This window comes from Gottfriedia sp. OAE603, assembly GCF_040543965.1.
Classification (GTDB): Bacteria; Bacillota; Bacilli; order Bacillales; family Bacillaceae_G; genus Gottfriedia; species Gottfriedia solisilvae.
Genome location: NZ_JBEUNN010000001.1, coordinates 1 through 57,671 on the forward strand (window position 1 = coordinate 1; position 57,671 = coordinate 57,671).

The window sequence follows — 57,671 nt, forward strand, 5'->3', positions numbered from 1 at the left end:
GGGAAACCCCCAACTACCATCGACGCTGAAGAGCTTAACTGCCGTGTTCGGTATGGGAACGGGTGTGACCTCTTCGCCTTAATCACCTGATTTATTTGTGGGTTTGTACCCTCAAAACTAGATAATGTCATTATCAAACTTGTTAGTTAAGTCCTCGACCGATTAGTATCAGTCAGCTCCACGTGTCACCACGCTTCCACCTCTGACCTATCAACCTGATCATCTCTCAGGGGTCTTACTAGCTTAACGCTATGGGAAATCTCATCTTGAGGGGGGCTTCATGCTTAGATGCTTTCAGCACTTATCCCTTCCACACATAGCTACCCAGCCATGCTCTTGGCAGAACAACTGGTACACCAGCGGTGTGTCCATCCCGGTCCTCTCGTACTAAGGACAGCTCCTCTCAAATTTCCTGCGCCCACGACGGATAGGGACCGAACTGTCTCACGACGTTCTGAACCCAGCTCGCGTACCGCTTTAATGGGCGAACAGCCCAACCCTTGGGACCGACTACAGCCCCAGGATGCGATGAGCCGACATCGAGGTGCCAAACCTCCCCGTCGATGTGGACTCTTGGGGGAGATAAGCCTGTTATCCCCGGGGTAGCTTTTATCCGTTGAGCGATGGCCCTTCCATGCGGAACCACCGGATCACTAAGCCCGACTTTCGTCCCTGCTCGACTTGTAGGTCTCGCAGTCAAGCTCCCTTATGCCTTTACACTCTTCGAATGATTTCCAACCATTCTGAGGGAACCTTTGGGCGCCTCCGTTACTCTTTAGGAGGCGACCGCCCCAGTCAAACTGCCCACCTGACACTGTCTCCGAGCCGGATAACGGCTCTAGGTTAGAATTTCAATACAGCCAGGGTAGTATCCCACCGACGCCTCCACCGAAGCTGGCGCTCCGGCTTCTCAGGCTCCTACCTATCCTGTACAAGCTGTACCAAAATTCAATATCAAGCTGCAGTAAAGCTCCACGGGGTCTTTCCGTCCTGTCGCGGGTAACCTGCATCTTCACAGGTACTATAATTTCACCGAGTCTATGGTTGAGACAGTGCCCAAATCGTTACGCCTTTCGTGCGGGTCGGAACTTACCCGACAAGGAATTTCGCTACCTTAGGACCGTTATAGTTACGGCCGCCGTTTACTGGGGCTTCAATTCAGAGCTTCTCCCGTAAGGGATAACCCCTCCTCTTAACCTTCCAGCACCGGGCAGGCGTCAGCCCCTATACTTCGCCTTACGGCTTCGCAGAGACCTGTGTTTTTGCTAAACAGTCGCTTGGGCCTTTTCACTGCGGCTCTCCCGGGCTTGCACCCAAAAGAGCACCCCTTCTCCCGAAGTTACGGGGTCATTTTGCCGAGTTCCTTAACCATAGTTCTCTCGCTCACCTTAGGATTCTCTCCTCGCCTACCTGTGTCGGTTTGCGGTACAGGCACCTATTTCCTCGCTAGAAGCTTTTCTTGGCAGCGTAGAATCAGGAACTTCGGTACTATATTTCCCTCGCCATCACAACTCAGCCTTAACGATGTGCGGATTTGCCTACACATCAGCCTAATTGCTTGGACGCGCATATCCAGCAGCGCGCTTACCCTATCTTTCTGCGTCCCTCCATTGCTCAAACGGAAATCAGGTGGTACAGGAATATCAACCTGTTGTCCATCGCCTACGCCTGTCGGCCTCGGCTTAGGTCCTGACTAACCCTGGGAGGACGAGCCTTCCCCAGGAAACCTTAGGCATACGGTGGACGGGATTCTCACCCGTCTTTCGCTACTCATACCGGCATTCTCACTTCTAAGCGCTCCACCAGTCCTTACGATCTAGCTTCAACGCCCTTAGAACGCTCCCCTACCACTGATACCATACGGTATCAATCCGCAGCTTCGGTGATACGTTTAGCCCCGTTACATTTTCGGCGCAGAGTCACTCGACCAGTGAGCTATTACGCACTCTTTAAATGGTGGCTGCTTCTAAGCCAACATCCTGGTTGTCTAAGCAACTTCACATCCTTTTCCACTTAACGTATACTTTGGGACCTTAGCTGGCGGTCTGGGCTGTTTCCCTCTTGACCACGGATCTTATCACTCGTAGTCTGACTCCTATGGATAAGTCATTGGCATTCGGAGTTTGACTGAATTCGGTAACCCGTTGGGGGCCCCTAGTCCAATCAGTGCTCTACCTCCAAGACTCTAACACATAAGGCTAGCCCTAAAGCTATTTCGGGGAGAACCAGCTATCTCCGAGTTCGATTGGAATTTCTCCGCTACCCACACCTCATCCCCGCACTTTTCAACGTGCGTGGGTTCGGACCTCCATTCAGTGTTACCTGAACTTCATCCTGGACATGGGTAGATCACTCGGTTTCGGGTCTACGACCACGTACTATATCGCCCTATTCAGACTCGCTTTCGCTGCGGCTCCGTCTCTTCAACTTAACCTTGCACGGGATCGTAACTCGCCGGTTCATTCTACAAAAGGCACGCCATCACTCATTAACGAGCTCTGACTATTTGTAAGCACACGGTTTCAGGTTCTCTTTCACTCCCCTTCCGGGGTGCTTTTCACCTTTCCCTCACGGTACTGGTTCACTATCGGTCACTAGGTAGTATTTAGCCTTGGGAGATGGTCCTCCCAGATTCCGACGGAATTTCACGTGTTCCGCCGTACTCAGGATCCACTCAAGAGGGAACGAGGTTTCAACTACAGGGTTTTTACCTTCTTCGACGGACCTTTCCAGGTCGCTTCATTTACCCCGTTCCTTTGTAACTCCGTATAGAGTGTCCTACAACCCCAAGAGGCAAGCCTCTTGGTTTGGGCTATCTTCCGTTTCGCTCGCCGCTACTCAGGAAATCGCATTTTGCTTTCTGTTCCTCCAGGTACTTAGATGTTTCAGTTCCCTGGGTCTGTCCTCATTACCCTATGTATTCAGGTAATGATACTACTCCATTACGAGTAGTGGGTTCCCCCATTCGGAAATCTCCGGATCAAAGCTTACTTACAGCTCCCCGAAGCATATCGGTGTTAGTCCCGTCCTTCATCGACTCCTAGTGCCAAGGCATCCACCGTGCGCCCTTTCTAACTTAACTAATTTTAAAACTTAAATTAAACTTACGCAGTTTAATGAATGACATTATCTAGTTTTCAAGGTACAAATTGAGAGTGAACTCTCAAAACTAAACAAAACAATGAAGAAACATCTTTTCATGCATGAACCAACGGTTCATGATGTCTCCATAGAAAGGAGGTGATCCAGCCGCACCTTCCGATACGGCTACCTTGTTACGACTTCACCCCAATCATCTGTCCCACCTTAGGCGGCTGGCCCCTAAAAGGTTACCCCACCGACTTCGGGTGTTACAAACTCTCGTGGTGTGACGGGCGGTGTGTACAAGGCCCGGGAACGTATTCACCGCGGCATGCTGATCCGCGATTACTAGTGATTCCGGCTTCATGTAGGCGAGTTGCAGCCTACAATCCGAACTGAGAATAGTTTTATGGGATTAGCTCCACCTCGCGGTCTTGCAACCCTTTGTACTATCCATTGTAGCACGTGTGTAGCCCAGGTCATAAGGGGCATGATGATTTGACGTCATCCCCACCTTCCTCCGGTTTGTCACCGGCAGTCACCTTAGAGTGCCCAACTGAATGCTGGCAACTAAGATCAAGGGTTGCGCTCGTTGCGGGACTTAACCCAACATCTCACGACACGAGCTGACGACAACCATGCACCACCTGTCACTCTGTCCCCGAAGGGAACGCCCTATCTCTAGGGTTGTCAGAGGATGTCAAGACCTGGTAAGGTTCTTCGCGTTGCTTCGAATTAAACCACATGCTCCACCACTTGTGCGGGCCCCCGTCAATTCCTTTGAGTTTCAGTCTTGCGACCGTACTCCCCAGGCGGAGTGCTTAATGCGTTAACTTCAGCACTAAAGGGCGGAAACCCTCTAACACTTAGCACTCATCGTTTACAGCGTGGACTACCAGGGTATCTAATCCTGTTTGCTCCCCCACGCTTTCGCGCCTCAGCGTCAGTTACAGACCAGAAAGTCGCCTTCGCCACTGGTGTTCCTCCAAATCTCTACGCATTTCACCGCTACACTTGGAATTCCACTTTCCTCTTCTGCACTCAAGTTTCCCAGTTTCCAATGACCCTCCCCGGTTGAGCCGGGGGCTTTCACATCAGACTTAAGAAACCGCCTGCGCGCGCTTTACGCCCAATAATTCCGGACAACGCTTGCCACCTACGTATTACCGCGGCTGCTGGCACGTAGTTAGCCGTGGCTTTCTGGTTAGGTACCGTCAAGGTGCCAGCTTATTTAACTAGCACTTGTTCTTCCCTAACAACAGAACTTTACGACCCGAAGGCCTTCATCGTTCACGCGGCGTTGCTCCGTCAGACTTTCGTCCATTGCGGAAGATTCCCTACTGCTGCCTCCCGTAGGAGTCTGGGCCGTGTCTCAGTCCCAGTGTGGCCGATCACCCTCTCAGGTCGGCTACGCATCGTCGCCTTGGTGAGCCGTTACCTCACCAACTAGCTAATGCGCCGCGGGCCCATCTGTAAGTGATAGCCGAAGCCATCTTTCAATAAAGGAACAGGAGTTCCTTTATGTCATCCGGTATTAGCTCCGGTTTCCCGAAGTTATCCCAGTCTTACAGGTAGGTTGCCCACGTGTTACTCACCCGTCCGCCGCTAACCTGCAGGAGCAAGCTCCTACAAGTCCGCTCGACTTGCATGTATTAGGCACGCCGCCAGCGTTCGTCCTGAGCCAGGATCAAACTCTCCATAATAGTTAAGTTTAAATCTTGTATTGCTCAAAAAACTAATAATTGACGTTTTACTTCATGTTTTGTTTAGTTTTCAAAGATCATTTCATCGCTCGTAAGCGACTTATATTATAATAACATTTTTTAGTTGTTTTTGTCAACAACTAATTTTTCATTATAATTTGTTGAACACTTTGTTTTAATGTGACAACGATTAATAATATACCATCTATTTTTCACTAATGCAATACCTTTTTAACATAAAACAAAAATGTTTTTCATTTTATGTTAAAAACATGGTATTACAAAACCATCAGCTTTTTTTTGCAGGGTAGTTCCACAATAAACGTTGAACCTATACCAACTTCACTTTCTACATATACTAAACCGTTATGCATTTCGACAATTTTTCTAACAATAGATAATCCTAGTCCATTCCCCATAGTAGTTCGATCTCTAGACTTATCTGCTTTATAAAATCTTTCAAAAATATGCAGTTGATCTTCATTAGATATTCCAATTCCAGAATCTTTTATTTGTACGATTATCTTATCATTGTTTTCCGTTACCGATACTGAAATTTCTCCACCATTAGGAGTGAACTTAATACTATTACTTATTAAATTCTGCCACACTTGGTTTAAGAGCACTTCATCTCCTTCAATATCAACCTTATTTAGATTTACTACCATATTGATATCCTTTTCAAGTATTTGAGGCTCACAACTTAAAATTGAATACATTAGTTGACTATTTAATGAAAACATAGCTTTGTCGAGTGGTTGGTCTTGTGTTTCCAAAGATGTCAATTTGAGCAGATTATCACTAAGTTTAGATAAACGATTACTTTCATACTCAATAATACTTAAATATTGCATTCTTTCTTCTGTAGGTAAGTTTTCGTTTTGAAGTACTTTTGCAAATCCTTTTATAGATGTAAGTGGAGATTGAATCTCATGAGATACATTAGAGATAAATTCCTGTCTCATTTTTTCTACCTGTTCTAGACTAACTGCCATATTATTGAAGCTATTAACAATTTTTCCGATTTCTCCTCTATTCATATCAGGAAATTTTTCAAAATTTAGTGTAACGTTATAATCACCTCGAGAAATACTCTTAATCGCATGATTTATCTCATTTATCATGATCTTTTGTTTAGGATGATGAAAGAATTTACCAACAATAGCAGCAAATATTCCTAGTACTACAAAAGTTAATAATGTATTGATAATATGTACTGTTAGATCTGATAGGTTATTAAAATAACGATCATATATAAGATTTGTGGAGAAATAAGTAATTACACTACTAATGATAATAATTCCTGCAAAAAATAATATAGCATGTAATACATCTTTTAAAATTTTCATTTTATAATCTCCATTCGATATCCCAATCCCCAAACGGTTGTAATTTTAAAATGAAATTCTTTCTCGGGAAATCGCTCTCTTAGTCGTTTAATATGAACATCCACTGTTCTTTCATCCCCTTGATAATCAAAACCCCATATATTTTCAATCAACTGTTCTCTTGAAAAGGTTCTTCCAAGAGAACTAGCCAATACAAACAATAATTCTAGTTCCTTCAGAGGTATAGTAATTGTGTTGCCATTGCAGATTACCTTAAAATTCCCATGATCTATCATTAAATTTCCAACATGGACTATTTGTGAAGATGATATTTTCGCTCTTCTTAATAAAGCTTTTACTCTTACAATTAACTCAACTGGTTCAAACGGTTTTACAACATAGTCATCTGTTCCCAATTTAAAGCCCTTTACTTTTTGCTCCGTTTCACCCTTTGCAGTAAGCATAATGATAGGAAGATCATATGCAGATCTTACCTCTTGGCAAAGCTCGAAACCATCCATTTTAGGCATCATTAAATCAATGATCATAAGATCTATTTTTTGTTTATCAAAAGTTTCTAAAGCTTCGATACCATTTGTTGACTCATACACTATAAATCCTTCATTACTTAATAAAACACTTAATAACTTCCGAATATGAGGATCGTCATCTACAATTAAAATATTAGTCATCACACTTTTCCTTCCCTAATACGTTATACGATACTGTTCACTCTTAATTGTTGATCAGCAAACTCTTTATACATCGGGTGGTAGCTATATAACTCATCATGTGTTCCGATACCAGTGATTTCTCCTTTATCTAAAAATACGATTTGATCGGCATCAATTACAGTAGATAGACGATGAGCAATGATTAATGTAGTTCTACCCTGCATCAAATTTGATAGTGCATTCTGAACAACTAACTCCGACCTACTATCAAGATTCGATGTAGCCTCATCTAACATTAGTAATTTTGGATTTCTTAATAAAGCTCTAGCAATACCTATACGCTGTCTTTGACCACCGGATAATTTAATACCTCGCTCTCCAACTTCAGTATCAAATCCTAATGGTAATTCACTAACAAATTGGTCTACATAAGCCATTTTAGAAACATTCACTAATTCTTGTTCAGTTACTTCCCTTTCAATACCATAGCAAATATTCTCTCGAATCGTACCAATGATTAAAGGACTTTCTTGAGCAACATAACCTATGTGTTTTCTCCAACTTTCTAATTTAAAGTTATTAATTGGATTTGTGCCGATTATAATCTCTCCATCAGTAGGAGAATAAAAGCGCTCAATTAATGAAAACAAAGTCGTTTTCCCACTACCACTAGGGCCAACTATTGCAGTTACTTTACCTGGATTGATAGAAAAGTTAAGCTCTTTTAAAATTTCTTCATCCCTATATGCAAAGCTTAATTTATTTATATGAATTGGTAAATTAGTATCAGTGTCTTCAGTTCCATTTTGATAATCTTCTTCTTCTAACTCTAAAATATTGATCATACGCTCTGTTGCACCTTTTGTTTTTTGAAGCTCGGTAAAAAAGTGCGTAATTTGAGTAACTGGAAAAATGATTTGAAACAAATACAGTATATAGGCTACAAGTGCGCCTGCTGTGATTGCACCAGATGATACTCTCACCCCACCATATCCAATAATCACAACAAGAACTAACATTAATACAAAGGATACGATTGGTCCGATTAATGCATGTAATTTTCCTTCTTTAATACCAAATGACAATAACTTATTTATACCCTTACTACCATTTGTCATTTCAGTTGATTCAGCATTTGAAACTTTAACTAATCTAATCTCAGAGAAGACTTGGCTAATTAATGATGTGAACTTCGCTGTTTCATCTTGTGTTAACTTTGACAGCTTTGACATTTGTCTTCCAATCGGGATAAAGATCAATACAATAACAGGTATGATACTAAAGGTTACTAACGTCATTTTCCAATCTAGTATTAGTAGTAAAACAAATGAACCGATTATTGAAATAATACCAGTTAAAAAATTAGTAATATGTTCAGTTATTAAACCTTTTAAAATTGCTGTATCATTGGTAACTCTACTTACATTTTCTCCTGTTTGACTATTATCGTAATAAGTAATTGGTAGAACAATCATCTTTTTCCATAGTCTATGTCTTACATTTGCTACAACCTGATTACCAACTCTACTCAATAAGTAAATTGCAGTAGCTGAAGATATGGCCTGTAAAAGAAGTACACCTGCAAATAAAGCTATTTGCCCAGCACTTAAAGATGATATTGAAAACCCATCTACGAACTTTTTAGTAAGTAACGGTAATATTAATCCAACTAAAGTTGTTGTAACACTTAATAAGACACCTACAATGAATAAGACCTTAGGTGGGTTTGCGCTTTTAATTAATGCTATAAAGTTCTTCCAATCGTTTTTATTTATATTTTTTTCTTCTTTCATCACTTTACTCCTAACTCTATATCTAAATTTAAGTACTTATTAAATTTACATCTTAAATATGAATAAAAAATGAACTAGGATTTACAATCTACCAAAGAAATTTTAACTTTAAAAACACAAAAAAACATCAGCTTAATAGCTGATGTTTTTCATTTACCAGGCGACGTTCTACTCTCACAGGGGGAAACCCCCAACTACCATCGACGCTGAAGAGCTTAACTGCCGTGTTCGGTATGGGAACGGGTGTGACCTCTTCGCCTTAATCACCTGATTTATTTGTGGGTTTGTACCCTCAAAACTAGATAATGTCATTATCAAACTTGTTAGTTAAGTCCTCGACCGATTAGTATCAGTCAGCTCCACGTGTCACCACGCTTCCACCTCTGACCTATCAACCTGATCATCTCTCAGGGGTCTTACTAGCTTAACGCTATGGGAAATCTCATCTTGAGGGGGGCTTCATGCTTAGATGCTTTCAGCACTTATCCCTTCCACACATAGCTACCCAGCCATGCTCTTGGCAGAACAACTGGTACACCAGCGGTGTGTCCATCCCGGTCCTCTCGTACTAAGGACAGCTCCTCTCAAATTTCCTGCGCCCACGACGGATAGGGACCGAACTGTCTCACGACGTTCTGAACCCAGCTCGCGTACCGCTTTAATGGGCGAACAGCCCAACCCTTGGGACCGACTACAGCCCCAGGATGCGATGAGCCGACATCGAGGTGCCAAACCTCCCCGTCGATGTGGACTCTTGGGGGAGATAAGCCTGTTATCCCCGGGGTAGCTTTTATCCGTTGAGCGATGGCCCTTCCATGCGGAACCACCGGATCACTAAGCCCGACTTTCGTCCCTGCTCGACTTGTAGGTCTCGCAGTCAAGCTCCCTTATGCCTTTACACTCTTCGAATGATTTCCAACCATTCTGAGGGAACCTTTGGGCGCCTCCGTTACTCTTTAGGAGGCGACCGCCCCAGTCAAACTGCCCACCTGACACTGTCTCCGAGCCGGATAACGGCTCTAGGTTAGAATTTCAATACAGCCAGGGTAGTATCCCACCGACGCCTCCACCGAAGCTGGCGCTCCGGCTTCTCAGGCTCCTACCTATCCTGTACAAGCTGTACCAAAATTCAATATCAAGCTGCAGTAAAGCTCCACGGGGTCTTTCCGTCCTGTCGCGGGTAACCTGCATCTTCACAGGTACTATAATTTCACCGAGTCTATGGTTGAGACAGTGCCCAAATCGTTACGCCTTTCGTGCGGGTCGGAACTTACCCGACAAGGAATTTCGCTACCTTAGGACCGTTATAGTTACGGCCGCCGTTTACTGGGGCTTCAATTCAGAGCTTCTCCCGTAAGGGATAACCCCTCCTCTTAACCTTCCAGCACCGGGCAGGCGTCAGCCCCTATACTTCGCCTTACGGCTTCGCAGAGACCTGTGTTTTTGCTAAACAGTCGCTTGGGCCTTTTCACTGCGGCTCTCCCGGGCTTGCACCCAAAAGAGCACCCCTTCTCCCGAAGTTACGGGGTCATTTTGCCGAGTTCCTTAACCATAGTTCTCTCGCTCACCTTAGGATTCTCTCCTCGCCTACCTGTGTCGGTTTGCGGTACAGGCACCTATTTCCTCGCTAGAAGCTTTTCTTGGCAGCGTAGAATCAGGAACTTCGGTACTATATTTCCCTCGCCATCACAACTCAGCCTTAACGATGTGCGGATTTGCCTACACATCAGCCTAATTGCTTGGACGCGCATATCCAGCAGCGCGCTTACCCTATCTTTCTGCGTCCCTCCATTGCTCAAACGGAAATCAGGTGGTACAGGAATATCAACCTGTTGTCCATCGCCTACGCCTGTCGGCCTCGGCTTAGGTCCTGACTAACCCTGGGAGGACGAGCCTTCCCCAGGAAACCTTAGGCATACGGTGGACGGGATTCTCACCCGTCTTTCGCTACTCATACCGGCATTCTCACTTCTAAGCGCTCCACCAGTCCTTACGATCTAGCTTCAACGCCCTTAGAACGCTCCCCTACCACTGATACCATACGGTATCAATCCGCAGCTTCGGTGATACGTTTAGCCCCGTTACATTTTCGGCGCAGAGTCACTCGACCAGTGAGCTATTACGCACTCTTTAAATGGTGGCTGCTTCTAAGCCAACATCCTGGTTGTCTAAGCAACTCCACATCCTTTTCCACTTAACGTATACTTTGGGACCTTAGCTGGCGGTCTGGGCTGTTTCCCTCTTGACCACGGATCTTATCACTCGTAGTCTGACTCCTATGGATAAGTCATTGGCATTCGGAGTTTGACTGAATTCGGTAACCCGTTGGGGGCCCCTAGTCCAATCAGTGCTCTACCTCCAAGACTCTAACACATAAGGCTAGCCCTAAAGCTATTTCGGGGAGAACCAGCTATCTCCGAGTTCGATTGGAATTTCTCCGCTACCCACACCTCATCCCCGCACTTTTCAACGTGCGTGGGTTCGGACCTCCATTCAGTGTTACCTGAACTTCATCCTGGACATGGGTAGATCACTCGGTTTCGGGTCTACGACCACGTACTATATCGCCCTATTCAGACTCGCTTTCGCTGCGGCTCCGTCTCTTCAACTTAACCTTGCACGGGATCGTAACTCGCCGGTTCATTCTACAAAAGGCACGCCATCACTCATTAACGAGCTCTGACTATTTGTAAGCACACGGTTTCAGGTTCTCTTTCACTCCCCTTCCGGGGTGCTTTTCACCTTTCCCTCACGGTACTGGTTCACTATCGGTCACTAGGTAGTATTTAGCCTTGGGAGATGGTCCTCCCAGATTCCGACGGAATTTCACGTGTTCCGCCGTACTCAGGATCCACTCAAGAGGGAACGAGGTTTCAACTACAGGGTTTTTACCTTCTTCGACGGACCTTTCCAGGTCGCTTCATTTACCCCGTTCCTTTGTAACTCCGTATAGAGTGTCCTACAACCCCAAGAGGCAAGCCTCTTGGTTTGGGCTATCTTCCGTTTCGCTCGCCGCTACTCAGGAAATCGCATTTTGCTTTCTGTTCCTCCAGGTACTTAGATGTTTCAGTTCCCTGGGTCTGTCCTCATTACCCTATGTATTCAGGTAATGATACTACTCCATTACGAGTAGTGGGTTCCCCCATTCGGAAATCTCCGGATCAAAGCTTACTTACAGCTCCCCGAAGCATATCGGTGTTAGTCCCGTCCTTCATCGACTCCTAGTGCCAAGGCATCCACCGTGCGCCCTTTCTAACTTAACTAATTTTAAAACTTAAATTAAACTTACGCAGTTTAATGAATGACATTATCTAGTTTTCAAGGTACAAATTGAGAGTGAACTCTCAAAACTAAACAAAACAATGAAGAAACATCTTTTCATGCATGAACCAACGGTTCATGATGTCTCCATAGAAAGGAGGTGATCCAGCCGCACCTTCCGATACGGCTACCTTGTTACGACTTCACCCCAATCATCTGTCCCACCTTAGGCGGCTGGCCCCTAAAAGGTTACCCCACCGACTTCGGGTGTTACAAACTCTCGTGGTGTGACGGGCGGTGTGTACAAGGCCCGGGAACGTATTCACCGCGGCATGCTGATCCGCGATTACTAGTGATTCCGGCTTCATGTAGGCGAGTTGCAGCCTACAATCCGAACTGAGAATAGTTTTATGGGATTAGCTCCACCTCGCGGTCTTGCAACCCTTTGTACTATCCATTGTAGCACGTGTGTAGCCCAGGTCATAAGGGGCATGATGATTTGACGTCATCCCCACCTTCCTCCGGTTTGTCACCGGCAGTCACCTTAGAGTGCCCAACTGAATGCTGGCAACTAAGATCAAGGGTTGCGCTCGTTGCGGGACTTAACCCAACATCTCACGACACGAGCTGACGACAACCATGCACCACCTGTCACTCTGTCCCCGAAGGGAACGCCCTATCTCTAGGGTTGTCAGAGGATGTCAAGACCTGGTAAGGTTCTTCGCGTTGCTTCGAATTAAACCACATGCTCCACCACTTGTGCGGGCCCCCGTCAATTCCTTTGAGTTTCAGTCTTGCGACCGTACTCCCCAGGCGGAGTGCTTAATGCGTTAACTTCAGCACTAAAGGGCGGAAACCCTCTAACACTTAGCACTCATCGTTTACAGCGTGGACTACCAGGGTATCTAATCCTGTTTGCTCCCCACGCTTTCGCGCCTCAGCGTCAGTTACAGACCAGAAAGTCGCCTTCGCCACTGGTGTTCCTCCAAATCTCTACGCATTTCACCGCTACACTTGGAATTCCACTTTCCTCTTCTGCACTCAAGTTTCCCAGTTTCCAATGACCCTCCCCGGTTGAGCCGGGGGCTTTCACATCAGACTTAAGAAACCGCCTGCGCGCGCTTTACGCCCAATAATTCCGGACAACGCTTGCCACCTACGTATTACCGCGGCTGCTGGCACGTAGTTAGCCGTGGCTTTCTGGTTAGGTACCGTCAAGGTGCCAGCTTATTTAACTAGCACTTGTTCTTCCCTAACAACAGAACTTTACGACCCGAAGGCCTTCATCGTTCACGCGGCGTTGCTCCGTCAGACTTTCGTCCATTGCGGAAGATTCCCTACTGCTGCCTCCCGTAGGAGTCTGGGCCGTGTCTCAGTCCCAGTGTGGCCGATCACCCTCTCAGGTCGGCTACGCATCGTCGCCTTGGTGAGCCGTTACCTCACCAACTAGCTAATGCGCCGCGGGCCCATCTGTAAGTGATAGCCGAAGCCATCTTTCAATAAAGGAACAGGAGTTCCTTTATGTCATCCGGTATTAGCTCCGGTTTCCCGAAGTTATCCCAGTCTTACAGGTAGGTTGCCCACGTGTTACTCACCCGTCCGCCGCTAACCTGCAGGAGCAAGCTCCTACAAGTCCGCTCGACTTGCATGTATTAGGCACGCCGCCAGCGTTCGTCCTGAGCCAGGATCAAACTCTCCATAATAGTTAAGTTTAAATCTTGTATTGCTCAAAAAACTAATAATTGACGTTTTACTTCATGTTTTGTTTAGTTTTCAAAGTTCATATTGTGTCACTCATTGGCGACTTCTATATAATATCAAAGGTATCGCTAATGGTCAAGATGTTTTTATAAAATAATTTTAAAAAAAATACGTTATTTTCTATTTTAAACGAAATTCCCTATTTTATAAGGGTTTTCAATAATATATTAGACAAAAATAACGCATTTTTTCATTTCAATATTTTATATCTTATAATAATTTCTACAATAATATTTGTTCTATAAATACTTTTCTCTCTTTAGTTAGGTCAATTACTCGATCGCTGTTTTCTTCTTTCACAACCGGTCTTGTTATTTCGTTACGTGATTGGTATACAATTTTGCCAATTATACCATTAGATAATAAAACTTTATCTCCTAATTGATAATTGATAACAATTTGATTAATTGAATCAATAACAGTTGGATGAAATTTACCGAAGCATTCTTTATTTAAGTGTTCGATAATTTGAAAATCATTTAAATCCTCATTAGAAAATAAAACTTTGTTAAAGAAATAAGCACTTGCCCCAAGTATTGAAGCATATTCGTTAATATGAGTTGCTTTTAACTTTAATGGATATCCACTTCCATCTAATCTTTCTTCATGCTGAAGTATAGCTATTTTCATTTGATCTCGTAAGAACTGAACCTTTTCTACTATACGATAACTATGCATTGGATGGTTTTTATAATCAGGACTATTTTCTAATTGCTGAATGCTTTTAAAATGATATTTAGCATATCCAGCATTACAAAGAGCTGCTGATACACCTACTTGAATAATGTCACCTTTTGAATAGTTAAGTTTTTGTGCAATAAGCGTAGAAAGAAGTGTACATAGTAAACTGTGATGAACGATCTTATCTTTATCATCTTTTAAAGTAACACTAGGCCTTGGTATTTTTTTAATCGTCGTATTTTCAATATAGTCGATTAATGGGATTAAGATTTTTCTAAACTCTACTATATTTAGAGGTCCCCCAGATTCCCAACTAACAAAGTGAGTACGATACAATTTCATAGCTTCTTGATAAATACTTATAAATTCTAATGAAGTATTATCATTTTTTGACTCAGAAGCATTCGATTCATTTTTTTGTGCAATATCAACTTCAATTTCATTTATTAGAAAAGCTCGGATTAAATCAATATCGAAAGTTGTTAATTGTTTTCCCACGTCAACTATAGGAGTTTCTGTATTTGCTAAAACTGGTTTACTTATAATCCAGCCTTCCCTTAACATTTCCGTACGCACTTTCATTAGTTATCCCCCGTATTATCAGTTTAAAAAAGAGAGAACAATAAATCTGTTCTCTCTTTTTTTGTCATAGGATTACCTTAAAGTATTATTCTTCTGTTGTTTCGATCTCTTCTGAGTCTTCAAGTATAGAAGGATCTTCTTCATCCTCTTTAGCAGCAATGGCTACTGTAGCAACATGACCTTCTTGATCTAATCTTATTAGTTTTACCCCTTGTGTAACTCGTCCAAGTCGAGAAATTTGCTCGATTGGCATACGAATGATTACACCAGATTCAGTAATTAACATTAAGTCTTCTTCATCACTTACACATTTTAGAGAAATCATCTTTCCGTTTTTATCTGTAACGTTAAGTGTTTTTAGACCTTTACCGCCACGACTTTGAATACGGTATTCTTCTTGAGAAGTTCGTTTACCATAACCTAGTTCTGTAACAACAAGAATATCTAAGTGTTCCTCAACTACTTCCATTCCTACTACATAATCATCGTCAGAAAGTGTAATTGCTTTAACACCTGTAGCTGTTCTTCCCATTGATCTTACATCTTCTTCGTTAAATCGAATCATCATACCTTTAGAAGTTCCGACAACAATATCTTTAGTTCCATCTGTTAAACGGACTGAAATTACATCATCATCTTCTCTTAGATTGATTGCGATTAACCCGTTTGTGCGGATATTTGCGAAAGCGGATAATGGAACACGCTTTGAAATACCAAGTTTTGTCGTAAAGAACAGATACCAGTTATCTAAAAACTCACTGACTGGGATGATTGCATTTATACTTTCATCTTTATCAATTTCTAGTAAGTTTACAATTGGCAGCCCTTTAGCTGTACGGCTAAATTCAGGGATTTCATAACCTTTAGAACGGTATACTTTTCCTTTGTTTGTAAAGAATAATATCGTATCATGCGTAGAAGTAGTTAGTAAGTGTTCTAGGAAATCATCGTCATTTGTTCCCATACCTTGAATACCTCTGCCACCTCTACGTTGAGAACGATAAGTAGAAATTGGTAAACGTTTGATATATCCATTATGAGTTAAGCTAACAATGATATTTTCTACTGGAATTAAATCTTCATCTTCAATCATTTCAACTCCACCAGGAACAATTGCAGTTCTTCGTTTATCGTTGTATTGCTCTTTTAATTGCGTTAACTCTTCACGGATAATTTCAAGGACTCTCTCTTCATCTGCAAGAATAGCTTTTAACTCTGCAATTAATTTAATTAATTCTTGATATTCTTCTTCGATTTTTTCACGTTCTAATCCAGTCAAACGTTGTAATCTCATATCTAAAATAGCTTGAGCTTGTCTTTCTGATAAAGAGAATGTTTCCATTAAACCATTTTTAGCAATTTCTCCTGTTTGAGAAGCTCTAATTAAGCTAATTACTGCGTCTAAATGATCTAAAGCTACTTTTAAGCCTTCTAAAATATGTGCACGTGCTTCTGCTTTTTCTAATTCAAATTTAGTTCTTCGTTTAATAACTACAATTTGATGATCTAGGTAATGCTTTAAGCAGCTTTTTAAAGATAAAACCTTAGGTTCACCGTTAACTAGTGCTAAAAGATTAATACCAAAACTAGTTTGTATAGCAGTTTGTTTATATAAATTATTTAATAAAACATTGGCATTTGCATCTCTTCTTACTTCAATGACAATTCGCATACCATTTCTGTCAGATTCATCACGAAGATCTGTAATACCTTCAATTTTTTTGTCGCGTACCAGTTCCGCAATTCGTTCAACTAGTTTTGCTTTATTTACTTGATATGGTAATTCAGTAACAATAATTGTTTGTCTTCCGTTAGCTTTTTCTTCAATTTCAACTTTACCCCTGATAATAATAGATCCTTTACCAGTTTCATAAGCTTTACGAATCCCAGATTTTCCTAGAATCATTCCAGCAGTAGGAAAGTCAGGTCCTTGAACATATTCCATAAGTTCTTGAGTAGTAAGTTCAGGATCTTTACTTAAAGCAAGTACACCATCGATTATTTCGCCTAATTGGTGCGGTGGAATATTAGTTGCCATACCAACCGCAATACCTGTAGCACCATTTACAAGTAAATTAGGAAAACGGGCTGGTAATACAATTGGTTCTCTCTCAGAACCGTCATAGTTATCTTGGAAGTCTATTGTATTTTTATTTATATCTCGAATTAGTTCCATTGATATTTTAGACATTCTAGCTTCTGTATAACGCATTGCCGCTGCTGCGTCTCCATCTACTGAACCAAAATTACCATGGCCATCTACTAACATATAACGGAAGTTAAAATCTTGGGCCATACGAACCATCGTTTCGTAAACTGCTGAGTCACCATGTGGATGATACTTACCAATTACTTCACCAACGATACGAGCTGATTTTTTATAAGCTTTTTCAGCCGTCATGCCTAAATCATTCATTGCGTACAAAATTCTTCGATGTACAGGTTTTAAACCGTCACGTACATCTGGTAATGCACGCGAGACAATTACACTCATTGCATAATCTAGGAAGGAATTACGCATCTCATTACTTATATTGATTTCTTTGATTTGTTGATTTTCGTTCAACATCGGCACCTCCCTTTATTTTACGTTTCTATGTAGGAAAAGGAGCATAATAGCCCCTTTCATATTTACTTATTAAATATCTAAATTCTTAACATATCTAGCGTTATCTTGAATGAAGTTACGTCTAGGTTCTACTTTTTCACCCATTAATGTTTCAAACGTTTCATCTGCCTCGATAGCGTCCTGAAGATTTACTTGAAGTAAAGTTCTAGTTTCAGGATTCATTGTTGTTTCCCATAACTGCTCAGGGTTCATCTCTCCTAAACCTTTATAACGTTGAATAACTGGTTTTGGAACAGCAGATAAATTCGAAAGTATTTCTTCCATTTGTCGATCATTATAGGCATATTGTACTTTCTTACCTTGTTGAATTTTGTATAAAGGCGGTTGAGCAATATATATATATCCGCTCTCTATTATTTGACGCATATATCGGTACAAGAACGTTAACAATAAAGTACGGATATGAGCTCCATCAACATCGGCATCCGTCATCAATATAATTTTGTGATAACGAGCTTTTTCAATATCAAAGTCATCACCAATCCCTGTACCAAATGCAGTAATCATTGAACGTACTTCATTATTAGATAAAATCTTATCAAGACGAGCTTTTTCTACGTTAATGATTTTTCCACGTAAAGGTAAAATAGCTTGGAAATGTCTATCTCGTCCTTGTTTAGCACTTCCTCCGGCTGAGTCACCCTCTACAATATAAATTTCACTTATTGAAGAGTCCTTTGAAGAACAATCTGCTAATTTCCCAGGCAAACTTGAAACTTCTAGTGCACTTTTTCTTCTAGTTAATTCACGTGCTTTTTTAGCAGCCATACGTGCTCTTGCAGCCATTAAACCTTTTTCAACTATTTTTCGAGCCTCAGTAGGGTTTTCTAATAAGAATTTATCTAACTTCTCACCAAAAACTTGCTCAGTGATTGTACGAACTTCACTATTACCTAGCTTTGTTTTTGTTTGCCCTTCAAATTGAGGATCTGGATGCTTAATAGATACGATCGCAGTTAATCCTTCACGGACATCTTCACCTGATAAATTACTATCTTGTTCTTTAATTAATCCATTTTTTCGACCATAATCATTAATTACTCTTGTTAAGGCAGTTTTAAATCCAACTTCATGTGTACCACCTTCATGGGTATTAATATTATTCGTAAATGAGTAGATATTACTTGTATAGCTTTCGTTATATTGAAGAGCAATCTCTACAGTTATTCCATCTTTTTCACCAATAACAAAAATCGGTTCTTCATGAATAACTTCTTTTGAACGATTCAAATGTTCAACATAAGATTTGATTCCACCTTCATAGTGGTACTCTTTCTTTTGTTTGTTTTCTCTACGGTCTTCGATTGTTAAACGGAGACCTCTATTTAAAAAGGCTAATTCTCGTAAACGATTTGCTAGCGTATCAAATTCATAAATTGTTGTTTCTGTAAAAATTTCATTATCAGGTTTGAAATGTGTAATCGTACCTGTTATTTCTGTTTCACCAACAATACTCATATCAGCTACTGGAACACCTTTTGCAAACTGTTGATAATAAATATTCCCATCACGATGTACATGAACTTCTAGCATTGTAGAAAGGGCGTTAACTACTGAAGCACCTACACCATGTAACCCACCTGATACTTTATAACCGCCACCGCCGAATTTACCCCCAGCATGTAGCACTGTCATGATAACTTCAAGTGCAGGTCTTCCCATTTTTTCATGAATACCAACCGGAATTCCTCTACCGTTATCTTTAACAGTAATACTATTATCTTCTTCTATAATAACGTTAATTTCATCACAATAACCCGCTAAAGCCTCATCGATACTATTATCTACAATTTCCCATACTAAGTGATGTAAACCTTTTCCACTTGTAGATCCGATATACATACCTGGTCTTTTACGAACGGCTTCTAAACCTTCTAGAACTTGTATTTGATTTTCATCATAATTATGTTCTTGCATTTTTTGATCCATTGTCATGAACACTCACCTACTTTTCTTATTTTACATAAAAGAACTAACAAATTTCAGCTATGCTTTTTAGGCGGCGTAGTAGAAATTTCTAAATAAAAAATGTCGTAAAATTTACTTAATCAACATTACTAATAATTGTTCCATGTGAAACATTTATAATGTTCGCTTGCTTTATCGTTTCGTGTTGAATGCCGTCGACACTTGTAGTAGTTACAAAAGTTTGCACTTTATTTTGAATAGCATTTAATAAATGTGTTTGACGAAAATCATCTAATTCTGAAAGAACATCATCAAGTAAAAGGATAGGATATTCGCCTACTTCCTCTTTGATTAGTTCAATCTCCGCTAGCTTTAATGAAAGAGCAGTCGTCCGCTGTTGTCCTTGTGACCCAAAAGTCTGAACATTTTTGTCGTTAACCATAAAAACTAAATCATCTCGATGTGGACCAAGTAGTGTAGTACCTCTTGATACTTCACGCTCTTTTTCAGCTTCAAATTGTTTTATGTACTCTTCTTCCATTTTCGTCAAATCTGTTAAATCTGATACATTAATGCTTGGTTTATATATAATTTCTAGTTTTTCAGTCTCTCTAGAAATCTGACTATGAATTGGCGATGCCCAATCTTGTAATAATTTGATAAACGAAATTCGCTTTTCAACTATTTTCACTGCATGTTTCACTAACTGAGCAGTAAGTACTTCAAGCATTAAATAATTTCGATCCCGACTCGTTTGTAAGGTTCTAAGTAGTGAATTTCGTTGTTGGAGGATTCTTTGATATTGACTTAATTCATGTAGGTAAACTGGCGATACTTGTCCTAATTCCATATCAAGAAATTTACGACGCACTTGTGGACTACCTTTTACTAAGTGTAAATCCTCTGGTGCGAACATAACGACATTCATTACGCCTATATATTGACTTAACTTCATCTGTTCAAGATGGTTTAGCTTCGCTTTCTTACCTTTCTTAGAGAGGATTAGTTGTAGTGATACATGTTGATTTTTCTTTTGTAACGTACCTTTTATTGTACCATACTCTTCATCCCAACGTATCATTTCTTTGTCGTTGCTCGTACGATGTGACTTTGTTAAAGCTAGCACATAGATAGATTCCATTAAATTTGTTTTACCTTGTGCATTTTCTCCAATAATAACATTCACGTTATTTTGAAAATTTAATTGAAGTTGTTCGTAATTACGAAAATGTTTTAATTGTAAATCTTTAATATACAATGGGATTCCCCCAGAACTTATGAAGTAATAATATACGTACCAATTCCTGTAATAGAAATAGTGTCATTTACAACTAATTTTTTACCTCTTCTATTTTCAGGCTCATTATTTACAAAAATCTCGTGTTCAGATAAAAACCACTTTGCCATTCCGCCTGTATCGATTACACCCGCTAATTTTAAAAACTGCCCAAGTGTAATATATTCTGTATTTATTTTAACTTTTTCATTTTTCATTTTTCATCACCCTCAAATATCCATTTCTTAATTGTACTAAACTTCTAACAGAAAAAAAATAGGAATCCCATATTTTCTATTGTAACAGTAAAAAAAGACTGACCCACTTGTACTTTGCACTCTCCAAAAGACTTTTAGTAGAAAAAATATAAATTATTCTACAAAACAGTGGAGGTTGCTAGTACATTCTGTAGGTCAGCCCCTTTTAGGTAGAATTTACTAACTAGTATGTGCGAACAGGTAAAATTAATTGCAATGTTCTTGAATCATTAACTGTACGGATTAAAAATGGTCTCATTGCTCCTGTAAACTGAATATAGATTTCAGGACTTTCGATTGCCTTTAATGCATCCATTACATATTTCGCACTAAATGATATTTTTAACTCTTCACCTTTTATATCTTCACAAGCAATCTCATCTACTACTTTACCGATTTCCGGAGAATAAGAAGAAATATTTACAAGTGTATTACCTTTTGTTTCTAAGTGGACAACATTGTTTCTACCTTCTCTTGCAAGTAGAGAAGCACGGTCAATCGCTTGTAAAAACTCTTTTGTCATTACAGTTAGTTCCGTTTTGCTTTCACTTGGAATCAATTTTGAAGTATCAGGATAATTTCCTTCAAGTAATCGAGTAAAGAATAAAATATGCTTTGTTTTAAATAGTGCTTGATGTTCTGTTAATACGATATCAACTTTTTCATTGTTATCATCAAGAATTTTACTTAATTCATTTAAGCTTTTGCCTGGAATTACGACACTTGCTTTAAACTCATTTGTTAATGCATTATTGTCAATTTTAGCTTGTCTTAAAGCTAAGCGGTGACTGTCAGTAGCAATACAAGTCAGTTCACCATTTTCTATTTTCCAATTTACACCCGTTAAAATTGGTCGTGTTTCGGATGTAGATACCGCGAATACAGTTTGACGGATCATAAATTTAAGTAGATCAGCAGAAATAGAAATTGTTTCATGTTCTTCAATTTGAGGAAGTAATGGATACTCTTCTGCATCAAAGCCATTTAAACTAAATTCTGTTTTTCCAGCTCTTATTGTTGTTACATAATGACTATCTGATTCTAATTCTACAAAGTCAGCAGGTAACTTTTTTACAATGTCACTAAAGTATCTAGCATTAAGTACGATACTCCCTGGTTGTTTTACATCTACTAATTGTTGATCATCTACAATATTTGGTAAATAAGATTCAATAGAAATATCTGAATCACTACCAGTTAAAGTTAAACCTTCGTTTGTAACAACTAATTTTATACCAGTTAAAATTGGAATTGTTGTTCTAGATGAAACAGCTCTCATTACATCTTGTACAGCTTTAACAAGATGATCTTTTTGTACTGTAAATTTCATTTTTTGTACTCCTTATATATTTTATAAAATAATATAGTAATAGTAGTAGGGCCTGTTAATTTGTGGATAACCCTAATTTAGTAAAGAAAAATAAGTCTATCAACATGTGGATAGACTGTGTAAAAAAAACAGAAAGTTATGCACAGTTTCAAGTATCTACTGATTTAATTTTTCATTGATCTCTTTAATTTGAGATTGAAGTTGTGAGTCAGTTTCAACCAATTTCGATATCTTTTCGTGTGCATGAATAACTGTTGTATGATCTCTACCACCAAACTCTTCTCCTATTTTAGGTAAAGAATGGTCTGTAAGCTCCCTTGAAAGATACATTGCTACCTGCCTAGGAAAGGCCACTGATTTAGTACGCTTCTTAGCTTTAAAGTCTTCTAATTTAATATTAAAAAACTCTCCCACAGTACGTTGAATATCAAGAATTGATAATGTTTTCGGTCTTGAAGCCGTAATTAAATTCTTTAATGCCTCAGCAGCAACACTAGCATTAATATCTTTATTGATTAATGAAGAATAAGCCACAACACGTATTAGAGCACCTTCTAATTCTCGGATGTTCGTATCAATTTGATTTGCAATATATAACATGACTTCATTTGGTATATCTAAGCCCTCTGCTTTCGCCTTTTTGCGTAAAATGGCGATCCTTGTCTCTAAGTCAGGAGGTGTAATATCTGTTATTAAGCCCCATTCAAATCGTGAGCGAAGACGATCTTCTAGTGTAGGAATTTCTTTAGGTGGTCGGTCACTTGAAATGACAATTTGCTTACTTTCTTCATGTAGAGTATTAAAAGTATGGAAAAATTCTTCTTGTGTTTGTTCTTTTCCCGCTAAAAATTGAATATCATCAATAAGTAGTACATCTACATTGCGGTACTTATTTCTAAATTCAATTGCTTTGTTATCACGAATTGAGTTAATAAATTCATTCGTAAATTTTTCAGAAGATAGATAAACTACCTTTGCATTGGGATTATGTTCAAGTACATAGTGTCCAATCGCATGCATTAAGTGGGTTTTACCTAATCCTACTCCCCCATAAATAAATAAAGGGTTATATGCTTTTGCTGGCGCTTCAGCAACAGCTAATGAGGCCGCGTGAGCAAAACGATTTCCAGATCCGATAACGAATGTATCAAAAGTATATTTTGGATTTAACATACTTTGTCCGAATTCAACTGGTTCATCATATTTAACCTTTTCTTTAACAGCAGGAATATTCATTTCTATTTCTTCAATATGGTTTTGAGGAAGGATGAACTTAATTTCTAATTCTGCTCCAGTAATTTCTAAAACTGTATCCATGATTAAAGAAGAATACTTTGATTCTAGCCAATCACGTGCAAACTCATTAGGCGCAATAATGGTTAAAGTATCGTTTTTTAATGAGAATGCTTTTGTTGATTTGAGCCATGTTTCGAAGCTTGGCTTGCTTATCTTTTTCTCTATTTCTGATAGAACCCTGGACCAAAGATCCCCTATATTCTCCAAAGAATAATCCCTCCTTACAAGACGTGTATAAGTTTTGTACAAGCACTATATTCAATCTGTAATTTTTATACATTTCGTTGTATATGCCCTAAATCAATTATCTGCAAAATCCCACTTTATTTGACAGAATTCACCTATGTGGATAACTTTAAATTAGCATAAGTGTAAAACCTGTCCACAAGTTATTAACAGTTGTGGACAATTAAATATTAAAATCGACTTGTCCATAAGAGGAAAACAAATTAATGATATCAAAAAACTTTAGGTATTTCAATGAGTAGTTCATGTTATCCACATGCTAATCCACTTGTTTAAGAAAATTGTCCACAGAAAAGTAGCTTGTGCAAAACTTGTCAATAAGTGTTGTGAGTAAAAATTTTGTTGATAAATCTTATCCACAGCGTATTTAACAATTTTATGTAAAGGTGAAGTAATCCATTTATAGCTATTTTTTTATACATATAAATTTAGGGGAAAAAAATCTTTCGACACCCTCGTTTTTAGATGATTATTTTGTTTATAAATGAGCGGAGGGGAAAAGATATAAGTAAAAGTTTTTTCTTTATAAAGTAATCTGTACTAGATCATTAATGAAGAAGTTAATTGGAGATAAAAAGTTAGTGCTCATAAATCAGAAACGACAAGCTTTTTTAAAGTACTTGATATAGAGAAAGAAAATTTTTAAACATGAAAACGTATGGGATCAGTCATTCTTATATATATAATTGTAAAAAATAAAGATGATTTAATATCTTACATTGACATATTGACCATTTATTCTTTATAATTTATAGGACTGTCTATTACAGTAATTCCTCAGGGAGGTGTCATATAATGAAAAGAACATTTCAACCAAACAAGCGTAAACGCAGTAAAGTACATGGTTTCCGTAGCCGTATGAGCACTGCCAATGGACGTAAAGTTCTAGCTGCTCGTCGTCGTAAAGGTAGAAAAGTATTATCTGCGTAGGCCACTGTCAACAGTGGTCTTTTTCGCTAATTAGAAGGCCTTTTTTTGCTTTAAATGTCACATTTTGTAAGTAAAAAAGGCCTCATTTTTTATGAAAATATTGGTATGATAATTGAAGGAATCTTTAGAGGTGTCAGTAAAACATGAACAAGAAAAACAGAATAAAAAAGAACGAAGATTTTAGTCGCGTTTTTCGAGAAGGTACATCTACTGCGAACCGACAATTCGTAATCTATACATTAAGGAAAGAAGATCAACAGCAATATCGAATCGGATTATCTGTAAGTAAGAAGTTAGGTAATGCTGTAGTAAGAAATCATATTAAGCGCTATATTAGACAAGCTCTTCATGAACTTAGCGATGATCTTCAAATAGAAATGGATTATGTAGTGATCGCTAGAAAACCATGTACTGAACTACCTTTTAATGAATTTAAAAAAAGTTTAATTCACGTATTAAAAAGGGCAGAAGCGCTGAAAATTCGTGATTCAAAACATAAAACAGATAAAAAACAAATTAAGTAATTACATATTTAATTGTAACAACTTAAAGGAGGAACTAGTTTGAAGACTAAGAAGTATCAAATGCTAGTTGCAATTCTTTTCTTAGTAGTAGTATTAGCTGGATGTTCACAAACAAACCAAGCAATCACACCTGAAAGTACTGGGATATGGAATCAGTATTTTGTTTATCCATTATCTTGGCTAATTACAACGGTAGCTAATATTTTCGGTGGTAGCTATGGTATGGCAATTATTGTCGTAACAATTTTAATTCGTTTAGCATTATTACCATTAATGATCAAACAAATTAGAAGTACGAAAGCAATGCAAGCAATTCAACCTGAAATGTTAAAACTTAAAGAAAAATATTCTTCTAAAGATCAAAAAACAGTTCAAAAATTAAATGAAGAAACAATGAAATTGTATCAACAGCATGGTGTTAATCCACTATCTGGTTGTTTACCAATTTTCATTCAAATGCCGATCTTAATTGCTTTCTATCATGCAATTATGAGAACAATGGAAATTAAAGCACATGATTTCTTATGGTTCCAATTAGGTCACCCTGATCCAATCTATGCTTTACCGATTATTGCTGGGATTACTACATTTATCCAACAGAAAGTATCAATGAATACTAATACAATGGCTGGTCCTGCGGCACAACAAATGAAAATCATGCTTTATGTTATGCCGATCATGATCTTAGTATTTGCAATTAATTTACCTTCAGCATTAGCGCTTTATTGGGTAGTTGGTAATACATTTATGATCGTTCAAACATTACTTGTAAATAGAACTGGTAATACGCCAGATCAAAAAAACAATGTAGGAGGGGCTAGTAAGTGAGAGAAGTAACTGCTACTGGTCAAACAATCGAACAAGCAGTTCAAAATGCACTTCAGCAACTTAGTTCAACAAAAGAAGAAGTAGAAATTGAAGTATTAGAAGATGGGAAAAAAGGATTTTTGGGATTTGGTTCAAAGCCAGCTAAAGTTTTAGTTGTAAAAAAGAAAACTTTAGTAGAAAAAGCTTTTGACTATATTTCAAATATCGTTACATGTTTAGATGAAACAGCCCAAATTGATTACGATTTTCAAGATAAAAAAGAGCCATCTCTTTTATTTACTATAAAAGGAGATAAAGTAGCTCTTATTATCGGGAAAAGAGGTAATACTTTAAATGCACTTCAGTTTTTAGTGCAAACTTATGTAAATCGTCATTCAAAGCAATTAATTCATGTTGTAGTTGATGCTGAGAATTATCGTTTAAAACGTAAAGAATCACTAGAAATATTAGCCAAAAAAGCTGCACAGACAGTTTTAAAAACAAGGAAGGCTGTTTCATTAGAGCCAATGCCTTCTTTTGAAAGAAAAATAATACACCATATACTAACTGACATGCCGAATATTTCTACTAAGTCAGTAGGTCAAGATCCATATCGTCAATTAGTTATTGATATCAAAAAACCAATTAAGGACTAACCTTAGTTGGTTTTTTTGATGAGTGCTCTTTAGGTATTTAAGTTTACTTGTACTTTTGTAGGGTTATAATATAAAAACATTCAATTATAAAAATCTTTATGCTATGCTATAGGTTTAGAAGTAACATGTTATCTAATACATAACATGCTCTAGAGGTGATATTCTAATGGAATTTGATACAATTACAGCGATATCGACACCTAAAGGCGAAGGTGCAATTGCCATCGTACGATTAAGTGGTGATGAGGCTGTTCAAATAGCTAATAAACTGTTTAAAGAAAAAGATTTAAATATAGTAGATTCTCATACAATTCATTATGGCCATTTAGTAGATCCTAGTACTGAAACGATTGTCGAAGAGGTAATGGTTTCGGTATTAAGAGCTCCTAAAACATTTACACGTGAGGACGTAGTAGAGATCAATTGTCATGGCGGAATCTATTCTGTTAATAAAGTGCTAGAATTAGTGCTTTCATCAGGTGCTAGACTAGCTGAACCTGGTGAATTTACGAAAAGGGCTTTTTTAAATGGGCGTATTGATTTATCACAGGCAGAAGCAGTGATGGATTTAATTCGTTCTAAAACGGATCGAGCGATGGCAATTGCAATGAATCAAGTCGAGGGTCGATTATCTAAGATGGTTAGTGGACTACGACAAACACTCTTAGAAATTCTTGCTCATATTGAAGTGAATATTGATTACCCTGAATATGATGATGTTGAAGAAATGACGAATACAGTATTAATTGAAAAAGCAAAAACCGTTCAAATCGAAATTCAAAGACTTCTTGAAACATCAAAGCAAGGTAAAATCTTACGAGAAGGACTATCTACGGTCATTATCGGTAGACCGAATGTTGGTAAGTCCTCTCTATTAAACACACTTGTGCAAGAAAGTAAGGCGATTGTTACTGATATTCCTGGTACAACAAGGGATGTAATTGAGGAATATGTGAATGTTAAGGGTGTTCCTCTCCGTTTAATTGATACAGCTGGTATTCGAGAAACTAAGGACGTTGTTGAAGCGATTGGGGTAGAGCGTTCGAAAAAAGTATTAAACTTGGCCGATCTAGTATTGTTTGTTTTAAATAATAATGAGCAACTTACTGAAGAGGATCGTGTTTTATATAAACAAATGAGCGGAAAAGATGTAATTGTCATCATAAATAAAACAGATTTACGACAAAATCTTGATATTGAAGAAGTGAAGCAATTAGTTGGTAATGCTACAATTGTAACGACTTCTTTAAAAGAAGAACAAGGTATTGAAGATCTTGAGAAAGCGATTGCTGATTTATATTTTGAAGGGCAAATCGAGTCGCAAGATTTAACATATTTATCAAATGCTAGACATATCGCATTGTTAAAGCAAGCGGGATCGACAATTAATGATGCAACCGAAGCAATGAGAAATGGAATGCCGATCGATTTAGTTCAAATTGACTTAACAAGAGCGTGGGAATTGTTAGGTGAAATTATTGGAGATACAGTACAGGAAAGTTTAATAAACCAATTGTTTTCTCAATTCTGTTTAGGAAAATAAAGGGTTAGGAGGAAGTTACATGAGTTTTGAAGCAGGCAATTATGATGTAATTGTTATTGGCGCTGGTCATGCTGGTTGTGAGGCAGGACTTGCTGCTGCTCGTATGGGTGCAAAAACATTAATGCTGACGATTAATTTAGATATGGTAGCATTTATGCCGTGTAACCCTTCAGTAGGTGGACCTGCTAAAGGGATTGTTGTACGTGAAATTGATGCACTTGGTGGAGAAATGGGTAGAAATATTGATAAAACTCATATCCAAATGAGAATGTTAAACACAGGGAAAGGCCCTGCGGTACGTGCATTACGTGCTCAAGCGGATAAATTCGCATATCAGCACGAATTGAAAAAAACGATTGAGAATACTGAAAACCTTACTTTAAAACAAGGATTAGTTGAAAGACTAATTATTGAAGACGGTGAATGCACAGGCGTCATTACGCAAACAGGTGCTATTTATCGATCTAAAACAGTTGTTATTACGACTGGTACTTTTTTACGTGGTGAAATCATAGTAGGTGAATTAAAATATTCTAGTGGCCCTAATAATCAGCAACCAGCTATTAAGCTATCTGAGCACTTAGAGGAACTAGGTATTGAGCTCGTTCGTTTTAAAACAGGTACACCTCCGCGTGTAAATAGCCATAGTATTGATTATTCTAAAACTGAAATACAACCTGGTGATGACGTTCCACGTGCATTTTCATATGAGACAGAAGCAGTTGAAACAGATCAAATTCCTTGTTGGTTAACATATACAAGTGAAAACACTCATCAAATTATTGATGATAACCTACACCGTTCACCAATGTACTCTGGTATGATTAAGGGAACTGGACCACGTTACTGTCCATCAATTGAAGATAAAGTAGTTCGTTTTAACGATAAACCAAGACATCAAATCTTCTTAGAGCCTGAAGGAAGAAACACTCAGGAAGTATATGTTCAAGGACTTTCTACAAGCTTACCAGAGGATGTACAAGAGAAAATGCTTCGTTCAATTGCAGGATTAGAAAATGTTCAAATGATGAGAACAGGATATGCAATTGAATATGATGCGATTGTACCCACTCAATTATGGCCAACATTAGAAATTAAGCATATTAAAAATCTTTATACAGCTGGTCAAATTAATGGTACTTCAGGATATGAGGAAGCTGCAGGACAAGGACTAATCGCAGGAATTAATGCAGCTTGTCGTTCATTAAATAAAAAAGAACTGATTTTAGATCGTTCTGAAGCATATATTGGTGTTCTAATTGATGATTTAGTAACGAAGGGTACGAATGAACCTTATCGTTTACTTACTTCAAGAGCGGAATACAGATTATTACTTCGCCATGATAATGCTGATTTAAGATTAACTAAAATAGGTCATGAGTTAGGCTTAATTTCTGATGACAGATTTGCAGATTTCGAACAAAAGAAAGCGCATATTGAAGAAGAAATTAGTCGTTTAAAATCAACTCAGTTAAGACCAACCGCGCAAGTTCAAGGTTTGATTGCAGAAGTAGGCGGTAGTGAATTAAAAGACGGGATCAAAGCGGCAGATTTATTACGTCGACCAGAAATGAACTATGAACACATTCACGTCCTTTCTCCTTCTGAAAAGGAATTGCATCCTGATGTAAAAGAACAGGTGGAAATTCAAATTAAGTATGAAGGTTATATTGAAAAATCATTAAATCAAGTAGAACGTATGAAAAAAATGGATTTAAAGAGAATCCCTGAAAATATTGATTATCAAGCAATTAATGGAATCGCTACAGAAGCTAGACAAAAACTTGAACAAGTACGTCCACTATCAGTTGGGCAAGCATCACGTATATCCGGAGTAAACCCAGCAGATATTTCAATTCTACTTGTTTATTTAGAACAAGGAAAAATTGCAAGAATATCGAACTAATATAGATAGGGGAATTACTAGTGAACAAAGAACAATTTATTGCTGCACTAAAAGAAAAAAACATTCATTTATCTGATTTTCAATTAAAACAATTTGATATATATTTTCACACGCTAGTTGAGTGGAATAATAAAATGAATTTAACAGCAATTACTGAAGAAGAAGAAGTATATTTGAAACATTTTTATGATTCAATCAGTGCCTCCTTCTACTTTGATTTTTCAAATGAGATGACATTATGTGATATTGGTGCCGGAGCAGGTTTTCCTTCTATTCCCATTAAAATATGTTTCCCATCTATCCGATTAACAATAGTAGACTCTTTACAAAAGAGAATTTCATTTTTAAATCATTTAGCTTCGGAATTAAAATTAGAAAATGTTGCATTCCATCATGACCGTGCAGAAACATTCGCTAAAAAAGACGGAATGAGAGAATCTTTTGACGTTGTTACAGCAAGAGCTGTTGCTAGAATGTCAGTATTAAGTGAATTATGTTTACCACTTGTTAAACCACATGGACATTTTGTAGCCCTAAAGGGTGCTGCGGGTCAAGATGAGTTAGATAAAGCAGATTATGCAATCAAAACTCTTGGTGGAGAAGTAAAAGCAATCAATCATTTTGTTCTTCCTGGAGAAGATAGTGAACGAAATATTGTTATAGTAGAAAAGAAACGTAAAACGCCAAACAAGTACCCGCGTAAGCCTGGTACTCCTGGTAAAGAACCATTAGAAAAATAATTTTATAAACTAACAAATGTTTCACGTGAAACATTTGTTAGATTTAATTTGTTGTGAACGAAATTCTAAAAGGGTGGGAATCACATTGAAAAGCACTTTATCCAAGTTATTTGGCTTGTCAGAAAAAGAAATAAGTGATGATGTCCAAGACTCAGTTTCAAGTAATGAAGTAATACGTCAAATTCCGGTGTCTGATATTGTTCCGAATCAGTACCAGCCAAGGACCTTTTTTGATGATGAAAAAATAAAGGAATTGGCATTAACAATTAGAACGCATGGTATTATTCAACCGATCGTAGTTAGAGAGATTCAGCCTAACTATTATGAAATTATTGCTGGTGAACGTCGTTTTAGAGCAGTATCATCATTAGGTTGGGACACTATCCCTGCAATTGTAAAAACCTTTAATGATACTGAAACTGCTTCTGTTGCACTAATTGAAAACTTGCAACGTGAAGAATTATCTCCATTTGAAGAAGCTGTTGCATATCAAAAATTAATTGATTTACATAATCTTACGCAAGAGGCGTTGGCTCAACGTTTAGGTAAAGGGCAATCAACAGTTGCAAATAAGCTAAGACTGTTAAAATTACCTGAAGAGATTCAACAAGCTCTGTTAGATAAGACGATTACAGAGCGTCATGCTAGGGCTCTTATTCCTTTAAAACTACCTCAACTTCAAGTTAGTTTATTACAAGAAATTGTAGAGAAACAATTGAATGTTAAGCAGACTGAAGACCGTGTAGTTGCTTTACTTACAGAGAAAAAACCAAAACCTCGTCCTAAAATAAAAGCAATAAGCAAGGATGTTAGAATTGCAATGAATACGATTCGTGAATCATTACAAATGGTGACGAAAACGGGTATGGATATTGATAGTCAGGAAGAAGAACATGATGATTACTATCAAATTACAATTAAAATCCCTAAAAAATAATGATTCAATTCACCTCTTCTAAAGCGGTGAATTTTTTTTGTTCATTTTTAAATCTAAACACAATGATGATTGTATTCGTGATAGAATAGAAAATAAGAATTGTTTGTTGTGGAAGGAGTAGATTACGTAGTGGTTAAGGTAATCTCTATTGCAAATCAAAAAGGTGGTGTTGGTAAGACAACAACATCAGTTAATTTAAGTGCTTGTTTAGCACATTTAGGAAAAAAAGTATTATTAGTTGATATAGATCCTCAAGGTAATGCTACTAGTGGAATTGGAATTGAAAAAGCAGATGTAAATCAGTGTGTGTACAATGTATTAGTTGATGATGTCGAAGCAAAAAGTGTAATTATAAGCACCGCAATCCCTAATTTTGATATAATTCCAGCAACAATTCAACTTGCTGGAGCGGAAATCGAATTAGTCCCTACTATCTCTAGAGAAGTACGGTTAAAACGTGCATTAGATACTGTAAAAGGAAACTATGATTATATATTAATAGATTGTCCTCCATCTCTAGGCCTATTAACACTAAATTCACTGACAGCCTCTGACTCAATTATTATTCCAGTACAATGTGAATACTATGCTTTGGAAGGATTAAGTCAATTATTAAGTACTGTTCGATTAGTACAAAAACATTTAAATAAGAATTTAGCAATTGAAGGTGTATTGCTTACTATGTTGGATGCTCGTACAAATTTGGGTATCCAAGTTATTGAAGAAGTAAAAAAGTATTTTCAAGATAGAGTTTATAAATCAATTATTCCAAGAAATGTCCGTTTAAGTGAAGCGCCAAGTCATGGCAAGCCGATCATTACATATGATCCAAAGTCTAGAGGTGCAGAAGTATATCTCGAACTAGCAAAGGAAGTGATTGATAATGGCTAAAGGTTTAGGCAAAGGCATCGGAGCATTTTTTCAAGATATCGATAATCAAAATGAAGAAATCGTTCAAGAAATATCACTAAAAGAACTTAGACCAAATCCTTACCAACCTCGAAAAAAGTTTGATGAAAATGCAATGCAAGAATTAACACAATCAGTTTTAGAACATGGGATTTTACAACCTATTATTGCTAGGAAAAGTATTAAAGGTTATCAAATCGTTGCTGGTGAAAGACGTTATCGTGCTGCGAAAAATGCTGGATTAAATACTGTTCCAGTCATTGTAAGAGAATTGACTGAAGAACAAATGATGGAACTAGCAGTACTTGAAAACTTACAAAGAGATGATTTAAATCCTTTGGAGGAAGCTGAGGCTTATCAATCCTTAATTGAACAATTACATTTAACACAAGAACAACTTGCGAAAAAACTAGGTAAAAGTAGACCGCATATAGCAAACTATCTGAGAATCCTGACTTTACCTAACTCTGTTCAAAAAATGGTTGAGTCTGGTACACTCTCTATGGGACACGGCAGAGCTTTATTGGGCCTGAAACGTAAAGGTTTAATTGAGGGAACTGCTTTAAAGGTTGTTGAAAAGAATCTAAGTGTAAGAGAAGTAGAAACATTAGTTAATGAATTAAACGATAATGTTTCACGTGAAACACAAAAGAAAATTCCTAATAAGAATATATTCTTCAGTGAGTACGAGGATGTTTTACAAGAAAAATTTGGAACATCTGTAAAAATTAAATCAACCAAAGATAAAGGGAAAATCGAAATCCAATTCTTTAATAAAGAAGATTTGGAAAGAATCCTTTCTATCATTAAATAAATAATATAGTTGGACTATAGTTTGTATTTAACATTCAAACTATAGTCCATTTTTTTGAAAACGAAACAATAATAAGTGCAAATTCATTTATTACATTATGAAACTAGTATTATTATAGTGCAGTTTGGCTAGTCAATTTACTTTCTGTTTCTTTGATAGATCTCGCAATAAATTTTGCCATTTTCATGACTAGACTTAATCTAGTATTTTGCAAAACATAAAACTCCATAAAACCACTTACATTGACGACACCAGTTAAATTAATTTCACCGACCAAAGGTAAATCCTTCTTCATTGCGGCTCCTGGCTTTAATGGTCCATTTGATAATCGCACACTTCCTATGCTTTTAACTCTGCCTAAACATGCATCAACAGCAATAATAAACGGATTTTTATACTTGTTTTTTATTGTTTCAAGTTGTTCAGAAAGATTTAACGCATGAATTGGTTCATCAAGAGTACCATAATAATGGAATCTACTTACATTTAATTCTCCTAATAAAGTACCGACTAGTGGACCTAAAGAATCACCTGTTGAACGATCAGTACCAATACATACAAATACAATGTCATTAGTGTAGATACTAGGAAGAGATTTGCTTAAATGATCTGCAAATTGGTTAACTGCATTGTCATCATCCAAAAATACAGAATAATCATCCTTAAATAAACTACGAAAAGGATTTGCCGGAAATTGCATACTATCGCCCACTTTTCATTTAAAAGAGTAGTAATAGTTTATGCAATATTTAAACAATTTATACTATATTCTACCTTTCTTTATCATAAAATTACTATATGATTACATTTGTAGTTATTTATGGTTTTAAATTCATAATTCGTTTAGTATAACTTTTGAAGAAATAGAAAGTGCGTTAGGGGGATAAAATGAAAAATACATTAAGTGATGCAGAAGCAAAGATAAAAGAAAGTATGTTGACTGAGAGTCAATGGGACACGCTTTGGACTTCTTCGATAAAAATAGCTGTTATAATAATCGTTTCTATTTTAGCGATTAAATTTGGAAGAAAATTAATTCGCCGACTTCTAAAAGTACAAGCAAGAGGACCTTTACAAGTTTCGGAAAGGCGATCAGTTACGTTAGTTAGATTGTTAGAAAATGTCATTGCATATGTTGTGTTTTTTATTGCAGTCCTTACGATTTTACCTATCTTTGGGGTTGAAACTAGAGGGCTAATTGTAGGTGCCGGTGTTGGAGGTGTTGCATTAGGTTTTGGAGCACAAAGCTTAGTGAAGGATATCATTTCAGGTTTCTTTATTTTATTTGAGGATCAGTTTTCGGTTGGAGATTATATTAGAGTTCAAACCTTCGAGGGAACGGTACAATCAATAGGTTTAAAAACAACAAAAATTAGAAGTGCGACAGGTGAGTTGCATATCATCCAAAATGGTATGATCACTGAAGTAACTAACTTTTCTTTGCATAACTCAGTTGCCATGGTAGATATCAGTATTTCATACGAAGGCGATATTGAACATGCTCAATCAGTTATTGAAGAGCACTTAGTGGAAATGCCTGAACGATATGAAGAAATGGTAAAAGCGCCAGAATATCTTGGCATTCAAAGCTTTGGTCCTTCTGAAGTAGTCATTCGAATCGCCTCAGAAGTAAAACCGATGGCTCAATTTAAAATATCAAGAGCAATTCGAAAAGAAATTAAAGAAGTACTTGAAAGAAATAACATAGAAATTCCATATCCAAAAATGGTATTATATAGACAACCAGAACCTAATAATGAAAAGGCACAGTCTTAATTCTACTATTTAAGGAAGTGAAATAGTCGCATGGAAGAGAAGGTTTTTGATTTAAATGATATAGTAGAAATGAAAAAGGCACATCCATGTGGTGTGAATAAATGGAAAATTATCCGTATGGGAATGGATATCCGTTTGAAATGTGAAGGCTGCGGACATAGCGTTTTAATTCCGCGCAGAGAGTTTTCTCGTAAATTAAAAAAGGTATTAACAAAAGCTGAAGAATAGGTAAAAAAATTATTAAAAAGGTATCTAGTAAGAGCGAACTTTTTACCGCTCTTATTAGATGCCTTTCGTATGTAAGAAATAATATTCGGATTTTCTTGTTATTTTTTTTTGAAATCAATATAATTGTGAAAGATTAACTAAGTTCGTATAGGAGTGGAAACTATGGCATTAACAGCAGGTATCGTAGGTTTACCAAACGTAGGAAAGTCAACATTATTTAATGCAATTACGCAAGCTGGTGCTGAATCAGCAAACTATCCGTTTTGTACAATTGACCCTAACGTAGGAGTAGTAGAAGTACCGGATTATCGTTTAGAAAAATTAACTGAATTAGTTCAACCGAAAAAAACTGTTCCAACAACTTTTGAATTTACTGATATTGCAGGAATCGTAAAAGGTGCAAGTAAGGGTGAAGGTTTAGGAAATAAGTTTTTATCACATATTCGTCAAGTAGATGCAATTTGTCAGGTAGTACGATGCTTTGCAGATGACAATATTACACACGTTTCAGGTAAAGTAGATCCAATTTCAGATATTGAAACGATTAACTTAGAGTTAATTCTTGCTGATTTAGAATCAGTAGAAAAAAGAATTGACCGTGTTGCTAAGTTAGCGAAACAAAAAGATAAAGATGCATCTTATGAACATGAAATTTTAGTGAAATTAAGAGATGCATTTGAAAGTGACAAACCTGCTCGTTCAGTAGAATTTACTGAAGAACAAATGAAGGTTGTTAAGGGATTACATTTATTAACGACGAAGCCAATGCTTTATATTGCTAACGTTGGTGAAGATGACATTGTTGATCCATCATCAAATGAATTTGTTGAAAAAGTAAGAGCTTTTGCAGCGGAAGAAGGTTCTCAAGTTATTGTAATTAGTGCAAAAATTGAGGAAGAAATTTCTGAGTTAGATGATGAGGAAAAGCGTTCATTCTTACAAGAAATTGGTATCGAAGAATCAGGTCTTGACCAATTAATTAGAGCTGCTTATCACTTATTAGGATTAGCGACATATTTCACAGCTGGTGTACAAGAAGTACGTGCATGGACATTTAAAAAGGGTATGAAAGCACCTCAATGTGCAGGCGTAATTCACACTGATTTTGAACGTGGATTTATTCGTGCAGAAACTGTATCATATGAAGATTTAGCAACTTATGGTTCAATGCCACTAGCTAAAGAAGCTGGAAAAGTGCGTCTTGAAGGGAAAGAATATATCGTTCAAGACGGAGATGTAATGCATTTCCGCTTTAATGTGTAAAAAGTAGCAAATAATTTATTGGTTTGCTATCTAAAATTTTTTATGCTATAATTTTATTTCGTGAGTGATTATATAAATTGCTCCTTGCCCTTAACTGGGCCGTTAGACCAAAAGGAGGTGACATTGTGATGAATAAATACGAAATCATGTACATCGTTCGACCAAACATGGAAGACGAAGCGCAAAAAGCTTTAGTAGAGCGTTTTAACAACGTTTTAACTGAACAAGGTGCAGAAATCACAAACGTTAAAGAGTGGGGTAAACGTCGTTTAGCTTATGAAATTAACGATTTCCGTGATGGACACTACATGCTTGTAAATGTTTCTGCTCAACCAGAAGCAGTACAAGAATTCGATCGTTTAGCGAAAATCAGCGAAGATATCATTCGCCATATCGTTATCCGTGAAAATGACAAATAATAATTTTTGAAATGCCTTAGGGAGGTAAGAATCAGATGATCAATCGTGTTGTGCTTGTAGGTCGTCTAACAAAGGATCCAGACTTACGTTATACACCAAGTGGGGTTGCTGTAGCTACATTTACTCTAGCGGTAAATCGTGCCTTCTCAAATCAGCAAGGTGACCGAGAGGCAGATTTTATTAACTGCGTTATCTGGAGAAAACCGGCTGAAAACGTTGCGAACTTCTTGAAAAAAGGAAGCTTAGCTGGCGTTGAAGGACGTATTCAAACTAGAAGTTATGATGGCCAAGATGGTAAAAAGGTTTATGTAACAGAAGTTGTTGCAGACTCAGTTCAATTCTTAGAGCCAAGAAATGCATCAGGCAATCAAGGTGGTTCTTTTAATGGGAACCAACAAAACCAAGGTTTTAACGCTGGAAATCCTTTTGAAGCACCATCACAAAAGCCTAGCTTTAATGATGATCCATTTGGTGGGACAAGCAAAACAATTGATATCACTGATGACGATCTTCCTTTTTGATAAAAAATAGCGTAATGTTGAACGGTAAACATTACTAAAAACGATTCTTCAAAAAGAAGGAGGGAAATAAGATGGCAATGGGTGGACGTAAAGGTGGACGTGCTAAGCGTCGTAAAGTTTGTTACTTTACAGCTAACGGCATTACACACATCGACTATAAAGATACTGAGTTATTAAAACGTTTCGTATCAGAGCGTGGTAAAATTTTACCTCGTCGTGTAACTGGTACTTCAGCTAGATACCAACGTAAATTAACGATTGCAATTAAACGCTCTCGTCAAATGGCATTATTACCATACGTGGCTGAATAAGCTGAATAATAAAAAGTACAGCATTCTCGTGCTGTACTTTTTTTGTATTTTAAGGGATCTAATGAACTTTTCATTTTTTTTAATAATTTATGGTAAAATAAGTATTAGTATGCTTACCGATATTTTATGGGTTTAGTTGAAAGGAGCCATATTTTGAAATCGACTCGCTTTATAACCGAGGGGGCAGTGCTATTAGCATTATATTCAATTATGCTATTACTGATTACATATGTACCATTTCTCTCAATAGTACTAACTTATTTAATGCCCCTACCATTTATCATATTTAGCTTGAAATATTCTATTAAGGAATCTCTTTTATTGATTTGTGTTGCATTAGGGCTGACACTTGTCATCACTCAAACTTCTTTTATCTTGGGAACATTCATGTTTTCGACAGTTGGTATTGCAATAGGCTATCAACTTGGAAAGGAAAGAAGTAAAGGAGAAATTTTATTAACTAGTACATTTTTATATTTCATACATATAGTACTAATATACTTAATAGTACAACTTATGTTTGATATTAATATTTCAAACAGTGTTACAACCAGAATGAATGAGTTACTTGAAACAAGTAAGAATTTATATTCGGATTTAGGTGTTTCTTATAACGAAAAAAATGTTAAATCTATAACTGAATTATTAAAGTTATTGCCTGTTTTAGTACCATCTATTATGTTAATGTTAGGTTTTACTATGGCATTTTTAACGCAGCTATTAACATTCCCTATTGTAAGAAGATTAAGCTTTAAAACGCCTAAATTTAAGCCGTTTAGAGAATTCAGGTTACCTTTAGGATTTATGTGGTTGTATTTGATTATTACGATCCTTTCTTATTTTGGATCAAAACCAAATGGATTCTTTTATACAGCTATTATGAACATATCTTATGTATTACACATCTTAGTGATTACGCAAGGATTTGCAGCGATATTTTATTTTAGTCATATTAGAAAACTATCTAAAGCAGTACCAATTCTAATATTAATTGCAGGTCTACTGATTAACGGGTTAATGATTTTTGTTTTATTAATTGGGATTATTTCAATTGGAATTTTTAATAGAATGAAGAAATAAGCTATTTTGTGGTTTTATCTTGGCAGAATAGGTAAAAATAATCTTATTTTGTATAGAAGTTAGATTTTATTTGATTTAGGGGCTGAACTTATGCAAGATTTTCATAAGAAACAGGTGTTTCTTATTCCCGTCTATCTATTAACTGCTCTTGCGATATTTCTAATAGGAACTGTAGTTTATATACGTCCACAGCTAGGTATTATCTTTATTATCATCTTTCTATTCGTTATCTTTTTAGTTGTAAAGATTGAAATAAAGTATCGACACATTTTAGATATGTATATTGAATCAGTTATGTCGAGAGTGAAAAATTTAAGTAATGAAGCAATTACAAAAATGCCAATTGGTGTGTTACTTTATGATAAAGAGTACCATATCGAATGGGGCAATCAATATATTACACATATTTTGGACGACCAATCTTTAATCGGAAAACATATTTATGACTTGTCGGATGGTCTAATGTCTTTGATTTCAAAGAAAGAGAAAAAAGAAGATGTTATAACGATTAATAAGAGAACGTACCGAGTCGTTATTAAGAGAGAAGAACGATATATTTATTTATTTGATGTCACTGAACAAGCGCAAATGGAGAAATTGTTTGAGGATCAAAGAACAGTTATCGCGGTTATTCTACTTGATAATTACGATGAGATGACTCAAGGTTTAGATGATCAAGAACGTTCTACTATCAATGGAACAGTGACAACGATATTAAATAGTTGGGCCAATAAACATGGCATATTTTTACGAAGAGTATCTTCAGATCGTTTGTACGCTGTATTAAATGAAGGAATCTTAAACGTATTAGAGAGTAATAAGTTTGCGATACTTGATCATGTCAGAGATGAAACAACAAAACGAAATTTACCAATCACTTTAAGCGTAGGGGTTGGAATTGGTAGTGAGAATCTACCTGAACTTGGTCAACTTGCACAGTCTGGATTAGATCTGGCGTTAGGGCGTGGCGGCGACCAGGTAACAGTGAAGAACCTTAACGGGAAAGTAAAGTTCTTTGGTGGTAAAACAAATCCAGTTGAGAAACGAACTAGGGTCAGAGCACGTGTAATTTCTCATGCATTAAGGGATTTAATGAAGAGCAGCTCGAATGTAATGATTATGGGTCATAAGTTACCAGACATGGATGCACTAGGTTCTGCTGTAGGTATTCTAAAAATGGTTACGCATAATGAGGTTGATGGTTATGTTGTTATTAAAAAAGATGAAGTAGATAGAAGTGTAAATCGATTGATGAAAGAAATGACAAAAAATGAACAATATATGTCATGCTTCATTTCGCCTGAGAAAGCTAAAGAGTTAGTAACTGAGGACACTTTAATTATAGTTGTTGATACGCATAGACCGACGATGGTAGAAGTCGAGTCATTACTAGATGCAACTGATAAAATTGTTGTTATTGACCATCATCGAAGAGGGGAAGACTTCATAAAAGATGCTATTCTTGTGTACATGGAGCCGTATGCGTCCTCTACAGCTGAATTAGTTACAGAGTTATTAGAATATCAACCGAAAAAGATTAAGCTTAGCATACTTGAAGCAACGGCTTTACTGGCAGGTATTATTGTTGATACGAAAAGTTTTACATTCCGTACAGGTGCAAGAACGTTTGATGCAGCATCTTATTTGCGCTCAAATGGTGCTGATACGATCCTTGTTCAAAATTTATTAAAACAAGATATGAATGAATATATCCGCAAATCAGAGCTGATAGAAGAGGCATATATGTACAAGAATGGCTTTGCGATCAGTTATGGTAAAGAAAATATAATCTATGATCAGGTGTTAATTGCTAAAGCTGCAGATACTTTATTAACGATGACTGATGTAATAGCATCCTTTGTTATTGCAAAGCGTAACGATAATCTTGTCAGCATAAGTAGCCGATCTTTAGGGGATATAAATGTTCAACTCATCATGGAAGAGCTTGGCGGTGGTGGTCATTTAACCAATGCAGCCGCACAACTAGAATCTTCTTCAATTCGAGAAGTAGAAATAAAATTATTGAAAATAATTGATCAATATATCGAAGGGAGAACAAACAAATGAAAGTAATTTTCTTAAAAGATGTAAAAGGTAAAGGTAAAAAAGGTGAAGTTAAAAACGTAGCAGATGGTTACGCACATAACTTTTTAATTAAGAATGGTTATGCAGTTGAAGCAACAGGTGGTAACGTAAAGACACTTGATGCGCAAAAAAATAAAGAAGCAAAAGATGCTGCTTTAGAATTAGAAAATTGTAAGAAGCTAAAAGAAACAGTTGAAGGCATTACGGTTGAACTAAAAGCGAAGTCTGGAGAAGGTGGCCGTCTTTTTGGTTCAATTTCAAGTAAACAAATTGTTGAAGAGCTACAGAAAGTTCATGGAATTAAACTAGATAAACGTAAATTTGAAATGAATGATGCAATTCGTGGACTTGGCGTAACAAATATTAAAGTTAAACTTCATCAAGAAGTGACTGCAACATTAAAAGTACACGTGAAGGAACAATAAGTAATTTAAGCATCTGGAGGACAAAAAATGAGTGAGTTGTTAAACGATCGTACTCCGCCACAGAATATAGAAGCTGAACAAGCAGTATTAGGAGCAGTCTTGTTAGATTCAGATGCTTTAATACCAACGTCAGAACGGCTTTTACCTGATGACTTTTATCGAGCTGCTCATCAAAAGTTATTTGAAGCGATGTTAAATATTTCTTCGAGAAATGAGCCTCTGGATGTCATCACTCTAACTTCTGAGCTAGCAAATCAAGGATTGCTAGAAGAGGTAGGAGGCGTGTCATATTTAAATGATTTATTAGCGTCTGTTCCGACAGCTTCAAATGTTGATTATTATGCAAAGATGGTTGAGGAAAAATCAACATTAAGAAGATTAATTAGAACTGCTACAAATATTGCAAATGAAGGTTATGCATCTGAACATCCTGTAGATGTTATTTTGAATGAAGCTGAAAAGAACATTTTACAAGTATCCCAACGTACAAATGTATCCGGATTTCAAAATATTAAGGATGTTGTTTTCCATACATTCAGTAAGATAGAAACGTTATTTAATCAGCGGGGAGAAATTACTGGGATTCCTACGGGTTTTACAGATTTAGATCGAATGACAGCTGGTTTTCAGCCGAATGATTTAATTATTGTGGCAGCCCGTCCTTCGGTTGGTAAAACAGCTTTTGCCTTAAATATTGCACAGAATGTTGCTACTAAAACAGATGAAAATGTAGCTATATTTAGTCTTGAGATGGGTTCAGATCAATTAGTAATGCGTATGCTTTGTGCGGAGGGAAATATAAACGCTCAAGCGCTACGTACTGGTAATCTTGAACAAGAAGACTGGAATAAGCTTACGATGGCTGCTAGTAGTTTGGCGAATACAGGGATCTACATAGACGATACACCTGGTATTCGTGTAAATGATATTCGTGCTAAATGTAGAAGATTAAAGCAAGAGCATGGGTTGGGAATGATCTTAATTGATTATCTTCAACTGATTCAAGGTAGTGGTAGAGGTGGCGGAGAGAATCGTCAGCAAGAAGTTTCTGAGATTTCACGTTCACTTAAAGCACTAGCGAGGGAGTTAAAAGTTCCTGTAATCGCACTTTCTCAGCTTTCACGTAGCGTTGAATCAAGACAAGACAAACGTCCAATGATGTCTGATATTCGTGAATCTGGAAGTATTGAGCAAGATGCCGATATTGTTGCTTTCTTGTATCGTGATGACTACTATGATAAAGAATCTGAGAATAAAAATATTATCGAAATTATTATCGCTAAGCAAAGGAATGGTCCAGTAGGTACAGTTCAATTGGCATTCGTAAAAGAATATAATAAATTCGTTAACCTAGAGCGAAGATTCGATGAGCATGCTCCAACAGGTTAAATTTAATCACATAGATATTCTATGTGATTATTTTTTTTTGTTAGGGTAAACTAAAAACATGAGTTTTTATTCGTGTAAATACGAACGAAGAAAAGTGAAAACCGAAAAATACGAATAGAATCATTGACAAATAACGTAAGTTTGGTATACTAGTTTTGGTTTTAGTTCGGAAATAGCGAATTTTATTCGGAGGTGCAATACATTGTCATCAGTAGTAGTAGTTGGTTCTCAATGGGGAGACGAAGGAAAAGGAAAAATTACAGACTTTTTATCTCAGCAGGCAGAAGTAGTTGCTAGATATCAAGGTGGTAATAATGCAGGTCATACAATTGTTTTTAATGGCGTAAAATACAAACTCCACTTAATTCCATCAGGTATTTTCTTCTCGGAAAAAATTTGTGTTATTGGAAACGGAATGGTTGTAGATCCTAAAGCGTTAGTTCAAGAGCTAGCGTATTTACATGATAAAGGTGTTTCTACTGATAATTTACGTATCAGTAACCGTGCACATGTTATCTTACCTTATCACTTAAAGCAAGATGAGCTTGAAGAAGAGCGTAAAGGTGATAATAAAATTGGAACAACTAAAAAAGGGATTGGCCCAGCTTATATGGATAAAGCTGCTCGTGTTGGTATACGTATGGCGGATCTTCTTGATAAAGAAGAGTTCTATATTAAATTAAAACGTAATCTTGAAGAAAAAAATAATTTATTCGAAAAGATGTATGATTCAAATAGTCTTGATATTAATGATATCTTTGAACAATATTATGAATTTGGTCAACAAATTAAAAAATACGTTTGCGATACTTCAGTTGTTTTAAATGATGCAATTGATGGTGGAAAACGCGTTTTATTCGAAGGTGCTCAAGGTGTAATGTTAGACATTGACCAAGGTACTTACCCATTTGTTACTTCTTCAAACCCTGTAGCAGGTGGAGTAACAATCGGATCTGGAGTAGGACCAACAAAAATTAATCATGTTGTAGGTGTATGTAAAGCTTATACAACTCGTGTTGGAGAAGGGGCATTCCCAACTGAGTTACATGATGAAATTGGAAACACGATTCGTGAAGTAGGTCGTGAATATGGTACAACAACTGGAAGACCAAGACGTGTTGGTTGGTTTGATAGTGTTGTAGTTCGTCATGCTCGACGTGTAAGTGGTATTACAGATCTTTCACTTAATTCTATTGATGTATTAACTGGCCTAGAAACAGTGAAAATCTGTGTGGCATACAAATACCGTGGGGAAACGATTAATGAGTTCCCTGCTAGCTTAAAACAGCTTTCAGAGTGTGAGCCTGTTTATGAAGAGCTTCCAGGTTGGAACGAAGATATTACTGGAGTAAAAGATCTGAACGAACTTCCAGTCAATGCAAGACATTATGTTGAACGTGTGTCTCAATTAGTTGGAATCCCGTTATCTGTATTTTCAGTAGGACCTGACCGTAATCAAACGAATATTGTTCGTAATGTTTTCGGCGCGTAATTAAATAATTAAGCCCTTAAAATTGATTTTTTAAGGGCTTTTATTTACTTTTACTGGATAAATATTTAAAAAAGTGTTGCGCTACTGTAAGTTTACGTGTTACAATGAATCTTGTCGTCATAACTAATAATTAGATTTTATGACCTATATTTAATCTAGTATTTTTAATACGAGCCATTAGCTCAGTAGGTAGAGCATCTGACTTTTAATCAGAGGGTCGAAGGTTCGAATCCTTCATGGCTCATCTTTTATACATAAATAATGGCCCGTTGGTCAAGCGGTTAAGACACCGCCCTTTCACGGCGGTAACACGGGTTCGAATCCCGTACGGGTCACTTTCATTTTTCAATATTGTATTGGTCCCGTGGTGTAGCGGTTAACATGCCTGCCTGTCACGCAGGAGATCGCCGGTTCGATCCCGGTCGGGACCGCCATATATTTGGCTCGGTAGCTCAGTCGGTAGAGCAGAGGACTGAAAATCCTCGTGTCGGCGGTTCGATTCCGTCCCGAGCCATCATAAAAACTACTGTTATTACAGTAGTTTTTATTTATTTAAACAACATATACTAGAGGATATTTATGATTTATTTCAAATAAATATTAGTGAAAAATGAGTAGGATTTTACAAAAAAACCTACTTAATTTAAAATAGAAGTAGTAGATTAAGCCTCTAGCAACAAGCTAGGGCTTTTTTTCTAAGATGAAACATGAAAAAAGTATATTAAAAAGGACACATAACTTATTAGTCGTATTGTATATATAGAGACAATCCTACAAAACGAAATTGCTAAGATACGTTTAATTGTTGCCTAAATTATTATGAAATTGCTAAAGCTATGAATAGAAATGGCACGCAGCTAAACTTACTAGAAAAGGAGTGCGGGGAATGAATAAGAAAATACTAATAGTGGATGATGAAAAACCAATTGCAGATATATTAAAATTTAACCTTGAAAAAGAAGGTTTTGAAATTGTTTGTGCGTATGACGGGGATGAAGCATTACAAAAAGTAGATGAGTTTCTACCTGATTTAGTTTTATTAGATATTATGTTACCAATTAGAGATGGTCTAGAGGTATGTAGGGAAATCCGTAAAAACCATGAAATGCCAATCATCATGATTACAGCAAAAGACTCTGAATTAGATAAAGTATTAGGTTTAGAAATGGGAGCAGATGACTATGTAACGAAACCATTTAGTACAAGAGAATTGCTTGCCAGAGTAAAAGCTAACTTAAGAAGACACCAGACTGGTGCATCGTCTGAAAAAGAAGAGTCAGTTGAGGTTGTGATTGGCTCGCTAGTTATCAATCCGAATGCGTATATCGTAACAAAACGAGGAGAAAAAATAGAATTAACTCATCGTGAATTTGAATTACTGTACTATTTAGCGAAGCATATCGGTCAAGTTATGACTCGAGAACACTTACTTCAAACAGTTTTGGGGATACGACTATTTCGGAGATGTACGAACTGTAGACGTAACAATCAGAAGACTACGTGAAAAAATTGAGGATAATCCAAGTTATCCATTATTTATTGTAACTAGAAGAGGAGTAGGCTACTACTTACGTGATCCGGAGCAAGATTAATGGCAGCCAAAAATAAAGTAGGTTTATTTCAATCAATCGTATTTAAATTTGTGCTTGTATATATATTGCTTATATTAGTTGCCATGCAAGTAATCAGCGTTTATTTTTCTAGAGAGCTTGAAAAACAATTAGTAAATAACTTCTCAGATTCAATAAATGAACGCGCAAATATGCTAGCCTATAATATTAAAATAGAGTACGAAAAAAAGAAAACCCTTGATGATCCAGAAGTAAAAGAAAAAATTCAAAAGATTGTTTCAGACTTCGGGGAAAATATCGGTATTACTGATGTAAGGGTTGTTAACCAAAATAGTGAGGTAATCGCCACATCAGATTCCAACAATCGGACAATTATTGGAAAACGAACGACTGATATACTAATTAAGAGGGCTCTCTTAGCAGGTACGAATACCGAAAAAGTTTTATTAGATCGTAAGAATGGTCATCGGATGAGAATCATCGTTATTCCAGTATTTGAAAATGACGAAACTGTTGCTGCCATTTACACAAGTGCTTCAATGGAAAGTACGTACGATAGAATGGAATTAATTAATCGTATTTTTTCTACGGGAACACTGATTGCAGTAGCTATTACATCTATTCTCGGAATACTATTAGCAAAAGCAATTACAAAGCCAATTTCAGAGATAAGAAGACAGGCTCAAGAAATGGCAAAAGGTAATTTTTCACGTAAGCTAAGGGCTTATAGTGAAGATGAGATTGGTGAACTTACGATATCGTTTAATAATCTATCACGGAACCTACAACAAGCTAGAGCGTCTACTGAGGGCGAAAGAAGAAAACTTCAGTCTGTACTAGAACATATGACTGATGGGGTTATCGCAACAGACCGTCGAGGCAAAATTATTCTATTAAATGATCCAGCTGAAGCGATGTTGAATGTTTCACGTGAAACAGTATTAAATCAGTCGATTCTAGAAGTGCTTGGCATTGAAAAGGTTCATACATTAGACGACTTATATGAAGAACCAGATTCAATTATGCTTGATTATAGTGAAAATAAGCGTCCAATGATTATCCGTTCAAGCTTTTCAACAATCCAGAAGGATACAGGAAAAGTAAATGGTTTAATTGCTGTACTTTATGATGTGACAGAGCAAGAAAAAATAGAGCAAGAGCGAAGAGAATTCGTAGCGAATGTATCGCATGAATTAAGAACACCATTAACAACGATGAGAAGTTATTTAGAAGCACTTTCTGATGGAGCTTGGGAGAATAAAGAAATAGCGCCTAAATTCTTACAAGTTACCCAGGATGAAACGGAAAGAATGATTCGATTAGTTAACGACTTATTACAGCTTTCTAAATTAGATAGTACAGAATATCGTTTGTTAAAGGATTGGGTGAACTTTACTGAGCTATTTAATCGAATCATAGATCGTCACGAAATGAGTAAATCTCAAGAAGTTACATTTAAACGAGAGTTTTTAAATAAAACAAGATTTGTTTTTATCGATGAAGATAAGATCACCCAAGTTTTAGATAATATTATTTCAAATGCATTAAAGTATTCGCCAGAAGGTGGTAAAGTTACCTTTAGAATTAAAGAATCAAGGGATCAAATACTTGTCAGCATTACAGATGAAGGTATGGGAATTCCGAAAGATAATTTAGCAAAAATATTTGATCGTTTTTATCGAGTAGATAAAGCTCGTTCAAGACAAGTTGGAGGCACAGGACTTGGACTAGCAATCGCAAAAGAGATGATTTATGCGCATGATGGTCATATTTGGGCTAAAAGTGAAGAAGGAAAGGGTACAACAGTTTATTTCACGCTTCCGGTAGCTGATGACCAAGAGGATGAGTGGGAATGAAAAGTGAACATATAAAATCAATTATATTATCTACTTTAGTTGCAATCAGTTTGGTTCTTTCTTATAGCTTATTATCGTACCAACCAGCATACGATGTTATGCAAAATTCCAATTATGATTATGTACAAAATGTTTCAATTGGTGCAAAGAAACAATATAAGGATGTAGTTGTGCCTACTGAATTAATTGTGCATGAAACAAATAATCATTATTTAACAACGAAGCAAAATAATATTTTACCGTTATATAGAGCATTACAAAAAACAGAAATATCTAGTTTTAGTAATATAACGAGTAAAACGTCTCTAGAAAATTATCAGGGGATTACAAAAGGAAAAAATAAGGTTGAAATTATTTTTCCAACTTTAATTCCAATTGAAACGTTGAATAAGGTGCTAAACATAGATTCAAAAAGATTACAAAATGTTCTTTTTGACCGAATGATTATTAGCCTTTCAACTAAACAAGATGATTCAACAAAAATTTATTTTGCAAACGAGTCACTAAATGTATTATACGAAGCGATCTTTGATAATTCAGAAGTAATATCAGCGGTTGAGAAAGTAAAAAATAACTATGACCATTATATTGAATGCTCGAAATTCGTGCTAGATTCTGGAAAATTTATTTATTTACCTAAGAAAACTGTGAAATTAAAAACGATTGAATATTTAACTTCTGACATTGCAATTGATAAGCTAAAGGATGCAATTTTTTACGATCCATCAAAAGTTAGAAAAGAGAGCAGTAGCTCTGGCGATACATTTACAGATGGTACAAGATTAATGACAGTATCACAATTAAACCGTTCGCTTACATTTGTTAATCCGACTACTGCAGAGGACAACAGCCAAAGCTCGAGTTCATTAGTTGAAAGAAGCTTCGGATTTATAAATCAACATGGTGGTTGGACTGATCATTATGTATTAACGAGTATTGAACCAGACAAAAGTGAAGTATCCTTTAGATTTTATGTAAACAATCTACCTGTTTATAAAAATGCTACGATCTCAACAAAGTTGGGAACAGATGACGTACAAACATTTAAACGTCCATTATACAAATTTGAGTATCGTATGGAGAAAAACGAAAGTGAAGTAGAATTAATGTCTGGTCCACAAATCATGGAAGTCATTAAGAAAAATAAAACGATAAATGAATCATTAATTAAAGATATTAGTATTGGATATGAAACAATCTTTAATAGTGAAAAAGAAACGACAATGAGTCAACCTTATTACAGTCGGGCAGTAGAATTAAAACCTGTGTGGATTATCCATTATGGAGACACCTATAAGAAGATTGATCAAGATATGCTAAGCAGAATTGGGGTGAATATTGTTGGATTGGAGTAGAATCAAAACAATATTTATTTTAACATTCTTAGTGTTAGATTTGTTTTTAGCAATTCAATACTATCAAAAAAAGAGCAATTACCAAATTGATGTTATCGCTGAATCTACGATTGAAGATCAGTTAAAGGCGAATGACATCACATATGTTGCTTTACCTAAAGAATCCTTAAAAGAGACATATATCGTAGGCAATAGTAAAATTTTCTCTGATAAAACAATTACAAATCTAAAAGGACAGGACATCGAAATTTATAAAGATGTGCTTCAAAGTCGATTAAAAGACGTAGTAAAGCTCCCTGAAACCAATAGAATTTTCTTCTTAGAGAATTTTGTCAAAGAGTATGTTTGGAATGGTAATAGTTATCGTTTCTGCAAGAGGGATGTTAGTACAAAAACCTTCTATTTCTGTCAAAGTTATAAAGATAGACTCATTTATAATATTGATAGTTCTGTTGTAGAAATTAAGTATAATGATAATGATGAAATTGTTTCTTATCGACAACGATATATTGAAGATTTAAAAGACATGGTAGATAAAAAAGATGTACAAGAAGTTCTTCCTGCGATTAAAGCAATCGAAAATCTTTATGTAAAAGACGAGTTAAAGCCAGATGATCGAGTGACAAAGGTTGATTTCGGATATTACACATTAATTCCGTTATCGACAGGCGTTAAGGTAATTGCACCAGCTTGGCATTTGGTAGTAAATGAAGATCGGGATTATTTCGTAAACGCTATAGAAGGACAAGTTAATAAGATAGAATAATTACAGTGGAGTGGTGAATAAGTATGAGTTTGCATTTTAGTGTACTTGCAAGTGGGAGTACCGGAAATGCGTTGTACGTTGGGACGGAGCAAACAAAGCTTTTAGTTGATGCCGGGCTAAGCGGTAAGGCGATGGAGTCGTTGTTTAAAGATATTAATAGGGATATTAAAGAAGTCTCTGGCATACTTGTTACTCATGAGCATAGTGATCATATTAAAGGGCTTGGTGTACTCGCAAGAAGATACCAAGTCCCAATTTATGCAAATGAAAAAACATGGAAAGCAATGAACCATCTAATTGGAGATATTCCAACGGAGCAAAAGTTCATTTTTAATATGGAAACGACGCATCAATTTGGGGATTTAGAAGTCGAATCATTTGGCGTATCGCATGATGCTGCCGAACCAATGTTTTACGTATTTCATCATAATGGTAAAAAATTTGTAACAATAACGGATACGGGCTATGTTAGTGATCGTATGAAAGGTATTATTTCGAATGCTGATATGTACATTTTTGAGAGCAATCATGATGTAGAAATGTTACGTATGGGTAAATATCCTTGGAGTATTAAAAGACGTATTTTAAGCGATGTGGGGCATGTATCTAACGAGGATGCAGCATTAGCAATGGCTGATGTTATTGGAGATAAAACACAACGTATTTATCTTGCACATTTAAGCCAAGATAATAACATGAAAGAACTTGCCAAAATGTCTGTTACACAAACATTAGAGGGAAAAGGATTTGAAGTTGGAACGCAGTTTGTGCTTCATCATACAGACCCTCAAAAACCAACAGATATAGTGTATGTATAATAACGAACGTATACTTTAGGGGAGAGTTTACTTTCCCTTATTTTTTTTGTGAAAAATTAAGGAGATGAACATAAATGGAAAAAGTAATAGTAAGTTGTGATGAACATGTTGAGTGGGCACTTGATGATTTTGTGGATAAGTATAGTGAAACGCCATTGTTGAATAAAGTCGAAAAAACGCAAAATATATCCACAACCTGTGAATATTGTCAAAATGATGCCATATATATTGTATCGAACATAGATTCCCCCACTAAATGTGGATAGAAATTGTGGGTATGTGGATAACTTTTGTGTATAACTTGTTTGTAAAGTGAGGATATAATGTGAATATCTCAATTATCAGTGTTGGAAAACTAAAAGAGAAATATTTAAAAATGGGGATAGATGAATACATAAAACGATTATCAAGCTATGCAAAAATGGACATAATCGAAGTTCCAGATGAAAAAGCACCAGAGAACTTAAGTGATGCAGACATGTTAATTGTGAAAGAAAAAGAAGGCGAAAGAATACTAAACAAAATATCTGATGATTCATATGTAATTGCACTTGCGATAAAGGGGAAAGAGCATACATCAGAATCACTAGCGAAAAAAATAGATCAATTAGCGACATATGGAAACAGCAAGGTAGCATTTGTCATCGGAGGCTCGCTAGGCTTAAGCGACGCAGTCATGAAAAGAGCGGATGATACACTTTCGTTTTCAAAAATGACATTCCCACATCAATTAATGAAGTTAGTTTTGGTGGAACAGATTTATAGAGCATATCGAATTAATCGGAATGAGCCTTATCACAAGTAAATGAGGGCTTTTTCTTAAATATATCAGTCCCTGAAAAGTTAGATGTTAGTCTATTCCATAAGTTATTTTAAAAAAGGATAAAAATGAACACAAAAGCAGCTTAGAATATTTCTAAGCTGTTTTTCATCTTAATCCGATAAAATCCGTATAAAAAATATCGAGTGAAAAATCAATGGTTACAATATCATGTAACTGTAAAGGAGGGAAATGAAATGCTACAAGAATTCAATCAATTAATGGATTACATCGAAGAAAACTTAACGGAAGAAATATCCGGAAAAGATATATCAAAAATAGTTGGGCTATCTGATTATCATTTTAAAAGAATGTTTTCGTATATGGCAGGAATGTCATTGAGTGAGTATATCAAAAACAGGAGATTATCGGTAGCGAATGTTGAATTAATAAAAGGTACGAAGGTTACAGATGTTGCCTATAAATATGGCTATCATTCAATCGAGGGATTTTCAAGGGCATTTCGTGAATGGTGTGGCTTCTTACCTTCAGAAGTAACGAAAAATAAAATTCAAAAATCATTTCCCAAATTTTCATTCTTTATTGATATAAGAGGAGGAATATCCATGGAATTCAAAATTGAAAAGAAAGAGAAATTTAATATAGTTGGAGTATCAAAAAGGGTACCAATACAGTTTGAAGGCGTCAATAATGCAATTCTAGAACTAGCTCAGTCCATTACCGAACAACAAAGAAATGAGATGCGTCAATTAGCTGATTTATATCCTCATCAAGTCTTGAATGTATCTTATGATTTTGATGATGATTATTTAGAAGAAAAAGGTTACTTAACTCATATGATTGGTTTTGCAACAACAAAGGTAAATCAATTAGCTGATTTAGAACAACTTTCTATTGAAGAAAGTTTATGGGCGATTTTCCCTAATCAAGGACCATTCCCTGCTACACTTCAAGAAACGACCGCTAAAATTTATTCGGAATGGTTGCCATCTTCTGGTTATGAAATAGCCGATCTACCTGGAATTTCTTTTACAAAGCATGATGGTACTTATGAAAATGTATATAGCGAAGTTTGGGTGCCAATAAAGGAAAAAAGTAAGCGTTAGTTAGAAGAATGAAGGTATAAGAGTTGTTTTCGACCTAAGATCATATTGCATCTTCTATACCAATAAAATAGAATGACCTTAAACAAGCCAGCCTAAAAAGCTGGCTGTTTTTATTAATACTAAGAAAAAGTAAATATAGTAAGAGAACCATATCTTTATGATATGGTTTTTTAGTATGGATCTTAACCGTAGAAATTTATAAGAAATAATCTGAGTAAAAAATAATTACTGCAGATTAACAAGTGAGTAAATGTACAAAAAATAATAGCAAAAAAATAAGGTATCAAATAAATGATAAGGGCAATTAAAGCCTTTTCCCTTGAAAAATCCTAAATTTAGGATATTTTTGTTTATTCTAAGGGCCTATTAGAAGATTCTCACTTTTTTACCGGCTTTAAATAGTATATAATTATCTGATAATAGTAGATATTTTAGTATAAGGATAATCTTAATAAATGGATCATAAGTATTTAATTTAATAGTGTTATACTATTATGAGTTTTATTTTAATAGTGTTATACTATTTAATAAGTTATAATTGAAATAGGAAATGGTGCGTTCATTGATGGCATCTTGATTTTTGTGACATCATGATAGGTGCATCTACTCTTTATTTCAAATATAGGGGGATAAGGGTGGGTAAAATGATAAACAGACAGGAAAAAACTGACGTTATCTTAATTGGTGCAGGAGTTATGAGCGCGACATTAGGTTCATTACTGAAGGAGCTAGTACCGGAATGGGAAATCAAAGTGTTTGAGAAACTGGCAAACGCTGGAGAAGAAAGCTCTAACGAATGGAATAATGCGGGGACGGGCCATGCTGCACTGTGCGAGCTTAACTATACATCCGAGAAATCTGACGGGTCTATAGATATTAGTAAAGCCTTACAAATAAATGAACAGTTTCAACTTTCAAGACAATTTTGGTCATATCTAGTAAACAGTAATCTAATCAGCAATCCGCAGGATTTTATCATGCCAATACCTCACATGAGTCTAGTTCATGGAGAAGAAAATGTTTCGTTTTTGAAAAAACGTTTTAAAGCGCTATCAAACAATCCTTTGTTTCAAGGAATGGAATTTTCCGATGACCCTGAAAAGCTGAAAGAATGGATTCCATTGATTATGGAAGGTCGCATTTCAAATGAACCGATTGCGGCTACAAAAATCGACTCTGGGACGGATGTTAACTTTGGTGCATTAACTCGTATGTTATTTGATCACTTAGAAAGTAAAAACGTCGAGATAAACTATCAGCACGAAGTTAGAGATCTGAAAAGAACTAAGGACGGTTCATGGGAACTAAAAGTACAGGATATGGAAACTGGAAATATTGTCTACCATACTGCTAAGTTCGTCTTTATCGGTGGTGGGGGCGGAAGTCTGCCTTTACTTCAAAAAACTGGTATTCCTGAGTCAAAACAGGTTGGGGGCTTTCCAGTAAGCGGATTATTTATGGTATGTAACAATCCAGAGGTTGTAGAGCAACACCATGCTAAAGTGTACGGTAAAGCAAAAGTTGGCGCACCTCCAATGTCTGTTCCACATCTTGATACAAGATACATCGACAATAAAAAAACATTGCTGTTTGGTCCTTTTGCAGGCTTCTCACCAAAGTTTTTAAAAACAGGTTCAAATTTAGACTTAATCGGTTCAGTAAAACCTAATAATCTTTTCACTATGTTAGCAGCTGGTGTAAAAGAAATGTCATTGACGAAATATTTGATTCAACAAGTATTGCTATCGAACGAAAAGCGTTTAGAAGAATTACGAGAGTTTATTCCAAATGCCCAACTTGAAGATTGGGATATAGTGGTAGCGGGTCAACGTGTACAGGTTATTAAGGATACTGAGGCTGGCGGTAAAGGAACACTTCAATTTGGTACGGAAGTGATTAGCTCTGCTGATGGATCAATAGCTGCATTACTAGGTGCTTCGCCAGGGGCTTCTACTGCTGTTCATGTAATGCTTGAGGTATTAGAAAAATGTTTCCCAGAACATATTAAAGAGTGGGAAGCTAAAATAAAGGAAATGATTCCTTCTTATGGAGTTTCACTAATGGATCATCCTGAGCTAATACAAGAAATTCATTCGACAACTGCTGAGACGCTTGGTCTAAATGCAAAAGAGCTAGTATATAGTTAATATTCTTAAAAATAAATAGAAGAACCTTTAATCTTTTAAACGATTAAAGGTTCTTTTTTATTGTCGAAAGAGAGGTCTTTTAAATATTTGTTGCATGTTAAAAGGGAATTTATGGGTAATATAACGGGTGTATAAGTAAATTCGAGAGACTTCTATACTGAAAACATAATAAGAGTCACCTTCAACGAAAGGACGTGAAAATATGTCTGAGTCAGATATATCGAAATATGAGAAGAAAATTATTGTACGGAATATACGTATGGAAGATATAGCAGATATTATGATGTTATCAAGCCGCTGCTTTCCAGGCATGGAGGGATGGAAAAGGGAACAGTTAGAAAGTCATATACGAATCTTTCCAGAAGGCCAATTTTGTGTAGAATATGAAGATAAAATTGTAGGTTCATGTTCAAGTCTTATGGTTGAATTTGATGAATATAATGATCAGCATACCTGGAATGTCATTACAGACAATGGCTATATCACGAATCATGACCCAAATGGATCTAATTTATATGGTATTGAAGTAATGGTAGACCCGGAATACCGCCGTATGAAAATTGGACACCGTCTTTATGAAGCTCGAAAGGAACTTACCCGCCAATTAAATCTCCAGAGCATCATCATAGGTGGTCGAATCCCTAATTATCATAAGTATAAGAAAGAGATGACACCACGTGAATATGTTGCAGCGGTAGAGAAGCATAGCATTTATGATCCAGTTTTATCCTTCCAATTATTAGAGGGGTTTACAACAAAAAGAATTAACACTAGTTATCTTCCAGACGATAAGGCTTCTGATTCTTTCGCTACTTTGATGGAATGGAATAATATTGATTACTTACCTAAATCTAGAAGAGTTTATCGAGCATCCTTTCCGGTAAGAATATGCGCCATACAATACATGATGAAAAAAATTGAATCGTTCAATGATTTTACTCGACAGATAGAGTACTATGTAGACGTTGCCGCTGATTTTGGTTCAGACTTTGCAGTATTTCCTGAACTATTTACAACTCAGCTGATGTCTTTTCTTGAAGAGAAACGCCCTGATCAAGCAGTTCGTCGTCTTGCAACATACACGGAACAATACATTGAACTTTTTACCGAGCTTGCTGTAAGGTATAACGTTAACATTGTTGGGGGATCGCATTTCGTAGAAGAAAATGAAAATATTTATAACGTGGCGTATCTATTTCGACGCGACGGTACGATTGAGAAACAGTCGAAGCTCCACGCAACACCTAACGAGCGCAAGTGGTGGGGGATTGCAGAAGGGAATGAGATCCAAGTATTTGACACGGACTGTGGAAAAATTGCGATTCAAATTAGCTATGACATCGAATTTCCGGAGCTAGCACGGATTGCGGTAGATAAAGGTGCAAATATTATTTTTGTCCCATTCTGTACAGAGGATCGTCAAGGATATCTCCGTGTTCGATACTGTGCACAAGCACGCGCAATTGAGAATCAAGTATATACTTGTATTGCAGGTACAGTGGGCAATTTAACACACGTAGAAAACGTAGACATTCAGTATGCTCAATCTGGCATTTTTTCACCATCAGATATTGGGTTCGCAAAAGATGGGATCGTCGGAGAGTGTGATGCAAACATTGATACAGTTGTTGTAGGTGACGTTGATATTGAGAAGTTAAGACGTTCAAGAAATGCTGAGTCAGTAAGACAATTACGAGATCGACGACGTGAATTGTCCAGAATAGAATATAGAAATTTAAAATTAGATTAAGAAGTTTTTTAGGATAGAAAAGAGAGCTTTGACAATGATAGCAGTAAGAATGAAGTAGTGAAGTCTGACTATTTAGTTGGACTTTTTTTGATGAGAATTTAAAATGATCTACTTACATACTGAAAGAGTAAGGGGCTAATAATAGAATTTGGAGTCAAATGAACAGAAGGATCTTTAAATTTGAAGTCTGAAAATGCATTGATTAAAAAGAAGAAACGTGGTAGAGTAATATAGATTACACTATGTTATTTTTATCAGGGTAAAGTTTCCCTATTTTAAGTTTACAACATAATTAAGCTAAAGTCAACCCTCATTTTCTATTTTTTAAAGGAGTGCATGGAATGAACAAAGAACTTCGTCAGGAACAAAATCGTGTCGACACAATCATGGCTATTATTGCGGATCAAATCGTCAAGATGGAAGGAGAAACTAACCAACGTCAAAATGAAGTAGTTGGTATTCGCAAAAACTTTTGGGATGAAGTGAAGGTTAATACTGATAATTTTGATGATTATTTAGAGACAATTCTCAGTCTAAGACAACAGGCACAAGTTTTATCCGTGAGCCAAAGCACTCATAAGCAAGCATCTAAGCGCTTATCAGCTCTGAAAAGAATGAAGGATGTACCATATTTTGGCCGAATTGACTTTACTGAAGAAGGCACTTCTGAATTAGAACGCGTCTATATTGGAGTCTCTACACTAACAGATGAGAGTGGAGACAACTTTTTAATTTATGATTGGCGAGCACCAATTTCGAGTGTTTACTATGATTATCCGCCAGGTCCAGCGGAGTATGTAACGCCAGGGGGTACTATACGTGGTGAGTTGGATCAAAAGTGGCAGTACATCATCCGTGATGGTGTAATTGAATCGATGTTTGATACGAGTCTTACAATTGGTGATGAAATTTTACAACATGTACTAGGTAAGGGGACTGATAAACATTTACACAGTATCG

General features: G+C 36.6%; 42 protein-coding genes, 4 tRNA genes, 6 rRNA genes and 1 pseudogene (1 of these 53 running past the window's edge). 36 read left to right on the forward strand and 17 right to left on the reverse strand.

The window, feature by feature from the left end:
• The 16 genes from rrf (ABID96_RS00005) to dnaA form a co-directional block, all read right to left on the reverse strand.
• Nucleotides 1–90 (reverse strand): 5S ribosomal RNA (rrf, locus tag ABID96_RS00005); the annotation flags it as partial.
• Nucleotides 91–142: 52 nt separating this feature from the next.
• Nucleotides 143–3,082 (reverse strand): 23S ribosomal RNA (locus ABID96_RS00010).
• 151 nt (nucleotides 3,083–3,233) lie between these two features.
• Nucleotides 3,234–4,784 (reverse strand): 16S ribosomal RNA (locus ABID96_RS00015).
• A 278-nt stretch (nucleotides 4,785–5,062) separates the two neighbouring features.
• Entirely contained in the window at nucleotides 5,063–6,133 is a 1,071-nt protein-coding gene (locus tag ABID96_RS00020) for a HAMP domain-containing sensor histidine kinase (RefSeq protein WP_192604589.1), read from the reverse strand.
• A complete protein-coding gene (locus ABID96_RS00025) occupies nucleotides 6,130–6,807 on the reverse strand; it encodes a response regulator transcription factor (protein ID WP_192604588.1) in 678 nt (225 codons plus the stop codon). The genes ABID96_RS00020 and ABID96_RS00025 overlap by 4 nt, the downstream gene beginning before the upstream one ends.
• 20 nt (nucleotides 6,808–6,827) lie before the next feature.
• Nucleotides 6,828–8,579, reverse strand: coding sequence for an ABC transporter ATP-binding protein (locus ABID96_RS00030; protein ID WP_192604587.1), 1,752 nt, complete (start codon nucleotides 8,577–8,579; stop codon nucleotides 6,828–6,830).
• Nucleotides 8,580–8,734: 155 nt separating this feature from the next.
• Nucleotides 8,735–8,850, reverse strand: a 5S ribosomal RNA gene (rrf, locus tag ABID96_RS00035).
• A gap of 52 nt (nucleotides 8,851–8,902) precedes the next feature.
• Nucleotides 8,903–11,842: ribosomal RNA gene (locus ABID96_RS00040) — 23S ribosomal RNA — on the reverse strand.
• Between the two features lie 151 nt (nucleotides 11,843–11,993).
• Nucleotides 11,994–13,543, reverse strand: a 16S ribosomal RNA gene (locus ABID96_RS00045).
• Between the two features lie 280 nt (nucleotides 13,544–13,823).
• The gene (locus ABID96_RS00050; RefSeq protein WP_192603675.1) at nucleotides 13,824–14,864 is read right to left on the reverse strand and encodes an HD-GYP domain-containing protein; all 1,041 of its coding nucleotides are present in this window, start codon (nucleotides 14,862–14,864) and stop codon (nucleotides 13,824–13,826) included.
• An 85-nt stretch (nucleotides 14,865–14,949) separates the two neighbouring features.
• Nucleotides 14,950–17,430 carry a DNA gyrase subunit A gene (gene gyrA, locus ABID96_RS00055; protein ID WP_483300330.1) on the reverse strand — a complete coding sequence of 827 codons (2,481 nt, stop codon included), beginning with the start codon at nucleotides 17,428–17,430 and terminating at the stop codon, nucleotides 14,950–14,952.
• Between the two features lie 72 nt (nucleotides 17,431–17,502).
• A complete protein-coding gene (gene gyrB, locus ABID96_RS00060) occupies nucleotides 17,503–19,422 on the reverse strand; it encodes a DNA topoisomerase (ATP-hydrolyzing) subunit B (RefSeq protein ID WP_192603706.1) in 1,920 nt (639 codons plus the stop codon).
• Between the two features lie 115 nt (nucleotides 19,423–19,537).
• A complete protein-coding gene (recF, locus tag ABID96_RS00065; protein ID WP_192603673.1) occupies nucleotides 19,538–20,659 on the reverse strand; it encodes a DNA replication/repair protein RecF in 1,122 nt (373 codons plus the stop codon).
• A gap of 17 nt (nucleotides 20,660–20,676) precedes the next feature.
• Nucleotides 20,677–20,895, reverse strand: coding sequence for a S4 domain-containing protein YaaA (gene yaaA / locus ABID96_RS00070; protein WP_088001666.1), 219 nt, complete (start codon nucleotides 20,893–20,895; stop codon nucleotides 20,677–20,679).
• 223 nt (nucleotides 20,896–21,118) lie between these two features.
• Complete coding sequence (gene dnaN, locus ABID96_RS00075) at nucleotides 21,119–22,264, reverse strand: DNA polymerase III subunit beta (RefSeq protein WP_192603672.1); 1,146 nt, start codon at nucleotides 22,262–22,264, stop codon at nucleotides 21,119–21,121.
• Between the two features lie 156 nt (nucleotides 22,265–22,420).
• On the reverse strand, nucleotides 22,421–23,767 hold the full coding sequence (gene dnaA, locus ABID96_RS00080) for a chromosomal replication initiator protein DnaA (protein ID WP_088001662.1): 1,347 nt from the start codon (nucleotides 23,765–23,767) through the stop codon (nucleotides 22,421–22,423).
• Nucleotides 23,768–24,601: 834 nt separating this feature from the next.
• Between dnaA and rpmH the strand changes: the two genes are divergently transcribed.
• The 10 genes from rpmH to ABID96_RS00130 all read left to right on the forward strand — a co-directional run bounded on the left by rpmH (nucleotide 24,602) and on the right by ABID96_RS00130 (nucleotide 33,572).
• Nucleotides 24,602–24,736: a 50S ribosomal protein L34 gene (gene rpmH / locus ABID96_RS00085; protein WP_056467137.1), complete on the forward strand. Its 135-nt coding sequence runs from the start codon at nucleotides 24,602–24,604 to the stop codon at nucleotides 24,734–24,736.
• A gap of 143 nt (nucleotides 24,737–24,879) precedes the next feature.
• Nucleotides 24,880–25,260 (forward strand): ribonuclease P protein component, encoded by a 381-nt coding sequence (gene rnpA / locus ABID96_RS00090; protein ID WP_088001660.1) that lies wholly within the window; start codon nucleotides 24,880–24,882, stop codon nucleotides 25,258–25,260.
• 60 nt (nucleotides 25,261–25,320) lie between these two features.
• The gene (gene spoIIIJ, locus ABID96_RS00095) at nucleotides 25,321–26,088 is read left to right on the forward strand and encodes a YidC family membrane integrase SpoIIIJ (RefSeq protein WP_192603705.1); all 768 of its coding nucleotides are present in this window, start codon (nucleotides 25,321–25,323) and stop codon (nucleotides 26,086–26,088) included.
• Nucleotides 26,085–26,723, forward strand: a complete 639-nt coding sequence (jag, locus tag ABID96_RS00100) for an RNA-binding cell elongation regulator Jag/EloR (protein WP_192603671.1) — start codon at nucleotides 26,085–26,087, stop codon at nucleotides 26,721–26,723. Before spoIIIJ ends, jag begins: the two co-directional genes overlap by 4 nt.
• Before the next feature lie 166 nt (nucleotides 26,724–26,889).
• Nucleotides 26,890–28,266: a tRNA uridine-5-carboxymethylaminomethyl(34) synthesis GTPase MnmE gene (gene mnmE / locus ABID96_RS00105; RefSeq protein ID WP_192603670.1), complete on the forward strand. Its 1,377-nt coding sequence runs from the start codon at nucleotides 26,890–26,892 to the stop codon at nucleotides 28,264–28,266.
• A gap of 19 nt (nucleotides 28,267–28,285) precedes the next feature.
• Entirely contained in the window at nucleotides 28,286–30,172 is a 1,887-nt protein-coding gene (mnmG, locus tag ABID96_RS00110) for a tRNA uridine-5-carboxymethylaminomethyl(34) synthesis enzyme MnmG (RefSeq protein ID WP_192603669.1), read from the forward strand.
• Nucleotides 30,173–30,192: 20 nt separating this feature from the next.
• Nucleotides 30,193–30,912 carry a 16S rRNA (guanine(527)-N(7))-methyltransferase RsmG gene (rsmG, locus tag ABID96_RS00115; RefSeq protein ID WP_192603668.1) on the forward strand — a complete coding sequence of 240 codons (720 nt, stop codon included), beginning with the start codon at nucleotides 30,193–30,195 and terminating at the stop codon, nucleotides 30,910–30,912.
• Between the two features lie 85 nt (nucleotides 30,913–30,997).
• Nucleotides 30,998–31,849, forward strand: a complete 852-nt coding sequence (noc, locus tag ABID96_RS00120) for a nucleoid occlusion protein (protein ID WP_192603667.1) — start codon at nucleotides 30,998–31,000, stop codon at nucleotides 31,847–31,849.
• A 129-nt stretch (nucleotides 31,850–31,978) separates the two neighbouring features.
• Nucleotides 31,979–32,740, forward strand: coding sequence for a ParA family protein (locus ABID96_RS00125; RefSeq protein WP_088001648.1), 762 nt, complete (start codon nucleotides 31,979–31,981; stop codon nucleotides 32,738–32,740).
• Complete coding sequence (locus tag ABID96_RS00130; RefSeq protein WP_192603666.1) at nucleotides 32,733–33,572, forward strand: ParB/RepB/Spo0J family partition protein; 840 nt, start codon at nucleotides 32,733–32,735, stop codon at nucleotides 33,570–33,572. Before ABID96_RS00125 ends, ABID96_RS00130 begins: the two co-directional genes overlap by 8 nt.
• A gap of 112 nt (nucleotides 33,573–33,684) precedes the next feature.
• Here the strand turns inward: ABID96_RS00130 and yyaC are convergent, their stop codons facing one another.
• A complete protein-coding gene (gene yyaC, locus ABID96_RS00135; protein WP_192603665.1) occupies nucleotides 33,685–34,272 on the reverse strand; it encodes a spore protease YyaC in 588 nt (195 codons plus the stop codon).
• Between the two features lie 188 nt (nucleotides 34,273–34,460).
• Between yyaC and ABID96_RS00140 the strand changes: the two genes are divergently transcribed.
• The 26 genes and pseudogenes from ABID96_RS00140 to helD form a co-directional block, all read left to right on the forward strand.
• Entirely contained in the window at nucleotides 34,461–35,348 is an 888-nt protein-coding gene (locus ABID96_RS00140) for a mechanosensitive ion channel family protein (RefSeq protein WP_192603664.1), read from the forward strand.
• A gap of 30 nt (nucleotides 35,349–35,378) precedes the next feature.
• The gene (locus tag ABID96_RS00145) at nucleotides 35,379–35,576 is read left to right on the forward strand and encodes a DUF951 domain-containing protein (protein WP_088001640.1); all 198 of its coding nucleotides are present in this window, start codon (nucleotides 35,379–35,381) and stop codon (nucleotides 35,574–35,576) included.
• 162 nt (nucleotides 35,577–35,738) lie between these two features.
• The gene (gene ychF, locus ABID96_RS00150) at nucleotides 35,739–36,839 is read left to right on the forward strand and encodes a redox-regulated ATPase YchF (protein ID WP_088001638.1); all 1,101 of its coding nucleotides are present in this window, start codon (nucleotides 35,739–35,741) and stop codon (nucleotides 36,837–36,839) included.
• A gap of 128 nt (nucleotides 36,840–36,967) precedes the next feature.
• A complete protein-coding gene (rpsF, locus tag ABID96_RS00155; protein ID WP_088001753.1) occupies nucleotides 36,968–37,258 on the forward strand; it encodes a 30S ribosomal protein S6 in 291 nt (96 codons plus the stop codon).
• A gap of 35 nt (nucleotides 37,259–37,293) precedes the next feature.
• Nucleotides 37,294–37,779 carry a single-stranded DNA-binding protein gene (gene ssb, locus ABID96_RS00160; RefSeq protein ID WP_142283113.1) on the forward strand — a complete coding sequence of 162 codons (486 nt, stop codon included), beginning with the start codon at nucleotides 37,294–37,296 and terminating at the stop codon, nucleotides 37,777–37,779.
• A 77-nt stretch (nucleotides 37,780–37,856) separates the two neighbouring features.
• Nucleotides 37,857–38,090, forward strand: a complete 234-nt coding sequence (gene rpsR / locus ABID96_RS00165) for a 30S ribosomal protein S18 (RefSeq protein ID WP_088001749.1) — start codon at nucleotides 37,857–37,859, stop codon at nucleotides 38,088–38,090.
• A gap of 153 nt (nucleotides 38,091–38,243) precedes the next feature.
• On the forward strand, nucleotides 38,244–39,170 hold the full coding sequence (locus tag ABID96_RS00170; protein ID WP_192603663.1) for a YybS family protein: 927 nt from the start codon (nucleotides 38,244–38,246) through the stop codon (nucleotides 39,168–39,170).
• 90 nt (nucleotides 39,171–39,260) lie between these two features.
• On the forward strand, nucleotides 39,261–41,237 hold the full coding sequence (locus tag ABID96_RS00175) for a DHH family phosphoesterase (RefSeq protein ID WP_192603662.1): 1,977 nt from the start codon (nucleotides 39,261–39,263) through the stop codon (nucleotides 41,235–41,237).
• Complete coding sequence (gene rplI, locus ABID96_RS00180) at nucleotides 41,234–41,680, forward strand: 50S ribosomal protein L9 (RefSeq protein WP_192603661.1); 447 nt, start codon at nucleotides 41,234–41,236, stop codon at nucleotides 41,678–41,680. The genes ABID96_RS00175 and rplI overlap by 4 nt, the downstream gene beginning before the upstream one ends.
• A gap of 27 nt (nucleotides 41,681–41,707) precedes the next feature.
• The gene (dnaB, locus tag ABID96_RS00185) at nucleotides 41,708–43,069 is read left to right on the forward strand and encodes a replicative DNA helicase (RefSeq protein WP_192603660.1); all 1,362 of its coding nucleotides are present in this window, start codon (nucleotides 41,708–41,710) and stop codon (nucleotides 43,067–43,069) included.
• Nucleotides 43,070–43,271: 202 nt separating this feature from the next.
• On the forward strand, nucleotides 43,272–44,561 hold the full coding sequence (locus tag ABID96_RS00190) for an adenylosuccinate synthase (RefSeq protein ID WP_192603659.1): 1,290 nt from the start codon (nucleotides 43,272–43,274) through the stop codon (nucleotides 44,559–44,561).
• 171 nt (nucleotides 44,562–44,732) lie between these two features.
• Nucleotides 44,733–44,805, forward strand: a tRNA-Lys gene (locus ABID96_RS00195).
• Between the two features lie 19 nt (nucleotides 44,806–44,824).
• Nucleotides 44,825–44,896, forward strand: a tRNA-Glu gene (locus ABID96_RS00200).
• Between the two features lie 23 nt (nucleotides 44,897–44,919).
• Nucleotides 44,920–44,995, forward strand: a tRNA-Asp gene (locus tag ABID96_RS00205).
• A 7-nt stretch (nucleotides 44,996–45,002) separates the two neighbouring features.
• A tRNA-Phe gene (locus ABID96_RS00210) sits at nucleotides 45,003–45,075 on the forward strand.
• A gap of 372 nt (nucleotides 45,076–45,447) precedes the next feature.
• Nucleotides 45,448–46,153 (forward strand): annotated as a pseudogene (gene yycF, locus ABID96_RS00215) (response regulator YycF).
• Nucleotides 46,153–47,988, forward strand: coding sequence for a cell wall metabolism sensor histidine kinase WalK (gene walK / locus ABID96_RS00220; RefSeq protein WP_192603658.1), 1,836 nt, complete (start codon nucleotides 46,153–46,155; stop codon nucleotides 47,986–47,988). Before yycF ends, walK begins: the two are co-directional and overlap by 1 nt.
• Nucleotides 47,985–49,343, forward strand: coding sequence for a YycH family regulatory protein (locus ABID96_RS00225; RefSeq protein ID WP_192603657.1), 1,359 nt, complete (start codon nucleotides 47,985–47,987; stop codon nucleotides 49,341–49,343). The genes walK and ABID96_RS00225 overlap by 4 nt, the downstream gene beginning before the upstream one ends.
• Nucleotides 49,330–50,109: a two-component system regulatory protein YycI gene (locus ABID96_RS00230; protein WP_192603656.1), complete on the forward strand. Its 780-nt coding sequence runs from the start codon at nucleotides 49,330–49,332 to the stop codon at nucleotides 50,107–50,109. Before ABID96_RS00225 ends, ABID96_RS00230 begins: the two co-directional genes overlap by 14 nt.
• A gap of 23 nt (nucleotides 50,110–50,132) precedes the next feature.
• Complete coding sequence (locus ABID96_RS00235) at nucleotides 50,133–50,927, forward strand: MBL fold metallo-hydrolase (protein WP_192603655.1); 795 nt, start codon at nucleotides 50,133–50,135, stop codon at nucleotides 50,925–50,927.
• A 74-nt stretch (nucleotides 50,928–51,001) separates the two neighbouring features.
• Nucleotides 51,002–51,193, forward strand: coding sequence for a CxxH/CxxC protein (locus tag ABID96_RS00240; protein ID WP_088001616.1), 192 nt, complete (start codon nucleotides 51,002–51,004; stop codon nucleotides 51,191–51,193).
• A 59-nt stretch (nucleotides 51,194–51,252) separates the two neighbouring features.
• Nucleotides 51,253–51,732, forward strand: coding sequence for a 23S rRNA (pseudouridine(1915)-N(3))-methyltransferase RlmH (rlmH, locus tag ABID96_RS00245; RefSeq protein WP_192603654.1), 480 nt, complete (start codon nucleotides 51,253–51,255; stop codon nucleotides 51,730–51,732).
• A 212-nt stretch (nucleotides 51,733–51,944) separates the two neighbouring features.
• Nucleotides 51,945–52,814, forward strand: a complete 870-nt coding sequence (locus ABID96_RS00250) for an AraC family transcriptional regulator (RefSeq protein WP_192603653.1) — start codon at nucleotides 51,945–51,947, stop codon at nucleotides 52,812–52,814.
• 644 nt (nucleotides 52,815–53,458) lie between these two features.
• Nucleotides 53,459–54,961: a malate:quinone oxidoreductase gene (locus tag ABID96_RS00255; RefSeq protein ID WP_192603704.1), complete on the forward strand. Its 1,503-nt coding sequence runs from the start codon at nucleotides 53,459–53,461 to the stop codon at nucleotides 54,959–54,961.
• Between the two features lie 202 nt (nucleotides 54,962–55,163).
• Nucleotides 55,164–56,711, forward strand: a complete 1,548-nt coding sequence (locus ABID96_RS00260; RefSeq protein WP_192603652.1) for a GNAT family N-acetyltransferase — start codon at nucleotides 55,164–55,166, stop codon at nucleotides 56,709–56,711.
• 341 nt (nucleotides 56,712–57,052) lie between these two features.
• A protein-coding gene (gene helD / locus ABID96_RS00265) for an RNA polymerase recycling motor HelD (RefSeq protein ID WP_192603651.1) crosses the window boundary here: on the forward strand, nucleotides 57,053–57,671 show its start. 1,718 nt of this gene lie beyond the right edge of the window; the window shows 619 of its 2,337 coding nt (coding positions 1–619); the start codon lies at nucleotides 57,053–57,055; its stop codon lies off the right edge, out of view.

Coding starts and splice junctions, on each gene's coding strand:
- mnmG (WP_192603669.1), top strand. CDS start 28,286: ATGAGTTTTGAAGCAGGCAATTATGATGTAATTGTTATTGGCGCTGGT.
- gyrB (WP_192603706.1), bottom strand. CDS start 19,422: ATGGATCAAAAAATGCAAGAACATAATTATGATGAAAATCAAATACAA.
- ychF (WP_088001638.1), top strand. CDS start 35,739: ATGGCATTAACAGCAGGTATCGTAGGTTTACCAAACGTAGGAAAGTCA.
- rnpA (WP_088001660.1), top strand. CDS start 24,880: ATGAACAAGAAAAACAGAATAAAAAAGAACGAAGATTTTAGTCGCGTT.
- rpsR (WP_088001749.1), top strand. CDS start 37,857: ATGGGTGGACGTAAAGGTGGACGTGCTAAGCGTCGTAAAGTTTGTTAC.
- spoIIIJ (WP_192603705.1), top strand. CDS start 25,321: ATGCTAGTTGCAATTCTTTTCTTAGTAGTAGTATTAGCTGGATGTTCA.
- ABID96_RS00175 (WP_192603662.1), top strand. CDS start 39,261: ATGCAAGATTTTCATAAGAAACAGGTGTTTCTTATTCCCGTCTATCTA.
- ABID96_RS00240 (WP_088001616.1), top strand. CDS start 51,002: ATGGAAAAAGTAATAGTAAGTTGTGATGAACATGTTGAGTGGGCACTT.
- ABID96_RS00250 (WP_192603653.1), top strand. CDS start 51,945: ATGCTACAAGAATTCAATCAATTAATGGATTACATCGAAGAAAACTTA.
- walK (WP_192603658.1), top strand. CDS start 46,153: ATGGCAGCCAAAAATAAAGTAGGTTTATTTCAATCAATCGTATTTAAA.
- ABID96_RS00260 (WP_192603652.1), top strand. CDS start 55,164: ATGTCTGAGTCAGATATATCGAAATATGAGAAGAAAATTATTGTACGG.
- rplI (WP_192603661.1), top strand. CDS start 41,234: ATGAAAGTAATTTTCTTAAAAGATGTAAAAGGTAAAGGTAAAAAAGGT.
- ABID96_RS00145 (WP_088001640.1), top strand. CDS start 35,379: ATGGAAGAGAAGGTTTTTGATTTAAATGATATAGTAGAAATGAAAAAG.
- ABID96_RS00130 (WP_192603666.1), top strand. CDS start 32,733: ATGGCTAAAGGTTTAGGCAAAGGCATCGGAGCATTTTTTCAAGATATC.
- ABID96_RS00020 (WP_192604589.1), bottom strand. CDS start 6,133: ATGAAAATTTTAAAAGATGTATTACATGCTATATTATTTTTTGCAGGA.
- rpmH (WP_056467137.1), top strand. CDS start 24,602: ATGAAAAGAACATTTCAACCAAACAAGCGTAAACGCAGTAAAGTACAT.
- dnaB (WP_192603660.1), top strand. CDS start 41,708: ATGAGTGAGTTGTTAAACGATCGTACTCCGCCACAGAATATAGAAGCT.
- ssb (WP_142283113.1), top strand. CDS start 37,294: ATGATCAATCGTGTTGTGCTTGTAGGTCGTCTAACAAAGGATCCAGAC.
- dnaN (WP_192603672.1), bottom strand. CDS start 22,264: ATGAAATTTACAGTACAAAAAGATCATCTTGTTAAAGCTGTACAAGAT.
- ABID96_RS00255 (WP_192603704.1), top strand. CDS start 53,459: ATGATAAACAGACAGGAAAAAACTGACGTTATCTTAATTGGTGCAGGA.
- mnmE (WP_192603670.1), top strand. CDS start 26,890: ATGGAATTTGATACAATTACAGCGATATCGACACCTAAAGGCGAAGGT.
- ABID96_RS00225 (WP_192603657.1), top strand. CDS start 47,985: ATGAAAAGTGAACATATAAAATCAATTATATTATCTACTTTAGTTGCA.
- yyaC (WP_192603665.1), bottom strand. CDS start 34,272: ATGCAATTTCCGGCAAATCCTTTTCGTAGTTTATTTAAGGATGATTAT.
- ABID96_RS00235 (WP_192603655.1), top strand. CDS start 50,133: ATGAGTTTGCATTTTAGTGTACTTGCAAGTGGGAGTACCGGAAATGCG.
- ABID96_RS00140 (WP_192603664.1), top strand. CDS start 34,461: ATGAAAAATACATTAAGTGATGCAGAAGCAAAGATAAAAGAAAGTATG.
- ABID96_RS00030 (WP_192604587.1), bottom strand. CDS start 8,579: ATGAAAGAAGAAAAAAATATAAATAAAAACGATTGGAAGAACTTTATA.
- ABID96_RS00050 (WP_192603675.1), bottom strand. CDS start 14,864: ATGAAAGTGCGTACGGAAATGTTAAGGGAAGGCTGGATTATAAGTAAA.
- rpsF (WP_088001753.1), top strand. CDS start 36,968: ATGAATAAATACGAAATCATGTACATCGTTCGACCAAACATGGAAGAC.
- yaaA (WP_088001666.1), bottom strand. CDS start 20,895: ATGAAAAATGAAAAAGTTAAAATAAATACAGAATATATTACACTTGGG.